This is a genomic window from Mesorhizobium sp. M8A.F.Ca.ET.202.01.1.1 (assembly GCF_004791595.1).
In the GTDB taxonomy this organism is placed as follows: Bacteria; Pseudomonadota; Alphaproteobacteria; order Rhizobiales; family Rhizobiaceae; genus Mesorhizobium.
The window spans coordinates 225936-268128 of the sequence record NZ_SRUN01000012.1 but is presented as its reverse complement, the minus strand read 5'-3'; the positions used below and the strand labels follow the sequence as shown (position 1 = coordinate 268128).

The 42193-nt window shown below is 63.1% G+C and carries 34 protein-coding genes and 1 pseudogene (1 of these 35 running past the window's edge); 13 read left to right on the top strand and 22 right to left on the bottom strand.

Features of this window, described 5'->3' with window-relative positions; genetic code table 11:
- Positions 1 to 119: 119 nt before the first annotated feature.
- Positions 120 to 209 (top strand): annotated as a pseudogene (locus EN845_RS36160) (exonuclease); the annotation flags it as partial.
- 32 nt (positions 210 to 241) lie between these two features.
- Here EN845_RS36160 and EN845_RS25170 read toward each other — a convergent pair.
- The 4 genes from EN845_RS25170 to EN845_RS25155 form a co-directional block, all read right to left on the bottom strand.
- Positions 242 to 820 (bottom strand): ABC-type transport auxiliary lipoprotein family protein, encoded by a 579-nt coding sequence (locus EN845_RS25170; RefSeq protein ID WP_245511798.1) that lies wholly within the window; start codon positions 818 to 820, stop codon positions 242 to 244.
- 109 nt (positions 821 to 929) lie between these two features.
- A complete protein-coding gene (locus EN845_RS25165) occupies positions 930 to 2303 on the bottom strand; it encodes an MlaD family protein (protein WP_127279083.1) in 1374 nt (457 codons plus the stop codon).
- A gap of 14 nt (positions 2304 to 2317) precedes the next feature.
- A complete protein-coding gene (locus EN845_RS25160; RefSeq protein WP_127872567.1) occupies positions 2318 to 3127 on the bottom strand; it encodes an ABC transporter ATP-binding protein in 810 nt (269 codons plus the stop codon).
- A 4-nt stretch (positions 3128 to 3131) separates the two neighbouring features.
- Positions 3132 to 4319 carry an ABC transporter permease gene (locus tag EN845_RS25155; protein ID WP_127872568.1) on the bottom strand — a complete coding sequence of 396 codons (1188 nt, stop codon included), beginning with the start codon at positions 4317 to 4319 and terminating at the stop codon, positions 3132 to 3134.
- A gap of 77 nt (positions 4320 to 4396) precedes the next feature.
- On the opposite strand from EN845_RS25155, the gene dgcA reads away from it, so the two are divergent.
- Entirely contained in the window at positions 4397 to 5380 is a 984-nt protein-coding gene (gene dgcA / locus EN845_RS25150; RefSeq protein WP_127872569.1) for an N-acetyl-D-Glu racemase DgcA, read from the top strand.
- On the opposite strand, the gene EN845_RS25145 is transcribed toward dgcA, so the two are convergent.
- Positions 5351 to 6565, bottom strand: coding sequence for an MFS transporter (locus EN845_RS25145; RefSeq protein ID WP_127872570.1), 1215 nt, complete (start codon positions 6563 to 6565; stop codon positions 5351 to 5353). The two genes, dgcA and EN845_RS25145, sit on opposite strands and share 30 nt — an antisense overlap.
- Positions 6566 to 6695: 130 nt before the next feature.
- Complete coding sequence (locus tag EN845_RS25140; protein WP_127872571.1) at positions 6696 to 7511, bottom strand: UDP-2,3-diacylglucosamine diphosphatase; 816 nt, start codon at positions 7509 to 7511, stop codon at positions 6696 to 6698.
- Between the two features lie 117 nt (positions 7512 to 7628).
- Here EN845_RS25140 and EN845_RS25135 point away from each other — a divergent pair, with 117 nt between their 5' ends.
- From EN845_RS25135 to EN845_RS25120, 4 genes are all read left to right on the top strand, one after another.
- Positions 7629 to 8408, top strand: a complete 780-nt coding sequence (locus EN845_RS25135) for an SDR family oxidoreductase (RefSeq protein WP_127872572.1) — start codon at positions 7629 to 7631, stop codon at positions 8406 to 8408.
- Between the two features lie 175 nt (positions 8409 to 8583).
- Positions 8584 to 10908: an NADP-dependent malic enzyme gene (locus EN845_RS25130; RefSeq protein ID WP_127872573.1), complete on the top strand. Its 2325-nt coding sequence runs from the start codon at positions 8584 to 8586 to the stop codon at positions 10906 to 10908.
- A gap of 161 nt (positions 10909 to 11069) precedes the next feature.
- Complete coding sequence (locus EN845_RS25125) at positions 11070 to 11747, top strand: outer membrane protein (protein WP_127280094.1); 678 nt, start codon at positions 11070 to 11072, stop codon at positions 11745 to 11747.
- Positions 11748 to 11890: 143 nt separating this feature from the next.
- Positions 11891 to 13093 (top strand): DUF2865 domain-containing protein, encoded by a 1203-nt coding sequence (locus EN845_RS25120; RefSeq protein ID WP_127872574.1) that lies wholly within the window; start codon positions 11891 to 11893, stop codon positions 13091 to 13093.
- Here the strand turns inward: EN845_RS25120 and gltX are convergent.
- The 6 genes from gltX to EN845_RS25090 form a co-directional block, all read right to left on the bottom strand.
- The gene (gltX, locus tag EN845_RS25115) at positions 13011 to 14384 is read right to left on the bottom strand and encodes a glutamate--tRNA ligase (protein ID WP_127872575.1); all 1374 of its coding nucleotides are present in this window, start codon (positions 14382 to 14384) and stop codon (positions 13011 to 13013) included. The two genes, EN845_RS25120 and gltX, sit on opposite strands and share 83 nt — an antisense overlap.
- Before the next feature lie 155 nt (positions 14385 to 14539).
- Entirely contained in the window at positions 14540 to 15400 is an 861-nt protein-coding gene (locus EN845_RS25110; RefSeq protein ID WP_245511797.1) for a hypothetical protein, read from the bottom strand.
- Positions 15401 to 15939: 539 nt separating this feature from the next.
- Positions 15940 to 17745 carry an ABC transporter ATP-binding protein gene (locus EN845_RS25105; RefSeq protein ID WP_127872577.1) on the bottom strand — a complete coding sequence of 602 codons (1806 nt, stop codon included), beginning with the start codon at positions 17743 to 17745 and terminating at the stop codon, positions 15940 to 15942.
- 382 nt (positions 17746 to 18127) lie between these two features.
- Positions 18128 to 18544 carry a GNAT family N-acetyltransferase gene (locus tag EN845_RS25100; RefSeq protein ID WP_127872578.1) on the bottom strand — a complete coding sequence of 139 codons (417 nt, stop codon included), beginning with the start codon at positions 18542 to 18544 and terminating at the stop codon, positions 18128 to 18130.
- A 54-nt stretch (positions 18545 to 18598) separates the two neighbouring features.
- A complete protein-coding gene (locus tag EN845_RS25095; RefSeq protein ID WP_127872579.1) occupies positions 18599 to 20275 on the bottom strand; it encodes an NAD+ synthase in 1677 nt (558 codons plus the stop codon).
- 64 nt (positions 20276 to 20339) lie between these two features.
- Entirely contained in the window at positions 20340 to 21056 is a 717-nt protein-coding gene (locus tag EN845_RS25090) for a DNA-3-methyladenine glycosylase I (protein WP_127872580.1), read from the bottom strand.
- An 88-nt stretch (positions 21057 to 21144) separates the two neighbouring features.
- Between EN845_RS25090 and EN845_RS25085 the strand changes: the two genes are divergently transcribed.
- Positions 21145 to 21705 carry a DUF1003 domain-containing protein gene (locus EN845_RS25085; protein WP_127872581.1) on the top strand — a complete coding sequence of 187 codons (561 nt, stop codon included), beginning with the start codon at positions 21145 to 21147 and terminating at the stop codon, positions 21703 to 21705.
- Complete coding sequence (locus EN845_RS25080) at positions 21702 to 22289, top strand: DedA family protein (RefSeq protein ID WP_127278685.1); 588 nt, start codon at positions 21702 to 21704, stop codon at positions 22287 to 22289. The genes EN845_RS25085 and EN845_RS25080 overlap by 4 nt, the downstream gene beginning before the upstream one ends.
- Positions 22290 to 22293: 4 nt before the next feature.
- Here the strand turns inward: EN845_RS25080 and EN845_RS25075 are convergent, their stop codons facing one another.
- The 3 genes from EN845_RS25075 to EN845_RS25065 form a co-directional block, all read right to left on the bottom strand.
- The gene (locus tag EN845_RS25075) at positions 22294 to 22881 is read right to left on the bottom strand and encodes a hemerythrin domain-containing protein (protein WP_127872582.1); all 588 of its coding nucleotides are present in this window, start codon (positions 22879 to 22881) and stop codon (positions 22294 to 22296) included.
- Between the two features lie 40 nt (positions 22882 to 22921).
- The gene (locus EN845_RS25070) at positions 22922 to 23281 is read right to left on the bottom strand and encodes a diacylglycerol kinase (protein ID WP_127278686.1); all 360 of its coding nucleotides are present in this window, start codon (positions 23279 to 23281) and stop codon (positions 22922 to 22924) included.
- Positions 23282 to 23359: 78 nt separating this feature from the next.
- Positions 23360 to 23776 carry a GFA family protein gene (locus tag EN845_RS25065; RefSeq protein WP_127872583.1) on the bottom strand — a complete coding sequence of 139 codons (417 nt, stop codon included), beginning with the start codon at positions 23774 to 23776 and terminating at the stop codon, positions 23360 to 23362.
- 414 nt (positions 23777 to 24190) lie between these two features.
- Between EN845_RS25065 and EN845_RS25060 the strand changes: the two genes are divergently transcribed.
- Entirely contained in the window at positions 24191 to 25261 is a 1071-nt protein-coding gene (locus EN845_RS25060; RefSeq protein ID WP_127872584.1) for a diguanylate cyclase, read from the top strand.
- Between the two features lie 118 nt (positions 25262 to 25379).
- Here EN845_RS25060 and EN845_RS25055 read toward each other — a convergent pair whose 3' ends face one another.
- From EN845_RS25055 to EN845_RS25045, 3 genes are all read right to left on the bottom strand, one after another.
- On the bottom strand, positions 25380 to 26753 hold the full coding sequence (locus EN845_RS25055) for a 3-deoxy-7-phosphoheptulonate synthase class II (RefSeq protein ID WP_127872585.1): 1374 nt from the start codon (positions 26751 to 26753) through the stop codon (positions 25380 to 25382).
- 159 nt (positions 26754 to 26912) lie between these two features.
- Positions 26913 to 30410, bottom strand: coding sequence for a transcription-repair coupling factor (mfd, locus tag EN845_RS25050; RefSeq protein WP_127872586.1), 3498 nt, complete (start codon positions 30408 to 30410; stop codon positions 26913 to 26915).
- A gap of 87 nt (positions 30411 to 30497) precedes the next feature.
- A complete protein-coding gene (locus tag EN845_RS25045) occupies positions 30498 to 30785 on the bottom strand; it encodes a succinate dehydrogenase assembly factor 2 (RefSeq protein WP_127281115.1) in 288 nt (95 codons plus the stop codon).
- Positions 30786 to 30877: 92 nt separating this feature from the next.
- Here EN845_RS25045 and recG point away from each other — a divergent pair, with 92 nt between their 5' ends.
- A complete protein-coding gene (recG, locus tag EN845_RS25040) occupies positions 30878 to 32986 on the top strand; it encodes an ATP-dependent DNA helicase RecG (RefSeq protein ID WP_127872587.1) in 2109 nt (702 codons plus the stop codon).
- On the opposite strand, the gene EN845_RS25035 is transcribed toward recG, so the two are convergent.
- The 4 genes from EN845_RS25035 to EN845_RS25020 all read right to left on the bottom strand — a co-directional run bounded on the left by EN845_RS25035 (position 32938) and on the right by EN845_RS25020 (position 38055).
- On the bottom strand, positions 32938 to 33690 hold the full coding sequence (locus tag EN845_RS25035; protein WP_127279539.1) for a DUF502 domain-containing protein: 753 nt from the start codon (positions 33688 to 33690) through the stop codon (positions 32938 to 32940). The genes recG and EN845_RS25035 overlap by 49 nt on opposite strands.
- 93 nt (positions 33691 to 33783) lie before the next feature.
- Positions 33784 to 35607: a glutamine--fructose-6-phosphate transaminase (isomerizing) gene (gene glmS / locus EN845_RS25030; RefSeq protein ID WP_127279538.1), complete on the bottom strand. Its 1824-nt coding sequence runs from the start codon at positions 35605 to 35607 to the stop codon at positions 33784 to 33786.
- 201 nt (positions 35608 to 35808) lie between these two features.
- Entirely contained in the window at positions 35809 to 37185 is a 1377-nt protein-coding gene (glmU, locus tag EN845_RS25025; protein ID WP_127279537.1) for a bifunctional UDP-N-acetylglucosamine diphosphorylase/glucosamine-1-phosphate N-acetyltransferase GlmU, read from the bottom strand.
- A gap of 123 nt (positions 37186 to 37308) precedes the next feature.
- Entirely contained in the window at positions 37309 to 38055 is a 747-nt protein-coding gene (locus EN845_RS25020; protein WP_127279536.1) for a cytochrome c biogenesis CcdA family protein, read from the bottom strand.
- Positions 38056 to 38338: 283 nt separating this feature from the next.
- Between EN845_RS25020 and EN845_RS25015 the strand changes: the two genes are divergently transcribed.
- The 3 genes from EN845_RS25015 to rnr all read left to right on the top strand — a co-directional run.
- A complete protein-coding gene (locus EN845_RS25015; protein ID WP_127279535.1) occupies positions 38339 to 38716 on the top strand; it encodes a hypothetical protein in 378 nt (125 codons plus the stop codon).
- Positions 38717 to 39082: 366 nt separating this feature from the next.
- Entirely contained in the window at positions 39083 to 41719 is a 2637-nt protein-coding gene (gene topA / locus EN845_RS25010; protein WP_127280412.1) for a type I DNA topoisomerase, read from the top strand.
- Between the two features lie 6 nt (positions 41720 to 41725).
- On the top strand, positions 41726 to 42193 hold the 5' portion of the coding sequence (gene rnr / locus EN845_RS25005) for a ribonuclease R (RefSeq protein WP_127872588.1). Its footprint extends 1839 nt past the window's final position; the window shows 468 of its 2307 coding nt (coding positions 1–468); the start codon lies at positions 41726 to 41728; the stop codon falls past the right edge of the window.

Below are 42193 nucleotides of genomic sequence, written 5' to 3'. Positions count from 1 at the left end.
GCTCACGAAGATCGTTTGAAAGCGCTCGCGTCATCAGATGCTGGCCTCCAATCCAGCCAGCATCTTGAATCACAAACCAGCTGCTTTGGGAATCCTACGATTCTCTCAAAACAGGAACCGCTCTAGACGATGCGCTGTCCGTCACCTACACCCTGCAGCACCTGATGAAGACTGGAAAGCTGCGGCCGGACGTCTTCGACCGTCCGTAGCCCGAAAGATGGAACTCCTGCGCGTCTGGCGCTCAGATCACCGAATCGGTCCAGCGGACGATCTGCTTGGCCGCATCGCCGAAGGCCGCGTCGAGCGCGCCGACATAGGCCGGATTGCCGCTGCCTGATACGGGTGCGGATGCGGTGAAGTTCTTGGAAGCCTTCACTTCGCCGTTGCGGTCGTTGAGCAGGCGCACGAACAGGTCGACCTCGGCATGTTCGCCGCCATTGACGCGGACCTCGAAGGACCGGACCTCGACGATCACCTGATAGTCGATCGCCAGCCCCTCGCCCGGCTTGCCGACGCCGGCAAAGCTGCCCGAGCGCTGGAACGTCTCGGCCAGCCGCGCCTGCACGATCAGCGGCAGGCGGTCGGCCCATTGCGCGCCCTTCAGATACTGGATCGAGCGGTCGGAGGGTTTGATGACGATGTTCTGGCTGTCCAGCGCCTTCAACGCCGAAGGCTGGGCGATCAGGATTTGCTTGCGGCTATGGCCATGCGCGTCGACCGATGGCGCCGACAGTTCGAACGTGTCGAGCGGTGCCGGCTTGCCGCCGAGAGCCGCGCAACCGGCAACCGCCAGGACAGCCAGCAGCGCAGCTGATTTCAACCCGCCTGTTCCAAGCCTACTCAACGCCACGCGTGATCCCCGCTGTCCCCGATCGTAAGATCAAACCCGCATTCACGAGCACTGTTCTTGCGGCGGGGCGGCGCCGAAGTCAACGCCGCGCCCTGCCGTCGAACTGACGAACCTCGCCCTCGCCACCCGAAAGGATGCGCTGCGGATTGCGGCTGAGATCCGTCACCGCCTCCTCGATGCGGTTGATCGAGCGGCGGCTGTCCTGCACCAGCGCCTCGACATTCTGCAGCCCCTGGCCCGAGAAGCGCGCCAGATTGTCGGTGATGACCCCAAGGCGGGCGTTCAGCGTATCGGCGACCTGCTTGAAGGATTTCAGCGTATCCCTTGCGTCGGCCATCACGCCGTCGGCCTGACCCGAGCCGAGCAGCTTGTCGACCTTGGCGAGGATGCCGTCGACCCGCACCGAGGCGTCGTTGAGCCGTTGCGCCAATTGCCTGGCGTCCTTGATTGTCTGGTCGATGTCGTCGGCCCGATTGGCGATCTTGCCGGTCACCTCAGCGATATCGGCAGCCGCCTTGTTGGCGTTGTCGCTGGCCTTCTGGATGTTGGCGAGCGCTTGGCGCACCTGCGCCGGGTCGATGCCGTCGAGTACGCCATCGACCTTGGCCAGCGTGCCTTGCGTCTGCTTGGCGAAGTCGTTGACCGATCCGACAGCCGTATCGACGTTCTTGATCACGCCATCCAGCTGCCGCGAGGTTTCCTTGAGGTTCCCCGTCACCGTGTCGACATTGGCAACGATGCTCTTGATCTTGTCTTTGTCGACGGCATTGAGCAGGCCCTCCGCTGCCTTCAACGTGCCGTCGAGCTTGCCTGAAACGCCTTTCAGCTCATCGGACAGCGCGCTGACGGCGGACAAGAACTTGTCGATGCCGTCGGAATTCCTGGCCAGTGCATCGGAAAACGTCCGTACGTTCTGCACGGTCTGCGTCAGCGGCCCGCGGACATCCTTGGTGAAGCCCTCCAGCTCCGTCAGCACCTTGTCGGCGCGGGTAAAGATGTTCTGCGCCGTCTGCAGCAGATTGGTCACGGCCGAAGGATTGGCGATGATCTCGGCGACCTTGCCCTCCTTTTCAGCCTGGTCGAGCAGCTTCACTTCCTTGGGGTCGGCGCCCTTGAGCTCGATATTGGCCTGCCCGGTAAGGCCGGCAAGGCCGATATCGGCCTGCGTCGACTTGGTGATCGGCGTCATCCGGTCGATCTCGGTGTCGGCGATGGCGACAGTCGGATTGTCGACGTCGATATAGACACGCTTGACGTCGCCAACCTTGACGCCGTTGAACAGCACGAAGCTGCCGCGGCCGAGACCAGAGGCCGAGCCCGGAATGCGCACCCGCAGCAGCGTCGTCTCGCCCCTGTCGCCGATCGCGGCCGTCCAATAGACGAAGCCGAAAGCCGCCAGGATCGCAACCAGCGTGAAAATGCCGACAATGACGTAGTTGGCTCTGGTTTCCATTGCTTCACTTATGGCTATGCACGAGCGGCAAGATCAAGTTGCCGTGCGCGTTTTCCGCGGAAATAGGATTTCACCCACGGTTCCTCGCTCTTCAGCATGTCGTCGATAGTGCCTTCGACCAGGACCTTCTTCTTGCCCAGCACCGCCACATGGTCGCAGGCTGTAAACAGCGTATCGAGGTCGTGGGTCACCATGTAGACGGTCAGATCCATGGTGTCGCGCAGCTTGACGACGAGTTCGTCGAACTCGGCCGCGCTGATCGGGTCGAGGCCCGACGTCGGCTCGTCGAGAAAGACGATGTCGGGGTCGAGCGCCAGCGCCCTGGCAAGCGCGGCGCGCTTGATCATGCCGCCGGAGAGTTCGGAGGGAAACTTCTGCGCCGCATCCGGCGGCAGCCCGACCAGCTCGATCTTGAGCAGTGCCAGCTCGTCCATCAGCTTCCTCGGCAGGTCGAGATATTCGCGCATCGGCACCTGCACGTTCTCCATCACGGTCAGCGCCGAAAACAGCGCACCATGCTGGAACAACACGCCAAGACGCATGTCGATGCGCAGCCGCTCGATGTCGCTTGCCTTGTCGACGTCGACGCCGAACAGTTTGATTGTTCCCGACTGCTTGGGCATCAAGCCCAGAATGGTGCGCAACAGCACGGACTTGCCGGCGCCCGAGGCCCCGACGAACCCCAGTATTTCGCCGCGCGTGATGTCGAGCGACAGCTTGTCGAGGATCAGTTTGTCGTCAATGGCAACGGTGACGTCGTGCACCGAAAGGACGATTTCGCTGTCGACCTCGTCCTTCACCTCGACCCCATTGCCCTTCGCCATCTTGTCAGAACTCGATCGCTGCGTAGAACATGGCGAAAAGCCCGTCGAGGATGATGACGACGAAGATCGACTTCACCACCGAAGCGGTCACGTGCTGGCCGAGCGATTCGGCGCTGCCGCCAACCTTCATGCCCTCGACGGAGGCGATCGTGCCGATGATCATGGCCATGAACGGCGCCTTGATCAGGCCGGCGAAAATCGTGCTGAGATCGATTGCGACACGCAACCGGTCGATGAAGGCAGCGGGCGGGATATCGGAGTAAAGCCAGGCGGCGACAATGCCGCCGCCAAGTGCGGCAAAATTCGCGATGATCGTCAGGCAGGGCAAGGCGATCACCAGGGCAACCAGCCGCGGAAAGACCAGGACGCCGATCGGATTGAGGCCGATGACCTTCAGCGCATCAACCTCCTCGCGCATCTTCATGGAGCCGATTTCGGCAGTGATCGCGCTGCCGGAGCGGCCGGCGATCATGATTGCCGTCATCAGCACGCCGAGTTCACGCAGGATCAGCACGCCGACGAGATCGACGACGAAGATGTCGGCGCCGAAATAACTGAGCTGATAGGCGCCCTGCTGGGCGACGATGGCCCCGACGATCGCCGACATCAGCACCACCACGGGGATAGCGCCGACGCCCATGCGATCGATCTGGTTGAAGATCGCTGCCGGGTTGACCGCATGGCCGCGGCCGAGCTTCATCTGCGCGCCGCGGATGGTGGCGCCCAATATGTTCATCGAGGCGAGGAAATCGTCGCGCATCTCGTAGACGCGCCGGCCAACCGCCTCCAGCGCCCGAATGACAATGTTGGGCGGCCGCGCCGGTCCGGATTCGGGCTCGCGCCGGACGGCTTCGCCGACTGCTTCGAGCAATATGGAAGCGACGTCACTTTGGCCTTGCAGCCGGACCTCGACATTCTTCTTCTCGAAGACGCTGACCAGCCGGTCGATCAGCCAGGCGCCGGCGGTATCGATCTTCTCGATTTTCGAAAGATCGAGCGCCAACGTCTTGAAACCGCTTCGCTTCTCGATCTTGCGCATCTCGGCGTCGATCAGCGCCACGGTCCGTGTCGTCCAGACTCCGGAAAACGCGCAGCCGAGGACGCCACCCTCCTCGCCGACCGCCACGCGCGGGTCGTGATCAGCCCCCGAGGCGGTCGTGCCGCTTGCGTCGCGTTTACCGATGGTCAACATGGTGTCCTGTTTAGCCTGATGGGTCCGACCTTGTCGATTTGCCGACAACCCTTCTCGCATAGCCGGAGCAGAAAAATATGGCGCGTGTCATTTCGGTCGAGGCCGAGCGTTTTCCGATCGCCGGGACCTTCACCATTTCGCGCGGCTCCAAGACCGAGGCCGAGGTCATTACCTGCACGATCAGCCAGGGTGGCCATAGCGGGCGTGGCGAATGCGTTCCCTACAGGCGCTATGGCGAGACCATGGCTGGTGTCCATGACGCGATCCAGGCGATGAGTGACCGGATCGCCGGCGGGATGGACCGCATCGCCCTGCTCGACGCAATGCCTGCCGGGGCGGCGCGCAACGCTGTAGACTGTGCCCTTTGGGATCTTGAAGCCAAGATCAGCGGCAATCCGGTGGCGAACGCAATCTGGCCGGACCCGTTGCATCGGCTCGAAACCGCTTACACGCTGTCGCTCGGAGAACCCGAGGCGATGGCGGCGCAGGCCCGCGCCAACGCCGGCCGGCCGCTGCTCAAGGTCAAGATCGGCGGCGACAACGACATCGCCCGCATCCGGGCGGTGAGACAGGCCGCGCCCGAGAGCCGGTTGATCCTCGATGCCAATGAAGGCTGGACCGACGACAACATCGTCGCGAACCTCGCCTTTGCCGCCGAGCAGGGCATCGCCCTGATCGAGCAGCCGCTGCCGGCGGGCCGTGACGGCATCCTGCGCCACATAGCGCACCCGGTCCCGATCTGCGCAGACGAGAGCGTTCATGAAGCAGGAAACCTCGAATCCCTTGTCGGACTCTACGATGCCGTCAACATCAAGCTCGACAAGTCCGGCGGGCTGACGGCGGCGCTAACCTTGCGCGACCGCGCTCGCGAACTGGGTTTCGGCGTCATGGTCGGCTGCATGGTCGGCACCTCGCTGGCAATGGCGCCGGCCGTTCTGCTCGCGCAAGGAGCCGATTTCGTCGATCTCGACGGCCCGCTGCTGCTTGCCCGGGATCGTGTGCCGGGTCTTGTCTACCAGGGATCGCTCGTCTCACCCCCGGACCGGGCGCTGTGGGGCTGAGCGCGCCGCAAGTCCGATCAGCACGAGGCCAATGATCGCGATCGGGATCATCGCCAGGAAGCCATCGACGCCGAGGCGGTCATAGAGCGGACCGGAGGCAAGCGTGACGGCGGCCATGAAGAAGCCATTGAAGAAATAGGCGATGCCTTGCGCGGCGCCCGTGCGTTCTTCTGAGACGGTTTCGGCGATCATCTTCTGCAGGCCGATCAGCACCATTGCGACAGACACCGAATGCAGCGACTGCACTGCGAAAAAGCCGCCGACGCCAAGGCCGAGCGGCCACACCAGCGGAAAGGCGATCCAACGCACGATCGAGCCGATGCCGGCAATGAGCATAACCCGGACGACGGGTACGGAGGCGAATATTCGATTGAAAAACAGGAACATGCAGACCTCGGACACCACCCCCCATGCCCATAGCAGGCCGACGACGGAATCGCTGATGCCGATCGATTTCCAATAGATCGAGACGAAGCCATAAAGGAAGGCGTGGCTGGCTGTGATGATGCCGACACCAAGCGTGAAATAGAGGAAATAGGCATTGAACAGGCCCGGCGCCGCCTGCTGGATTTCCGTCGCCGACAGCGGCGAGGCCTTGCGCGGCTTCCCCAGGCGCGGCGCCATCAGGCCTGCGGCGAGTGCCGCGCCAAGGGCAAGGAATATGATCACCGGAACGGCCCGGGGACCAGTAGCCGCCAGAATGAAGCCGCCCGCGACATTGGCCAGGAGATAGCAGATCGATCCCCATTTGCGCATGCCCGCATAGTTGGACCCGAAGCGGCGCACGCCCGAAAGCGCCAGTGAATCGGCGATCGGCGAATGCGGCGTCCAGACAATGGTCAGCAGCAACGACACCGCCAGCACCGTCGCGTAGGTCGGCGTCAGGAAATACCCCGCGGACAACAGCAGCGAGGCCGCGACGAGCACGACATAGACATCGGCGCGGTCCCTGGCTCGATCGGCAAGCGTCGTCAGCAGCGGTGTCGTCACCACGCGCAGGAACATGGGCGCCGCAAGGATGACGGCGATCTGTTCGGCGTGAAACCCATTGGCCTGCAGCCAAAGCGGGAAATAGGGCAAATGGGTGCCAAGCGATATGAACAACGTGCCGAAGATCAAGCTCATGCGCAGCTCAAAACGGCTCGGCTTCACGAGTTGTTCGGGCGAAAGCGGCGGCAGCGGCATGAATCGATCCAATGACGCTGCGCTCAACGACCGGCGAGCAGCGCAAACCGATCCTTAACATGAGGAAAAACCGGACGAAACCGGCTGGACCAGTCGATTAACACCAGAAATTACAGGGCCGGCTTCCACCTCAGGCCGCATGCACCACCCTGTCCTCGATCAGCATCGGGATGAAGGGCTCGTCAGGCGCCTTGGGCAGCACATGCGCCCAGGTCAGGATCTCCATGCGGCCGTCGAAATGCTCGACCACGGCGGTGCAGCTCTCCACCCAGTCACCGGTGTTGATATATTGCACGTCGCCATAGCTTTCGATGGCGGCATGGTGGATGTGCCCGCAGATGACACCGTCGACATGCGAGCGTCGCGCTTCCTCGCAGAGCACCGTCTGGAACGAGCCGATGAAGTTCACGGCCTTCTTGACCTTGACCTTGGCCCAGGACGAAAACGACCAATAAGGCAGGCCGAGCAGTTGGCGCAGCCGCGTGATCACCCGGTTGACCTGCATGGCGGCGTCATAGGCATGGTCGCCGAGATAAGCGAGCCAACGCTGGTTGTGGACGACGGTATCGAATTGGTCGCCATGGATGACCAGCAGTCGCCGACCATCGGCGGTTTCGTGGATGGCGCGGTCGGCCACGACGATGCCGCCGAAATGCACGCCCTGGAACTGACGGGCGAATTCGTCGTGATTGCCGGCGATATAGGTGATCGAGGCGCCCTTGCGCGCCTTGCGCAGCAGTTTCTGCACGACGTCATTGTGGCTTTGCGGCCAGTGCCAGCTGCGCCTCAGGCGCCAGCCGTCGACGATATCGCCGACCAGATAGATGATGTCGGCATCGTGGTAGCGCAGGAAATCGATCAGGAAATCGGCCTTCGCCGCTTTCGAGCCCAAATGGACATCGGAAATGAACATGCTGCGGAAAGTGCGGGGCTCTTGGCCTGACATCGGATTCACCCTTGCTTTCGAGCAGCCTATGCCCCGATTCATGCAACAACCGTATGACGGTTGCGATTGGTCCAGCGCTGGCGCTAGCCTGCCGGGCAAATCAAAGGAGAAATCGTCATGGATCTTGGTATCCGCGGAAAGAGGGCCATCGTCTGCGCTTCGAGCAAGGGGCTCGGGCGTGGCTGCGCCATGGCGCTGGCCGAGGCAGGCTGCGACATCGTCGTCAATGGGCGCAATGCGGAGCTGGTCGCCAAAACCGCCGCGGAGCTGCGCCAACGCCATGGCGTGACGGTGACGGAAGTCGTCGGCGACGTTTCGAAGCCGGAGGTACAAAAGGCGTTGCTCGCCGCCTGTCCGGAACCCGACATCCTCGTCAACAACAATGGCGGGCCGCCGCTCCGCGATTTCCGCGAGCTCGATCGTGGAAAAATCCTCGAAGGCGTTACCCAGAACATGGTGACACCGATCGAACTGGTGCAGGCGGTCATCGACGGCATGGCGGCGCGCGGCTTCGGGCGCATCGTCAACATCACCTCGCTGTCGGTCTACGTCCCGATCCCCGGCCTTGACCTCTCATCGGGTGCGCGCGCCGGCCTGACGTCGTTCCTTGCCGGCGTGGCGCGCACGGTGATCGAGCGCAACGTGACCATCAACAGCCTGCTGCCGGGCAAGCTCGACACCGACCGGCTGCGCGGCCCGCATGAGGCCGGCACGTCGGAGGACCCCAAGGCGGCCACGGCGCGCAAGACCCGCATCAGCGCCGACGTACCGGCCAAGCGGCTTGGCACGCCGGAGGAGTTCGGCCAGATCTGCGCCTTCCTGTGCTCTGTCCATGCCGGCTATCTGACCGGGCAGAATATACCCGTCGACGGAGGCCTCTACGTCAGTGCCTTTTGACCGGCGCGCCTGCGAAGCAACGCAATCTGACTTTTCATGAAACAGCCGTAACCATCTGGCAAATATCGCATTTTTATGCTCCGGCATTTAAAGCTGCCGGCGCGTCAATTAGCGTCGCGAAAAACCTTGGCCTCATGCTAAAAGGACTCCGAAGCAGGTTTCGAGGAGCGGCCGCATGGAAGGCGAGAACAAGAAAACGGCACGTTCGGACCTCGACGAAGCCGCCCTCTATTTTCACAAGCACCCGACGCCGGGAAAGCTCGAGATTCAGGCCACCAAGCCGCTCGGCAACCAGCGCGACCTGGCGCTCGCCTATTCGCCCGGCGTCGCTGCTCCTTGCCTGGAGATCCGCGACAACCCGGCGACCGCCGCCGACTACACGGCGCGCGCCAACCTGGTCGGCGTCGTGTCGAACGGCTCGGCCGTGCTCGGTCTCGGCAATATTGGGCCGCTTGCCTCCAAGCCGGTGATGGAGGGCAAGGCGGTCCTGTTCAAGAAGTTCGCCGGCATCGACGTCTTCGACATCGAGATCGACGCGCCTGAAATCGAGCGCATGGTGGAAACGGTCGCCGCGCTGGAGCCGACCTTTGGCGGCATCAACCTCGAGGACATCAAGGCGCCGGAGTGTTTTGAGGTCGAGGAACGCCTGAAGGCCCGCATGAGCATACCGGTGTTCCATGACGACCAGCACGGCACCGCCATCATCGTCGCCGCCGCCGTGCTCAATGGGCTGGAATTCGCCGGCAAGACCATTTCGGAGATCAAGGTCGTCACCTCCGGAGCAGGTGCCGCCGCCCTTGCCTGCCTCAATCTGCTCGTTTCGCTCGGCGTGCGCGTCGAGAACATCTGGGTCACCGACCGTTTCGGCGTCGCCTACAAGGGCCGTGTCGACGAGATGGACCGCTGGAAAGACCCTTATGTGAAGGAAACCGAGGCGCGCACGCTGGCCGACGTCCTCCCGGGCGCCGATGTGTTCTTGGGGCTATCCGCCGCCGGCGTGCTGAAGCCGGAGCTGCTGCAACACATGGCGCCGAAGCCGTTGATCCTGGCGCTGGCCAATCCCAATCCCGAGATCATGCCGGAAGTGGCGCGCGCGGCGCGTCCGGACGCCATGATCTGCACGGGCCGTTCCGATTTTCCCAATCAGGTCAACAACGTGCTTTGCTTCCCCTACATCTTCAGGGGTGCGCTCGACTGCGGCGCCAGCGCCATCAACGAGGAGATGAAGATGGCGGCGGTGCGGGCAATCGCCGCCCTTGCCCGCGAGGAACCTTCCGATGTCGCCGCGCGCGCCTACTCCGGCGAAACGCCGATCTTTGGCCCCGAATTCCTGATTCCCTCGCCCTTCGACCCGCGCCTCATCCTGCGCATCGCGCCGGCCGTCGCCAAGGCAGCCTGCGACACCGGTGTCGCGACGCGGCCGATCACCGACTTCGCCGCCTATATCGACAAGCTCAACCGCTTCGTCTTCCGCTCCGGCCTGGTGATGAAGCCGGTATTCTCCTCCGCCAAGGCTTCCAGCGCCAAACGCGTCATCTACGCCGACGGCGAGGACGAGCGTGTCCTGCGTGCCGCCCAGGTTGTGCTCGAGGAAGGCATCGCCGAACCGATCCTGATCGGCCGCCCGCATGTCATCGAGGTCAGGCTGAAGCGTTACGGCCTGCGCATCAAGCCCGGTGTCGATTTCGGCCTGATCAACCCGGAGGACGATCCGCGCTACCGCCACTATGTCGACCTCCTGATCGAACTCGCCGGCCGCCGTGGCGTGACGACGGAGGCCGCGCGCACCATGGTGCGCACCGACAACACGGTGATCGCGGCGCTGGCGCTCAAGCGCGGCGACGCCGACGCCATGATCTGCGGCCTCGAAGGCCGTTTCGAGCGGCATCTGCGCAATGTGACGCTGATCATTGGGCCGCGCACCGGCATCAAGGACCGGGACCTGTCGACCCTTTCCATGCTGATCTCGCAGCGCGGCATCATCTTCCTCACCGACACTCACGTCTCCGTCGACCCCACGGCCGACGAAATCGCCGAGATGACCGTGCTGGCGGCCGAGGAAATCCAGCGCTTCGGCATCGAGCCGAAGGCGGCGCTGCTGTCGCATTCGGATTTCGGCTCGCGCGATTCGCCGAGCGCCCTGAAGATGCGTCAGGCCGCGGCCATTCTGGCGCGCATCGCACCGGAACTGCAGTGCGATGGCGAAATGCACGCCGATTCCGCTTTGTCGGAGCATCTGCGCCAGCGCGTCTATCCGCATTCACGCCTGAAGGGCGAAGCCAATCTCCTGGTGTTCCCGAACCTCGATTCGGCCAACATCACGCTAACGGCACTGCGCGCCATGATGGATGCCCTGCATGTCGGCCCCATCCTTCTCGGCACCGACAAGCCGGCGCACATATTGACGCCCTCGGTGACCTCGCGCGGCGTCGTCAACATGACCGCACTGGCGGTGGTCGAAGCGGCGCACAAGGCGCAAGCGATCGCCAATCTGGACTGAACTGGCTCTCGCGACCCGATTGATCCAGCCCCGCGTTGGGCGGATCAAGTGTTGCGAGCCCACAACTCTTGATCGAGAAATCCCGCATTGAACGAATGCGGATTTCACGGCACGGATCAATTTGATATGGTCAGGCCGTCTGACTAGGCCGTGAGAATGTCATGAGAGCCCTGTTGCTCGCTTCGGCAATGCTGATTGTGACTGGCGCAGAGGCGTTCGCCGCCGACGCCATCGGGTCCGAGCCGACCGTGCATGACTGGTCCGGCGTCTATGTCGGCGGGCATCTCGGCTATGGTTTTGGCAGCACCGACGCGACCTACAACCTGCCAAACACGCCAACGATCCGGGGCACGCAGGATTATGACACCGACGGCTTTCTGGGCGGTGTCCAGATCGGCTACAATTACCAGGTCAATTCCGCGGTTCTTGGAATCGAGGCCGATATTTCGGGCGCCGATATCAAGGGACATTCCGACGAGATCAATGTCGGCGGAGGTGATGTCTACGACACCAAGGTGGATTGGTTCGGAACGATCCGCGCCAGGGCGGGCTATGCTTTCGACAGCACCCTTGTCTACGGGACTGGCGGCCTTGCTTTCGGAGGCGTCGAAAACCAATATCTCGACGGACCCGCCAACAGCTATTCCGAAAAGAACACCAAGGTTGGCTGGACGATTGGCGCAGGGCTGGAGCAGGCAATCACCGATCATTGGTCGGCAAATGCCGAATATCGATATGTCGACCTGCGGGACCAGACGATCAACTACGCGCCCAACTCCAATACGACCTTCGACAATACGTTCAGTACCGTCAGGATCGGGATGAACTACAAGTTCTGACGGCCGGCCATGCCCATTGCCGCGGCTGACGGGCACCATCGAATGCGCGCCGCTTTTCAGCCGACACAAGATGACTTCCGAAATGGACGATTAACCGCGAACGGCGTAGCCTTGGCCATTACTGGCAAGCGGGATCGAGGCGGATGGCAAGCGGAGGTTTGAAGCAGGCGCATGCTGCCGTGCTGCTCGGCCTCCTGCTGTCCGGCGCGGCGGTCAGCGAGCCGCAGGCCGCTTCGCGGGTCTGCCGTCAACTGGAGGCTGACCTCGCCGCGACCTCACGCGGCGGTGGCGGAGGCCCGGCATTGGTGCGGAAATACGACGCCGCGATCGAAAGGCAGCGCGACCAGATCTCGAAGGCTCGCGGTCAGGCGAGCAGCGCCGGTTGCGGGTTCTCGCTGTTTTCACGCAACATCAACCAGTGTGCCGGGCTGAACGCCACCATCGAGCGCATGAACGCCAATCTCGACAGTCTACAGGCCAAGCGTGCCCAGCTCGCCGGCGGCGGCTCACGCCGCGACCGCGGCCGCATCCTGGCGGCGCTCGATGCCAATGACTGCCGTGACGATGCGGTGGGGCCTCGTCGCGCGCCTGCGCAGGAAGCCAATCGTGAAGATGGGGACAATGCCAACCTCTTCGACCAGCTTTTCGGCGCCGACAACCGGCGGATCGATACCTTGGACCAGCCTGACGATTCGGGCGAAGAAAGCGATGTCAGCCGCGTCCTGAACCAGCCCGGCATTCCGGACGTTGCGGGCAGCGGCGGCGAATTCCACACCAGTTGCGTGCGCACTTGCGACGGCTATTTCTTCCCCATGTCGAACGCCGCCTCGGCCGGCGATTTCGAGCGCGACCAGAAGAATTGCGAATCGGCCTGCCCCGGTACCGAGATGCAGGTCTTCTATTCGCGCGGCATGGACAACGATTCGGCATCGATGACGTCATCGGTCACCGGCAGGCCCTACGGCGAGTTGCCGACCGCCTATCTCTACAAACAGCCCAACATGTCGCGGCCACCCGCTTGCGGCTGCAATGCCGCGCAGAATTTCCAGATCATTGGCGGCAACTCGCCAAGCCAGCAACAATCACAGCCCGAACCGGACGCGGCGCCGTCTGTTCCGGTACCGGCCTCGAAGCCCGATCCGGGTGCCGACCCCGAGACCCTGGCCAACATGCAAGGCGGGCTCGACCGTGAAGCCATCAAACGTCTTTCGGCCAGGCCGGTGACATCGCCCGTTTCGGCCCTGCCCCCGGAACAGCGCAAGGTCAGGGTCGTCGGGCCAACGTTCCTTCCCGACCCATCAGCGGCAATAGATCTGCAAGCTCCGGCCCCGAAGACCGTCCAGTAAGGGCAAGCCTGAGCGGCATGAACAGCGCCTTGCCCTTGCGGCCGGTCGCTTCCCTGATCTTGCCGGTCCAATCCTTCCAGACCGTCCCGTTCCACGGCTCCTCAGGCAGGAGATCGAGTGCCTGGTGGAGAAAATCGCGGTCGTCATCGGAAAATTCGGGCATCTCCTGCGGCCCTTCGCGCAGGACACGCCACCAGGCAATCGCATCAGCCAGCCGGTCGAGATTGCCGCGCACCGCCAGCCAGAACGGCTCGGCGTGTTCGCCGGAAATACCCAGCACCATCAACCGGTCCCGCGCCTCGGCGAACGGCATACGGTGCAACAGCACCCGGTTGAGCACGAACAGCTCGGCCGGGTCGAACTTGGACGACGATTTCGAGGTCGCGGCCGGGTCGAAATGGCCGGCGAGTTCGGCCAGGTCATGCGCGGCCGCGACATTCTCCGATGTGCCGACCAGCACGGCCAGCGAAGCGACGGCCATCGGCTCGATGCCGTCCTCGCGCAGGCTCTCGATGGAAAGCGCGCCGGTGCGCTTCGAGAGTCCCTCGCCCGAGACGGTGGTCAGGAGATTGTGGTGGCCGAAAACGGGCGGCTCGGCGCCCAGCGCCTTGAACAGGGCGATCTGCACGCCGGTGTTCGTGACATGATCGTCGCCGCGGATGACGTGGCTGATGCCCATCTCGATATCGTCGACGACGGAGGGCAGCGTGTAGAGATAGGTGCCGTCCTCGCGCACCAGCACCGGATCGGACAGCGAAGCCAGATCCACCGTCTCGTCGCCACGCACCAGATCGTTCCAGTGGATCTCGGTGCGCTCCGGCTGCAGCGGATCGCTGGAGAAATTGGGCAGCAGGAAACGCCAGTGAGGCCGGCGCCCGTCGGCCTGATATTCGGCCACCTGCTCCGTCGTCAACGCCAACGCCTCGCGGCCATAGACTGGCGGCAAGCCTCGCGTGCGGCGCACCTTGCGCCTGAGGTCGAGTTCTTCCGGCGTTTCGTAGCAGGCGTAAAGGACACCCGCAGCCTTCAGCCGCTCGACCGCCGCGTCATAGATTTCGAAGCGTCGCGACTGATACTCGGTGGCATCCGGGAAAATGCCCAGCCAGTGCAGGTCGTAAAGGATGGCGTCGGCGAATTCCTGCTTCGAGCGGGCGACGTCGGTGTCGTCGAAGCGCTGGATGAAACGGCCCTTGTTGTTGAGGGCAAACAACCAGTTGAACAGAGCGGTGCGCGCATTGCCGATATGGATGCGGCCGGTCGGTGACGGGGCGAAACGAACGGTAACTGTCATGAGCGGGGCGTACCGGATGCCTTTGTGATTGACAAGATGCGCCCCCGCGCCGTGCCGCAGACATAGAACATGGCGGCTGGAATGAAAAGACCGGGCCGGGCGTGCCTCAGGCCGCGCATGGCCGGCAGCGCCCCGAAGAGGTAAGTCGAAGGCGATCAGCGGCCGAAGTCGTCGGAACTGAGGCGGGTCCAGCGGTCGCCCATCAAGCCGCCGATAGCGATGTCGCCGGAGCGGACCGCCTCCGTGACCTCGGCGATTCGCGAGCGGACCATCGTCCCCCCGGCATAGCGGAAGATGAGATTCCTATAACCGAAGAGGTGGGAAATGAACGTGCCCTGGGTCTGCCCGCTGATGCCCACGCAGCCCATATCCCGCGCTGCGGCGACAAGGCCATCCAGCGTCGCGCCCCAGTGAGGTGCGGACGCCTGGATTTGCAACAGGTTCGCCATGTCGCCGGCTTGGCCGTAGAAGGCATAGCAGCCGACCATTCTGCCGGTCTCGTCGTAAGTCCCGCCAAAATGAAGCGGGCCGTCGGCCCGCTTCTCGGCCGCCAATGCGAGCAGCCGCGGCAGCTCGCCATCCCTCCAACTCGGCCGAAGAGCGTAATCCGACAGGAGGGCCGGCAGCCGCTCGGCAAATTGCGCGGCATTGATCGGCTCGGCATGGACCCGATGCGACGATGAAGGCTGGACGGGCGCTTCGAACCTTCGCTTCGTGAGAGCATCGAACGCCCTCGCGCAGGGTTCGAGTGCAAGGCGAGGCAGGCGTGGCCATTTACGGTGCAGTGCGGCGGCCGCCATCGCGGCTGGCCGGAAGATATAGGTCCATCCCAGACAATGGACCGGCAGGAGCTGGTATTTCATCGGACGCGCGAAGGCCAGGGATACCCGGTTGGCCGAATCCGTCAGTTGCAGATCGAATTCGCCCTGATGCAAGGCGCGCAGCAATTGCGGTCCGGCCGAGCCGTGATCGGCGCCAGGGTCGGCCATGAACGGACCGATGATCGCCGCATTCAATGCCGCTCCGTTGAGTTCGTAACGGGTTTTCAGAACGCCAAGGAACCCTCCCAGATCGCCCTGCGGATTGATCTGGACAAGGGCACTGCTCTCACCGGACTGGCCGGCAGGGTCAAGATAGATCTTTCTCATATACTCGGCCGTCTCCACGATCGCGCGATCGAGGAGGTGACGGCGACGCCGGCGAAACTGCGTCAGGAAGAGTGCGGCGACGCGTTCGAGATCTTCGGCGGCGAGCGGCCGAACCGAGCCGTGCTGAGATCCCAGCACCGATGGCGCAGCCACCTTTTCCACGCCAGTAGTTCCGGAAGCAAGATGCATTGCGAAGACCGTTTAGGTTGCTTGTGCACCATACAACAACCAAAAGTAGAGGCAACGAATCTCGGTCGGTAACGTAAACAGACACCGCGATCTCGATATATGAAAAAGGACTTCGCAGGCGGATTTGCTTAGCCAGCATATGCCGGGTGACAGGGGCTCGGACGTCTCGCACCGCGTGATGGAGATGGCCTCCAGCCTAAGCCGGAGGCCATCTCGGGTCAGACCATGAGGCCCTTGGTCAGTTCCAGCGCCTGGCGCTCGAACAGGCGGCGGTAGATGCCGCCCTTCAGGCGGATCAACTCGTCATGCGAGCCTTCCTCGACGATCTTGCCGCGATCGAACACCAGCAGCCTGTCGAGCGCCCTCACCGTCGAAAGCCGGTGCGCGATGACCAGCGTCGTGCGGCCGACCATCAGCCGTTCCATCGCCTGCTGGATCAGCACCTCCGATTCCGAATCGAGGCTCGATGTCGCCTCGTCCAGGATCAGGATGCGCGCATCGGCCAGGAAAGCGCGGGCGATCGCCACGCGCTGACGCTCGCCGCCCGACAGTTTCACGCCACGCTCGCCGACCAGCGTGCCATAGCCTTTCGGCAGGTTGGCGATGAAATCGTGCGCGCTCGCCAGTCTCGCGGCATGCTCGATCTCCTCTTGGCTGGCGCCTGGCCTGCTATAGGCGATGTTTTCGGCCAGCGAACGGTGGAACAGGATCGGTTCCTGCTGGACGATGGCGATCTGGCCGCGCAGCGACGCCTGGGCGACCTGCGAGATATCCTGGCCGTCGATCGCGATCGTTCCGGCGTTCACGTCATAAAGCCGCTGGATGAGCTTGACGAAGGTGGTCTTGCCCGAGCCCGAGTGACCGACGAGCCCGACACGTTCACCCGGTGCGATATCCACCGAAAAGTCGCGATAGAGCGGAGACCGGTGATTGCCGTAGTGAAAGGTGACGTTGTCGAAGGCGATGTGGCCTTGCGTGATGGCAATCGGTCCGGCGCCAGGCCGATCTTCAATGCCCAGCGGTTCGGACTGGAAATCGACCAGTTCCTCCATGTCGTTGATCGAACGCTGCAAATTGCGGATATGCGTGCCGATATCGCGCAAATAGCCTTGCAGCACGAAGAACGAGGTCAGCACAAAGGCGACATCGCCGGCGCTCGCCTGTCCCCACGACCACAGCATCAGCGCCAGGCCGATCACCGCGGCCCGCATGACCAGCAGCAGCGCCCCTTGCGTGGTGCCGTTAATGGTGCCGCGCACCCAAGTGCGCCGCGTGCGCGCACGCCATTTGGCAACCACCCTGGCGAGGCGGCGCTCCTCGCGCTCCTCGGCGCCAAAGCCCTTGACCACGGCGTTGCAGCTCACCGCGTCGGCCAGCGAGCCACCCAGCCGCGTATCCCAGGTGTTGGCAAGTCTTGCCGCCGGCGCCACATAGCCAAGCGAAAGCATCGCCGTCACCATGATGAACAGCACGGAGCCAGCCGCGACCACCGCGCCCATCAGCGGCCAGAACCAGCCGAGCAGCAGCGTCGAGCCTAGGAGCATGACGACGGACGGCAGCAGCGCGATCAGGATAGTGTCGTTGAGCAGGTCGAGCGCCCACATGCCCCGCGTCACCTTGCGCACGGTCGAGCCGGCAAACGAGTTGGCATGCCAGTCGGTGGAAAAGCGCTGGACGCGATGGAAAGCGTCCGCCGCGATGTCGGCCATCATCTTCAGAGTCAATTCGACGATCGCCATGAAGGCAAGGTTGCGCAGCACGACGCCGGTGAGCGCCAGCGCCATCAGAATCAGGAATGCCGTCATCGCGGCATTCCAGGCAATCGCGTCCGCGCCGGCGCTGCTGGCGACGGCATCGACCAGCCGGCCGGAATAGAGCGGTGTCAGCACGTCGGCCAGCGTCGACAGCAGGAAACCGCCCATGATCAGCGAAAGCCGCCAGGGCTGGCGCCGCCAATGGATGAGCGTGAACCCAAGAACACTGCGAAAGGCGCTGGCGCGCAAATCGATCTTAAAACGAGCCATGATGTCATTCGGGCGCAAACGAGCCCGATCCCAGTAAGGTCGAAAATTGATAAGCCGCGCCGGGCAATTGCCCATGAATGCGGAGGTTCGGCTATGGTTGGTCGCCCGCCCAATGGGCGGCGACCGGCAGCGGTAAATGCCTTTTCTGCGTCGGGAATGGTTCCGATATTTCGGAACACCGGCGCAGACCTAGGCTTCGCGGCCTCGCATAACGATGTCAAATCCTGGCATTCGGTCCTCCCTGAAGGGAATCGCGGAGAGGTCGTTATAGGGATGCTTCGATCGTTCGCCAAGGCAAGCCATGGCCAAAAGCAGTGCTGGACCAGCCGATGAGGCGATTTTGCAACAGTCGCGACTGGTGCCTGTCGTCGTCGCGCGTTGCTTACCCGGCAGACACCGCACGATCGAGGCGCATGTATCGTCCATCCGTCGATGCCTTGAAGCCCAGTCTTTCATAGACCCCATGCGCGTCGCTGGTCGACAGGCTCCAGTGCGAGACGGTGCTGAGTTCAGGATGATCGATGAGTGCCCGCACCAGCCGCAAGCCAATGCCTTGCCCGCGATGTTCGGGCCAGATGATGATGTCGGCGAGATAGGCGAATACCGTGCGGTCGGTGATCGCCCGGCCGAAACCGACCTGCTTGCCAGCGATGTAAGCGGCGGCGCAGAACGAGTTGGCAAAGGCTCGGCGATGAAACGCATCGCTGCGTCCAGCTCCCCAGTAGCTCGCCATCAACAGGTCGGAGGTCGCGCGGAAATCGATGCGTGACAGGTCGAAGCTGATCTCACAGTCCGGCATGATGGCACTCTCGCCGCGGTCTCGCGCACTCTCGCTCAGCAGGCGAAAGGACGCCTATCCACGATCCCTGAAACGGTTGGTGATGGGATAGCGGCGGTCGCGGCCAAAATTCTTCCTGGTGATTTTTACACCCGGCGCCGCCTGCCGGCGCTTGTATTCGGCGATGTAGAGCAGATGTTCGATGCGTGTCACCGTCGCCCGGTCATGGCCGCGCGCGACGATGTCGTCGACGCCCATCTCGTTCTCGACCAGGCATTCCAGAATATCGTCCAGCACCGGATAGGGCGGCAGCGAATCCTGGTCGGTCTGGTTCTCACGCAATTCGGCCGACGGCGCCTTGTCGATGATGTTCTTCGGGATCACCTCGCCCGAAGGCCCGAGCGCGCCCGGCGGCACATGGCTGTTGCGCCAGCGCGACAGCGCATAGACCTGCATCTTGTAGAGGTCCTTGATCGGATTGAAGCCACCGTTCATGTCGCCATAGAGCGTGGCGTAGCCGACCGACATCTCACTCTTGTTGCCTGTGGTGACGACCATCGAGCCGAACTTGTTGGAGATCGCCATCAGGATGGTGCCGCGCGCGCGGCTCTGCAAATTCTCCTCGGTGATGCCTTCCTTGGTGCCTTCGAACAACTGCGTCAGCGTGTGCAAAAATCCTTCGACCGGCTCGAAGATCGGCACGATGTCATACCGGCAGCCAAGTGCACGGGCGCAGTCCTCGGCATCCTTGAGCGAGTCCTTCGAGGTGTAGCGGTAAGGCATCATGACGGCGCGCAGCCGCTCCTCGCCGAGCGCGTCGACCGCAAGGGCCGCACAGATCGCCGAATCGATGCCGCCGGACAGGCCGAGCACCACATTCTTGAAGCCGTTCTTGTTGACGTAGTCGCGCAAGCCAAGCATGCAGGCGCGGTAGTCGGCCTCCTCCTTGTCCGGGATTTTCGACATCGGTCCTTCCGAGCAGACCCAGCCATTGTCCGCACGTTTCCAGGTGGTGACGTCGACCGCGTCCTCGAACTGGCTCATCTGGAAGGCGAGCGTCTTGTCCGCACCGATGGCGAAGGAGGCGCCGTCGAAGATCAGCTCGTCCTGGCCGCCGAGCTGGTTGGCATAGATCATCGGCAAGCCGCATTCGATGACTTGCTTGATGACGACCTGGCGGCGAACGTCGATCTTGGCGCGATAATAGGGCGAGCCGTTCGGCACCAGCAGGATTTCCGCGCCGCTTTCGGCCAGCGTCTCGCAGATGCCGACCTCGCCCCAGATGTCTTCGCAGATCGGGACGCCGATGCGCACGCCACGGAAGTTGACCGGCCCCTGGATCTCGGGCCCGGCCTGGAAAACGCGCTTCTCGTCGAACTCGCCGTAATTGGGCAGGTCGAGCTTGTAGCGTTCGGCGATGATCTTGCCGCCATCGGCGAAGACGATGGAATTATGCGTGCCGCTCTTGCGCTTCAGCGGCGTGCCGATGATGACGCCCGGACCACCGTCCGCAGTATCCCTGGCAAAGTCCTCGGCCGCCCGCTCGCATGCCCTGAGGAAGGCCGGCTTCAGCACCAGGTCCTCCGGCGGATAGCCGGCGAGGAAAAGCTCGGTGTAGAGCACGAGATCGGCGCCCTGGCGGGCAGCATCCGCCCTCGCCTCGCGCGCCTTGGCAAGATTGCCGGCGACATCGCCGACCGTCGGGTTGAGCTGGGCAATGGCGATACGCAGTATGTCGAGTTTTTTGGTCATGCCTGCTGACTTAGCGCGGCGGAATTCGCCCCGCAATGGCGTTCGTTTGGACCAATTCAGACCGTCAATCGTCGCCCATATACTCGCGCAGCGATTGCGGCGAATGGTTCTCTCCGATCGACATCGCCAGGATGCGCGAAATGTGCCGGCGCGGCAGGCCCGTCTCCCTCACCCATTGATTGATCTGGGCCTGGATCTTGTCGAGATCCTTCTTCGATGTCGGGTTCTCGGCGATGTCGAGGCCCGCGTCGCGAAGGGCGGCGGCCATATCGGCCGAAATGACGAAAGCGTCCCAGCCCAGCCAGCGCAGGAAATACTGGCCGGTGTTGCCGCCGAGCCGGCTGCCATGCTTGCCGAGATAGGCCATCAGCCCGACCTGGTCGTCGGCGGGCCAGTCGGCGAGAAACCGGCCGAAACCGCGATGCTCCCTGGACACGCGCTCGACGAAGGCGGCGTTGTCGCGAACGGATTTGATCTTCTGCGGATTGCGCACGATGCGTTGATCCGAAGCCAGGTCGTGCCAGAAATCGTCAGGCTGGAACAGCAACCGCTTGGGTTCGAAGCGCAGGAACGCCTCTTCGAATCCAGGCCATTTCTGCTCGATGACCCGCCAGACGAAACCGGCTGCGAAGACGCGCTCGGCCATCGTCGAGAGGATACGGTCATCGGTGATGTCGGCCACCGCCGCATTGTCGGGCATCGGCCCCAACAGGGAGGTCAGTTCCGCCTCGCCGCCCTTGCGATTTGCCGCGCGAGCGCGAATTTTCTTGAAGTCGGCCATCGGTCCCTCTCGGTTCGCCTCAATCTAGCACTTCCCGCCTGGGCCGGCAGCCTCTACCTCTAGCGCAGCAAAGCGCTTGGAGACGGCCATGAACAAGACGATCGACGATCTGGCGAACCGCTGGCTGAAGCGTAAGCCGGATGGACTGAGCCAGCTGGAAAGCCGGGTGCTGCAAAGCACCATCGAGCGTACCACCATCACCAGGGACACCAACAAGGCCGTCGCCTTCCATCAGACCTTTGGCGACCGCCTTGCCGATACGATTGCCCGCATCGGCGGCTCCTGGTCCTTCATCCTGACCTTCATCGCCTTCCTGGTCGTCTGGACATCAGGCAATGTCTGGCTGTTGTCACGCGATGCGTTCGACCCCTACCCCTTCATCTTCCTCAACCTCGTGCTGTCGATGATCGCCGCCCTGCAGGCGCCGGTGATCATGATGGCGCAGAACCGCCAGACCGAACGCGACCGCATCGATGCCGCCCACGACTACGAGGTCAATCTGAAGGCCGAGATCGAGATCATGGCGCTGCATGAGAAACTGGACGAATTGCGCCACAGCCAGATCATCGGCATGCGCGACGAGATCGTGCGGCTGGCGGAAGTGGTCAAGCGGATCGATGAAAGACTGTCACAGCAGTCGGCGTCATGACCGAGGCGATCCACCATTTCATCGAACAATACGGGTTGCTGGCGGTTTTTCTCGGCTGCGTGGCCGAAGGCGAAAGTGCCGCGATCCTGGGTGGCTTCTTCGCTCACCAACATGTTTTCGTGCTGTGGCATGCCTTTGCCGCGGCAGCGCTGGGCGCCTTCGCCGGCGATACCTTCTTCTTCATCCTCGGCAGGAGTTTCGCCGATAATCGCCATGTCGTCAGGCTGCGTCGGCGGCCCGGCTTTCGCCGCGCTTACCGTCTGCTCAACACCCATCCCAACATATTCGTGCTGTCGAACCGCTACATTTACGGCATGCGCCTGGTCGGCGGCGTCGCGGCCGGCCTTTCGACCATAGCGGCGCCCCGCTTCGTCATCCTCAACGCCATCTCATCGGTGATCTGGGCAGTGCTGTTCAGCACGATCGGCTATGTCTTCGGATTGGGAGCCGAACAGTTGATCGGCCAGGCGCTGATGCGCCACGAGCGGCTGTTCGTCGGGCTTGGCATCGGCCTTGCCGTGGCCGTGCTTGCCTGGCTTGCCGCCCGCCACATCGCCAAGCGGGAGCGCGCCAAGGAGGTTTGACCGGTTAGTCGATGCCGAGCGCCCGATCACCCCGATCGAGAATGAGCGGGATGATCAGGTCCTCCTCATCGGCGAGATGCCGGGTCAGCATCGCGATCAGCCGGCTGTTTTCGTCGGCGTAGGCATCGGCGGCGAAGCGCTGCTTGTCCTCACTCTCCTGAAGTGTGCGGATGAAGGCATTCGCCGCCTCGGCGTTGCGCTCCAGTCCTTCGTGGATCGTGTGGTGATCGGCATCGAGAATGTCGAAGCCGCGTTTCAGACGGGGCTCCGCCTTGGCGAAGGCCGGGAAATACTGGTAGTCCTCGACATTGTGGTGCCCATCGAGATCCCCGAGAAAATGGTTGAGGCGTGGTGCGAACCAGCGCGCGAAATCGGTAGCCGCCAGTCTGCCTTCGCGATAGTTGCCAATGCCGCCGGTGAGCATGCCGCCGAGTTCGCGGAACATGTCGTGCCGCTGCAGCCACATATTGGCCATGCCGTGAATATTGGCGTGACCCTGCCAGTTCTCGCGCGGATACTTTTCGGCCAGCCAGCGCAGGTCTTCCGGCAAGCCCAGGCGTTCGAGAAGCGAGGAATTCGTGACCTCTGCCATGACGGTCTCCTTTGGTGACTGTCATATAGGGATCAAGGTCTCAGATCGGCACCCCGGTAATGCGTTCGATCAGGGCAATGCCCCAGACGCCGCCAGCGATCACGACCGAAATCAGCACCGCCAGCGAGCCACAGTCCTTGGCCAGCTGGATGTCGACATTGAACTCGCGGCTGAACGCGTCGCATGCCGCCTCGATGCCGGTGTTCAGAACCTCGACCATGATCAGCAGCAGCACCGCGCCGATCAGCAAGGCATAACCACGCCAGGAGACCGAAATGAACCATCCGGCCGGCAAGGCGAGCGCCAGCAGCATCAGCTCCTGCTGGAATGCCTTCTCATGAGCGGCCAGCTTGCGAAACGCCCGCACCGAATTGATAAAAGCATCGATCAGCCGTTGCATGCCAAGGCCCCTCTCGGAATCACCGGCCCGGGATAAAGCAATGCTCCGATCAATGGAATAAGGCGGATCGTCCAAATTTCATTCGGCGACCGGTATGGATGGCGTCGACTTTTCAAACTGCGGCAGCCCGTCGTCTATCGAATAATAGTCGCCCTTGTCGCCGACGAAGATATGACATTCGCCCTTGAGCGCGGTCGGCTTGTCGAACGATCCCGCCATGACCGAAATATAGTCCTGATCCATTGCCTTCCAGAACAGCACCGATCCGCATGCCTTGCAGAAGCCGCGCCTGGCGAAAGCGGACGCTTCATACCAGGTGATGCTTTCCGTCCCTTCAATCGAGATGTCGGTATCGGCGACATTGGTCGCGGCATAGAAATGCCCGCTCTGTTTACGGCATTGCGAACAATGGCAGTAGACGACGCCACGCAGCGCCCCGCTTGTCCGGAAGCGGACCGCTCCGCACAGGCATGATCCCTGGTGGTTGTCGCTCATTTCGGCAGTCCTCGAAGAAACCTCGTCTCCAGCATCCTTGTCAGGATTCCAGCTTCGCCGTGGTTACGCGCAAACAAATACGACATCGATTGGCGCGGCGAATTCGAAATTCAGTTTCATTTGCGGCAACACACCGCAAAAGTTTCGCCTTCAAGACCACCGAACAGCGGGTTGTCCCGGGATGGCGGTGCAAAAATTTATGCGTTTACAGCCACAGGTAGAGGAAACCTGTGGAAGTCGGGCGGATTAAGGAAACTTTAGCGCCGACGCAAGTATGATCTTCACAAGCGAAGGGCGCAGGTGGGGACGCGCCTCTTCGCAAGATGTTCTGGCGCACCGGGTAGCGCTCCCCAGGTCGGTGATCAATGGACCCGCGAATTCTGGCCGGGATCCGAGGGGAAGAGTGAATCAGACATGCAGCCGGCAGCAGCCTCGACCGAACGAAGCACCGATATCGCAACCACCGTTGTCGCCACCATGCGCCAGCTTGGCGTCCTCGGTCTGCCACGCAACTATGAGATTTTCTATGAGGCCTTGAGCGGCACCAACCGCGAACTCAGCCTCGCCGTCGTATCGCTGAGCAACCGGCCGACGCAGGACGAGCTCGATCAGATCGGACGCACCTTCTTCGCCCATAACCATGGCCCCGGCATCGTCGAGCATGCCAGGGACGTCATCGCCCGCGAGCTCGAAGAGGTCGCGTCGCTCCTGCGCAGCGAACGCAGCCACATCGAAAAATACGGCAGAATCCTCGATGAGACATCGAGCGGCCTGACCAACCGCAGCCTGCTCTCCCAGGATCTTCTGCAAAAAATCGCCAATGCAATGACCATCGCGACCAATTCGACGATCGATCACGGCCGGCAGATCGCCTCGACGCTGAGCGACAAGACGGCCGAACTCGAGAGCGTCAAGTCGAAGCTCGAGGAATACAAGCGGCTGGCCGACACGGATCCGTTGACCCAGATCTGGAATCGCCGCGCCTTCGACAAGGAAATCACCAGGATCTACAACAGCAACAAAGGTATCCTGTTCAATGCCCTGGTGCTTGTCGACATCGATCGGTTCAAGGACATCAATGACCGCTACGGCCATCCCGTGGGCGACAAGATCATCCAGATCATCGCCGAGATTTTCCGGACCAGCATTCGCGGCGACATGTTCGTCGCCCGCACCGGCGGCGAGGAGTTCGCGCTGATCATCGAGGGCGCCAGCGAGGACGCGACCTACGAGATCGCGGAACGCATCCGCACGCTGATCGAGCAGACCCCCTTCACCAGCAGCCAGACCGGCATGAATTACGGCACCGTGACGGTATCGATGGGTATCTGCATGGCATCCGAGGCCGAAGGCCCCGAAGACCTCTACACCAAGGCGGATCGGGCGCTCTATCGCTCGAAAGTCAGTGGCCGCAACCGCGTCACCAGGCATTCGGCCATGGCCGGCCGCGCCGGCAAGAGCTGGCTGCTTTACAAGCAAGACTGAAGCCTGCGCTTTTCGCCGGCCGCGCCAGCACGGTCGGAGGCACAAACAAAAAAGCCGAAAATGGAAAAGGCGCCGGGTTTCCCAGGCGCCTTTTGCTTCATCGGTCCAATTGCCAGGCTCAGCCGTTCGCGACTTGCTTGTGCTGCACCGGATGGCTCTTCTTCAACAGATCCGAGACCAGGAAGGCCAGTTCGATCGCCTGGTCGGCATTGAGGCGCGGATCGCAATGGGTGTGGTAGCGGTCCTGCAACTCCTCGGCCGTGATGGCGCGCGCGCCACCGGTGCATTCGGTGACGTTCTTGCCGGTCATCTCGACATGGATGCCGCCCGGATGGGTACCTTCGGCGCGGTGCACCTCGAAGAAGGTCTGCACCTCCTTCAGGATGCGATCGAAGGGCCGCGTCTTGTAGCCGGCGGCTTCGATGGTGTTGCCGTGCATCGGATCCGACGACCAGACCACGCTGCGGCCTTCCTTCTGCACCGCGCGCACCAGCTTCGGCAGATGGTCGGCAACCTTGTCGGAACCGAAGCGGGCGATCAGCGTCAGCCGCCCCGGCTCGTTCTCGGGGTTCAGCAGGTCGATCAGTTCCAGCAGGCCGTCCGGCGTCAGCGACGGACCGCATTTCAGCCCGAGCGGATTCTTGATGCCGCGGCAATATTCGACATGCGCATGGTCGGGCTGGCGCGTGCGGTCGCCGATCCAGATCATGTGGCCCGACGTGGCGTACCAGTCGCCGGAGGTCGAATCGACACGGGTCAGCGCTTCCTCGTAGCCGAGCAGCAGCGCCTCGTGGCTGGTGTAGAAGTCGGTTTCGCGCAGCGCGAAATTGGTTTCGGACGTAATGCCGACCGCGCGCATGAAATCCATCGTCTCGGTGATGCGGTTGGCAAGCGACTCGTATTTCTCGCCTTGGGGGCTGTCGGAGACGAAGCCGAGCATCCAGCGATGCACGTTCTCCAGGCTGGCATAGCCTCCCTGCGCGAACGCACGCAGAAGATTAAGGGTCGCCGCCGACTGGCGGTACGCCATTTCCTGGCGGGCAGGATCAGGGATGCGGGACTTGGCGTCGAATTCGATGCCGTTGATGATGTCGCCGCGATAGCTCGGCAGCGTCACCTCGCCCTTGGTCTCGTTGTCGGACGAGCGCGGCTTGGCGAACTGGCCGGCGACGCGGCCGACCTTCACCACCGGCTGCGCGCCGGCGAAGGTCAGCACGACCGACATTTGCAGGAAGACGCGGAAGAAGTCGCGGATGTTGTCCGCGCCATGTTCGGCAAAACTCTCGGCGCAGTCGCCGCCCTGGAGCAGGAAGGCCTCACCGGCGGCGACGGTAGCCAATTGCTTCTTCAGCTTGCGCGCCTCGCCGGCAAAGACCAGCGGCGGAAAGGTGGCGAGTTGGGCTTCCGTGTTCTTCAGCGCTGCAAGGTCCGGATAGGCGGGAACCTGCTTGATCGGCTTTGCTCTCCACGAATTCGGCGACCATTTCGTCATCGCTGCACCCAACGCTCTTTCCGGCGAACACCCTTGCCCGCCATTTCCAGCCCCTAGATGGGGTGGCGGCTCCATACACGAAGCCGATTTCCTATTCTAGACCGGAATTTCGATGCTGGCGAATGGCTTGACGCCCCCTGGACGACCCGAAAGCCGGGATCAGGCCGCCTTCTCCGCCAACTTCGCCAATTGCGTCATGACCACAGCCGAGCCCGCCAGGCGCTTTTCGGCATTCGGCCAATCACGCGCGAAGACCACGCTATGGTCCGGCCTGATCTTGGCCAGCGAACCCTGCTCGCCGATATACTTGACCAGTCCGACGGGATTGGGGAATTCACGCTTGCGGAAATGGATGACGACGCCCTTCGGCCCGGCGTCGAGCTTCTCGACATTGGCCTTGCGGCAGAGCGCCTTGATGAAGACGATCTTCAAGAGATGCTTCACCTCGTCCGGCAGCGGGCCGAAACGGTCGATCAACTCGGCGCCGAAGGCGTCGATTTCCTCGGTGGTTTCGAGATCGCCGAGACGGCGATAAAGCGCCAGCCTGAGCTGCAGGTCCGGCACGTAGCCTTCCGGGATCATCACCGCCGTACCGACGGCGATCTGCGGCGACCAGCCGCCATCCTGGACCTCGCCGGAATCCTTCACCTCGGCGACCGCCTCCTCCAGCATCTGCTGGTAGAGCTCGAAGCCGACCTCCTTGATGTGCCCGGACTGTTCTTCGCCCAGAAGATTGCCAGCGCCCCTGATGTCGAGATCATGGCTGGCGAGTTGGAAACCGGCGCCCAGCGTGTCGAGCGATTGCAGCACCTTCAGTCGGCGCTCGGCCGTGTCGGTCAGCTTGCGGTTGGCCGGCAGGGTGAACAGCGCATAGGCGCGCACCTTCGAGCGCCCGACGCGGCCGCGCAACTGGTAGAGCTGCGACAGGCCGAACATGTCGGCGCGATGGATGATCAGCGTGTTGGCGGTCGGGATGTCTAGGCCCGATTCGACGATGGTGGTCGACAGAAGCACGTCGTACTGCCCGTCATAGAAGGCGTTCATGATGTCATCGAGTTCGCCAGGCGGCATCTGCCCATGGGCCACCGCCACCTTCAGCTCGGAAACGGATTCCTTCAGGAAATCATGGATTTCAGCGAGATCGCTGATCCGCGGAACCACATAGAAGGAATGGCCACCGCGGTAGCGCTCGCGCAGCAGCGTCTCGCGGATGACCAGCGGATCGAAGGGCGAGATGAAGGTGCGCACCGCCATGCGGTCGACCGGCGGCGTGGCGATCAGCGACAGTTCGCGTACGCCGGTCAAGGCCAGTTGCAGAGTGCGCGGAATCGGCGTCGCCGACAGCGTCAGGACGTGCACGTCGCTCTTCAGGTCCTTCAGCCGTTCCTTGTGCTTGACGCCAAAATGCTGCTCCTCGTCGATGATCAGCAGGCCGAGATTCTTGAACGAGATCGACGACCCGAGCAGCGCGTGGGTGCCGACGACGATGTCGACCTGCCCCTCGGCCAGGGCCTTCTTCGTCTCGGCGAGTTCCTTGGCGCCGACCAGCCGCGAGGCCTGGGCGACACGGATGGGAAGCCCTGAGAAACGCTGCGAGAATGTCTTGAAGTGCTGGCGCGACAACAGCGTCGTGGGCACCACCACGGCGACCTGAAATCCTTCCAACGCAGCGATGAAGGCGGCGCGCAGCGCCACTTCGGTCTTGCCGAAGCCGACATCGCCGCAGATCAGCCGGTCCATCGGCTTGCCGGCGCCAAGGTCGTCGCGCACCGAGTCGATGGCCGTCTGCTGGTCGTCGGTTTCCTCGTAGGGGAAGCGGGCGGCAAACTCGTCATAGAGGCCTTCGGCCGGCACTAGCGCCGGCGCGGCGCGCATCTGCCGTTCGGCGGCGATGCGGATCAGCTGCCCGGCCATATCGAGCAGGCGCCGCTTCAGCTTGGCCTTGCGCGACTGCCAGGCGCCGCCGCCGAGCTTGTCGAGCGTTGCCTCGGCTGTGTCGGAGCCATAGCGCGACAAAAGCTCGATGTTTTCCACCGGCAGGAACAGCCGGTCGTCGCCCGCATAGTGGATTTCCAGGCAGTCATGCGGCGCGCCGACCGCTTCGATGGTGCGCAGGCCGATGAAGCGGCCAATGCCGTGGTCGGCATGGACGACAATGTCACCGGCCGACAGGGCCGAGGCTTCGGCGATGAAATCGGACGCACGCTTCTTGCGCTTCGAGCGACGGATCAGCCGATCGCCCAGAATGTCCTGTTCGGCGACAACGACTAGCTTTTCAGTCTCAAAGCCGGATTCCAGCGGCAAAACCGCCAATGCGGCCTGGCCCGGCTCGAGCTGTTCGGCCTCGGCCAGCGTCTCGACCTGTTTGAGGTTGCCGAGATGGTGCTCGGCCAGAATCTGGCCAAGCCTGTCGAGCGAGCCTTCGGTCCAGCCGGCGATGACGACCCGGCGCCGCGCCGCGCGCTCGTCGGCTATGTGCCGGACGACGACATCGAAGACATTGACGTTCGGATCGGCTCGCTCCTCGACGAAGCTGCGGCCATGCCGCGAGCCGGCGTGGAAGACTTTCTTACCCCCTACGTCGGGCGCATCGAACACGGTAAAGTCGATGTCCTCGCGCTCGCCAAGCGAAGACTTGAGATTCTCCGGCGAGAGGTAGAGCAGGTCCGGCGCAACCGGCTTGTAGGGCACCGCATCCTTGAGCGCACCGTCAGCCTGCTTTTTGCGCGCCTCGTAGTGGTCGAGGATCAGCGTATGACGTTCGGCAAGCGCCTCATGCGCCAGATGGTCGAAAACCACGGGTGCGTCAGGCAGGTAATCGAACACCGTCTCCAGCCGCTCATAGAAGAACGGCAGCCAATGCTCCATGCCCGCGAAGCGCCGCCCCTCGCTGACCGCGGCGTAGAGCCCGTCGTCACGCGATGGCGCGCCGAAGGCCTCGATATAGGCGCGGCGGAAGCGGCTGATGGTTTGAGGCGTCAGCGCCACTTCGCTCATCGCCTGCAGCGCCATCGATTTGCGCTGGCCAGTGGTGCGCTGCGTGGCGGCGTCGAAGACGCGGATCGATTCCAGCGTGTCGCCGAAGAAATCAAGTCGCAGCGCCTCGGTCCAGCCGGGCGCGAAGAGGTCGAGAATGCCGCCGCGCACCGCGAATTCGCCGATGCCTCGCACGGTCGGCACGCGTTCGAATCCCGACGTCTCCAGCCGCGCGATCAGCGCATTCATGTCGATCTGGTTGCCGGGTCTGGCGTGGAAGGTCTGCGCCTCGACAAGCTCCGCGGGCGGAATACGCTGCAGCAACGCATTGGCGGTGGTGAGAATGACGGCACGATGCGGTTTCTTCGCCAGCGCGATCATGGCGGTCAGCGCATCGAGGCGCTTGGCGGCGGCATCGGAACCCGGCGACACACGGTCGTATGGCAGGCAGTCCCAGGCAGGCAGCTCCAGCACGGGCAGGCCGGGTGCGACGAAGGACAGCGCCTCGATGATGGAAGGCAGGCGCTGGCCGTCGCGGGCCACGAACAGCACCGGCTTGTCGGGTGCGATCTCGAGCGCCGTCTGGACCAGCGCGAAGGCCTCGTATCCATCGGCGACACCGTCGACGATGAACTGGCCGGTGCGGCCCTTCGGCAAGCCAATGGTGGGAATGAGAGCCATCAAATCACGGTCTTGGTTGTCGCAATTCCCGTGGGAAAACCGCTTCGCACTTTTCCTGGAATTGCTTGTGTTCAGAAAGTCATGTGTTCAGAAAGTCATGGTCCGGCGGGACGCCAGGATTTTTTGCAGGACGGCACAGTCGATCTCCGTCGGCACCGGGCGTTCGCCAGTGACCAGCGGCAGGAATTCCGTGTCGGAAATGTCGAGGAGCCTCTCATATTGGTCGATTTCCTCAGCGGTCAAGGTGCCGATCTCGGCATCGGCGAAGGTGCCGAGGATGAGGTCCATCTCGCGCATGCCGCGATGCCAGGAGCGGAACAACAGCTTGCGGCGATGGGCGTCCAGACCCTCGCTTGATCGTTTCGTTCCGGTCATTGTGCCGCATCCTCGCTTCAAGCGGCGCATATAGCGTGGATAGTGGGCGGTGTCAGCCTTGCGCTGCGGCCGTCGCGACATAAGCTGACATCATGCGTCCTTCCATCCTCGATCCCCTGTTTGTCCCGATCACTTCGCTTGCCGGCATCGGACCGAAGGTCGGTGCGTTGATCGAGAAGGTCGTGGCGGCCGACCTCGGCGATCGCGCAGCGCGTGCCGGCGATCTGTTGTTCGTGCTGCCGCACACCGTCATCGACCGCCGCAACCGGCCAGGCATCGCACTCGCGGCCGAAGGCGCCATCGTGACGCTTGAGCTGCGCATAGACCGCCACCAGGCGCCGCCGCGCGGCAACAAATCAGTGCCCTATCGGGTCTACGCCCATGACGATACCGGCGAAATCGGCCTGACCTTCTTCCATGCCCATGCCGCCTATCTCGAAAAGGCGATGCCGGTGGGCGAGCATGTCGTGGTGTCAGGCCGCATGGAATGGTTCAATGGGCGCCCGACCATGGTCCATCCCGACCATATCGCACTCGCCAATGAAGCCGAGAACCTGCCGCTGGTCGAACCGGTATATCCGCTGACCGCGGGGCTGTCCGGCAAGGTTTTGCGCCGTGCCATCGGCCAGGCGCTCGGCCGCCTGCCGGACCTGCCGGAATGGCAGGACGATGCCTTCATGCGCCGCCAGGGCTTTGCGTCCTTCGGCGACGCGCTGACCCGCATCCATTATCCCGCCGACCCGATCGATGTCGCGGTCGAAGGGGCTGCATGGCGCCGCCTCGCCTATGACGAATTGCTCGCCGGGCAGGTTTCGCTGGCCCTGGTGCGGGCAAAGGTGCGACGCCTGTCAGGCCGACCGCTCGTCGGCGATGGCCGCATCGTCGAGAAGCTGCGTGCGGCCCTGCCCTATTCGCTTACCCCCTCGCAGGAATTCGCGCTCGCCGAAATCAACGCCGATCTCGCCGACCCCGAGCGCATGCTGCGGCTGCTGCAAGGCGATGTCGGCTCGGGCAAGACGGTCGTGGCTCTCCTGGCCATGGCACGCGCCGTCGAGGCCGGCGGCCAGGCGGCGCTGATGGCGCCGACCGAAATCCTGGCGCGCCAGCATCTGGCGACGATCACCCCGCTTGCCGCCAAGGTCGGATTGCGCATCGCCATCCTGACCGGCCGCGAAAAGGGCCGCGAGCGAGCCGAAACGCTGGCGGGTCTCGCCAGCGGCGAAATCGACATCGTCGTCGGCACCCATGCGCTGTTTCAGGAAACGGTCAGCTTCCACGATCTGGTCCTGGCCGCCATCGACGAGCAGCATCGCTTCGGCGTCCATCAGCGGCTTGCCATCACCGCCAAGGGCGACGCGCCAGACATGCTGGTGATGACCGCGACCCCCATCCCGCGCACGCTGGTGCTGACCGCTTTCGGCGACATGGATGTGTCGAAGCTGACGGAAAAACCAGCCGGCCGCCAGCCGATCCGCACCGTCACGCTGCCGCTCGAACGGCTCGACGAACTGGTCGGCCGCATGCTCGATGCCGTCGCGGATGGCCAGAAAATCTATTGGATCTGTCCGTTGGTGGAGGAGTCAGAAGAGATAAAACTGATGTCGGCCGAGGATCGTTTCGCCTCGCTGAAGCCGCTGTTCGGCGATCGCATCGGCCTTGTCCATGGCCGCATGAAGGGTGCCGAGAAGGACGAGGCAATGCGCGCCTTCAAGCAGGGCGAGACGCGCATCCTGATCGCCACCACTGTCATCGAGGTCGGCGTCGACGTGCCTGACGCCACGATCATGGTCATTGAGCATGCCGAGCGATTCGGTCTCGCCCAATTGCACCAGCTGCGCGGCCGGGTCGGGCGCGGCGATATCAAGTCATCCTGCGTGCTGCTCTACAAGGACCCGCTCGGCGAAACCGCCAAACGCCGGCTGTCGGTGATGCGTGAGACGGAGGACGGCTTCCTGATCGCCGAGGAGGACCTGAAATTGCGCGGCGAAGGCGAATTGCTCGGCACGCGCCAGTCCGGCACGCCGGGTTTCCAGGTGGCGCGGATCGAGGCGCATGCCGACCTTCTCGAAGCCGCGCGAGACGATGCCAGGCTGATCCTGTCGCGCGACCCCGAACTGCAATCGGATCGCGGCGAGGCGCTGCGGCTCCTGCTCTACTTGTTTGGCCGCGACGAGGCCGTGCGGCTCCTGCGCGCCGGATGAGGGCTTAGCGGCGGATTGGCCAGGGTTCCGTTGATCGGCTCACCGTTCAGCGTCACCAATTTCGTCTTTACCTCAGGGGCCACCAACCCGGCCGACACGATCAGCTTGGCGCCGTCCTCGATCGTCATGTCGAGCGGCACGATGTCGGATTTGGGCACATACATCAGGAAACCGGTCGTCGGGTTCGGCGTGCACGGCATGAACACGGCGATCAGCGGATCACCTTCCTGGTCGAGCTTCTGATTGATCTCGGTTTCCTTCTCGCTGGCGACAAACACCAGCGACCACACACCCTTGCGTGGATATTCGACCAGCCCAACCTGACGGAACATGTCGCCCTTGTTCGACAGCACGGTCTCGAAAATCTGCTTCAGCGAGCCATAGATGCCGCGCACCAGCGGCATGCGGCCAAGCAGGCGCTCGCCAAATCCGACTATGGCGCGGCCGACAATGTTGGCGGCGAGAAAACCGATCAGCGTTATCAGGATCAGCGCGACGATCAGCCCGAACCCCGGAACCGGGAACGGCAGGTAGGTATCGGGGCTGTAACGCGCCGGGATATAGGGTTTGACCCAGGAATCGACCCAGCCGATGAACGACCATGCGATATAGGCGGTGATCGCCAGTGGGGCGCAGACGACGAAGCCCGTGAGGAAATAGTTCCTCAGCCGGGTCATGCCGGGGGTCTTCGGAGCATCGGACATGGTTCACCGGGCGCGCGGATTGCGCCGCAACATTAGTGAACCGGAAGACGGTTTGGAACTGCGAAGTTTTTAAAGGCGCCTGTTTAAGAGTGCCTATTCCACCGTCACCGATTTCGCCAGATTGCGCGGCTGATCGACGTCGGTGCCCATGAACACGGCGGCGAAATAGGCGAGCATCTGGATCGGCAGCGCATAGATGATCGGCGAGATGATTTCCGGCACATCCGGCAGCACGATCGTCTCCATCGTCTTCACGCTCACCTGTGCCGCACCTTTGCTGTCCGTGATCAGGATGATCTTGCCACCGCGCGCCGCCACTTCCTGCATGTTGGACACGGTCTTTTCGAAGATGCGGTCGTGCGGCGCAATCACGATCACCGGCATGTTCTCGTCGATCAGCGCGATCGGCCCGTGCTTCAGCTCGCCCGCCGCATAGCCTTCGGCATGGATGTAGGAGATTTCCTTGAGCTTCAGCGCGCCTTCCATGGCCAGCGGGAAATTGGTGTCGCGCCCGAGATAGAGCACGTCCTTGTAGCGCGACAGCTCGCGCGCGATCCGTTCGATCTGCTCTTCGAGCTTCAGCACCTGGTTGGCATAGCGCGGTGCTTCCGAAAGCGCTCGCACCAGCGTCTTCTCTTGCTCCGTCGAGATCGCCCCGCGCGCCACGCCGGCGCGCACGGCAAGCGACGCGAGCACGGACAATTGACAGGTGAAAGCCTTGGTCGAAGCGACGCCGATCTCCGGCCCCGCGAGCGTCGGCAGCACCACGTCGGATTCGCGCGCCATGGTCGATTCCCGCACGTTGACGACGGCGCCGATCTTCATGCCGGCCTTGCGGCAATAGCGCAGCGAGGCCAGCGTATCGGCGGTCTCACCGGACTGCGAGATGAAGAAGGCCGCATCGTTCGCCGACAGCGGCATCTCGCGGTAACGGAATTCCGATGCGACATCGATATCGACCGGGAGTCTCGCATAGCGCTCGAACCAGTATTTACCGACAAGGCCGGCGAGATAGGCAGTGCCACAGGCGGAGATGGCCAAGCGGCCGATCTTGGCGAAATCGAATGGCAGGTCGAGCGGCTTGGACACGCCGGAGACAAAATCGACATAATGCGCCAGCGTGTGCGAGATCACCTCGGGCTGCTCGTGGATTTCCTTCTCCATGAAATGGCGGCGGTTGCCCTTGTCGACCATGAAGCTGGTCGACAGCGACTGCTGGCGCCTGCGGTCGACTTGTCTGCCGTCGATGTCGAAGATGGCGACGCTGTCGCGGCGCACCACCGCCCAGTCGCCGTCTTCGAGATAGGTGATCGAGTTGGTGAACGGAGCGAGCGCGATGGCGTCGGACCCCAAGAACATCTCGCCATCGCCATGGCCGACCGCCAGTGGGGGGCCGTTGCGGGCGCCGACGATCAGGTCCTCGTCGCCCTTGAACATGATGGCCAGCGCAAAAGCGCCTTCCAGCCGCTTCAGCGCCTTGTGCGCGGCCTCGACCGGCTTCAGCCCCTTGGCGAGCTCCCTCGCCACCAGATGCGCAACGACCTCCGTGTCGGTCTGCGACGAGAAGGAATAGCCGTCGCGGATCAACTCGTCGCGCAATTCGGCAAAATTCTCGATGATGCCGTTGTGGACAATAGCGACGCCGTCGGAAAAATGCGGATGCGCATTGGTCTCGTTGGGCACGCCGTGGGTCGCCCAGCGGGTGTGGCCGATACCGATCGTGCCATCGAGCGGCTCGTCCTTGAGCCGGCGTTCGAGGTTGACCAGCTTGCCTTCGGCGCGGCGGCGGCCGAGCACGCCCTTTTCGATGGTGGCGACGCCTGCCGAGTCATAGCCGCGATATTCGAGCCGCTTCAGCGCATCGACGATAAGCGGCGCAACCTGGGAGTGGCCGACGATTCCAACGATACCGCACATGCAGACAGTCCCCGATTGCCCATGGAAAACCAGCGCTATTTAGGGGTGGCCGGCCTGCCGCGAAAGTCACATTGCATTTCGTCCCGTGTAACGGACGCTTCTGCAGGCATGCACCATGACAGCCCGCCCTTGCAATCCGGTTACTGCAATCGCTCGGTTTTTCGATTGCTTCGGCGAGAAAGCAGCCCCGTCGACCAATCGCTAATGGTCGGCGCCAGCCGCCTTTTTCTTCGCCGCCGCTGCGGAGGCAAACCGTTCGCGCAATTCCTTGGCTTTGCCGGGAATCGTCTTCTGGCGGGCACGGCCGAAGGCCAGCGCATCGTCGGGCACGCTTTCTGTGATGACGCTGCCCGAGGCGATATAGCCGCCCTTGCCGATGGTGACCGGCGCCACCAGTGAGGAATTCGAGCCGATGAAGGCGCCCTCGCCGATATCGGTGAAGAATTTCGAATAGCCGTCATAGTTGCAGGTGATGGTGCCGGCGCCGATATTGGCCCCGGCGCCGACGCGGGCATCCCCGATATAGGTCAAATGGTTGACCTTGGCGCCCTCCTCGATAACGGCCTGCTTGACCTCGCAAAAATTGCCGACCTTGGACTTCTGCTTGAGATCGGCGCCCGCCCGCAGCCGTGCGAACGGCCCGACATCGCAATTGGAAGCAATGGTGGCGCCCTCGATATGGCTGAAGGCGTGGATCTTGGCGCCCGAGGCAACCCTCACACCCGGTCCAAACCAGACATTGGGTTCGACGATCGTGTCGGCGCCAATTTCGGTATCGTGCGAGAAATAGACGGTTTCCGGAGCAATCAGCGTCACGCCCGACAGCATCGCCTCATGGCGCCGACGCGCCTGCCAGATGGCTTCGGCTTGCGCCAGTTCGGCGCGGTTGTTGATGCCCAGCGCACTTTCGAAGCTGGCTTCGGTGGCAACGACATCAAGGCCCTGTGCACTGGCGATCTCGACGATATCGGTGAGATAATACTCGCCCTTGGCATTCTTGTTGCCGACGGCGTCGAGCAGTTTGAGCGCGTGCGCGCCGGCCACCGCCATCATGCCGGCATTGCAGAAGCCGATCTTCTTCTCTTCTTCGGAGCAATCCTTTTCCTCGCGGATCGCTATCAGCTTGCCTCCCTTTTCGATCAGCCGGCCATAGCCGGTCGGGCTGGGCGGTCGGAAACCGATGACCACGACAGCGGCACCTTCAGCCAGTTTCAGTCGCGCCACCGTCAGGGCATCCGCATCGATCAGCGGCGTATCACCGAACATGACGAGGACATCGTCATAACCCTTTGATATCGCTTCGCGAGCGGCGAGGACGGCATGCGCCGTGCCAAGGCGTTTGTCCTGAACGAAGGTCTCCGCCTTCGGTGCAAATTTCGCCGCCGCCTTACGCATCTCATCCGCGCCATGCCCGATGACCAGCGCCTGGCCGCTGGCGCCAGCGGCCTCGGCCGCCTTCACCACATGAGCTACCATCGGCAACCCCGCGATCTGGTGCAGCACCTTCGGCAGCGCGCTCTTCATGCGCGTGCCTTCGCCGGCGGCGAGGATGACGGACAGGCAGGTTCTCTGGCTCATGAAGGCAACCATATGAAAAGGGTTGGGAATCAAATCATGCTAGCAGTGGCGCGATGCTGCACCAATGCGGTTAAATTCCGGTGAGATGCAGACGGAAGAGCAACTGACTTCTAATCAGTAGGCTTACCCCAGCCGCCCCAGCAGCGGAAAATTCTCCAGCAGCCAATAAGACACCGCCTGCACGCCGCCGGTGAGGAAAAACACGCCGGCGACGACCAGCAGCGCGCCGATCGCCTTTTCGACGCGGCCGAGATGGACGCGGAATTTGCCGAGGAAGCGCATGAAAGCGCCGGAGAACAGCGCGGCGATCAGGAACGGGATGCCGAGGCCGAGCGAATAGGCGGCGAGCAGCAGCGCGCCCTCGCCCACGGTTTCACGGCCGCCGGCCAGCGTCAGGATCGGTCCCAGCACCGGTCCGATGCAGGGCGTCCAGCCGAAGGCGAAGGCAAGGCCCATGACATAGGCGGCGACGGCGCTGGCCGGCTTGCCCTGCGACTGGAAGCGCGCCTCGCGCGACAACAAGGGGATGCGCAGGATGCCCAGAAAATTCAGGCCCATCAGGATGATCAGCACCCCGGCGCCCATCGCCAGCGGCTCCTGCCAGACGCGCAGCAGCCGGCCGATGGTCGAGGCGCCGGCGCCGAGCGCGACGAACACGGTCGAAAAGCCGAGCACGAAGGCGATCGAGGAGTAGAGCAGCGCGCCGCGTGCGCCCTGACTTGCGGTCGCGCCCGCATTGCCGCGGAAATCGTCGACCGATATGCCGGCCATGTAGCAGAGATAGGGCGGCACCAGCGGCAGCACGCATGGCGACAGGAACGAGATGGCCCCCGCCCCGACCGCGCTGACATAGCCGATGTCCAATGCCATTCCAAAGCTCCTACTGTTCCGGCGCCGATATAGCGACGCGCCGACCTGTGCGCCAATCACCAATGTGTGGCAACCGGTCGCCGTTCGGGCAATCGCACTCGCCCCGAATTCAGCTGCGCCACCCATCTTAGTACGACCGAACCGAGAGAATTGTTACGGGCAACGAGGCCCGCCAGCTGCCAATGTCCTCAAGCCTCTCGGGAAGAAAACCCGACCGGCAGGCGTTGACACGACGAGGCCGCGATTTCCCGCGCACCTCCACATATTAGCCAGGGAGATTTCCATGAAGACCATAACTGTAGGGCTAGCCGCGCTTTTGCTCAGCACCGTCGCATCCCTCGCCGCCGATGCGTGGAAGGAAGCCAATGTCGGAGGCACCAAGATCTACACCAACGCCAAGGGCATGACGCTTTATACCTACGACAAGGATGAGAAGGGCAAGTCGAACTGCGACGACAAATGCGCCGCCAACTGGCCACCGTTGAAGGCCGAAGCCGGCGCGAAGGCCTCCGAAGGATGGACGATCGTCAAGCGCACCGACGGCACCAAGATGTGGGCCTATGACGGCAAGCCGGTCTACACCTTCATCAAGGACAAGAAAGCCGGAGATGTGGGCGGCGATGGCGTCGCCGGCGTCTGGCACATCGCCAAAGCCGACTGAACCCCTCAACGCCATATCCTGCCCGCTGGGGGACATGGGTTGGTCGCCGGCATCCTTGCCCGATCCGGCGATTGGCTTTTTTGTGAACCATGGCGCGCCCCGGTCCGGCATTCCGGCGGATCTTTCCTCGACTCACCGAAAAATGAACCGGGTCATCTTTCGAGACTGGTGACGATCATCCAGCCTGACCGAAATTCTGTGATTTCTCCATACACTCTTAGAGTGTATTGCTGGCGGCACCCGCGCAATTTGGCCCCTTCCCCTTGACCGGATGCAAAAGCGCGGCCATGTGAGCGACGAACAGAACCGAGATTTCGTCGCGCGCAGCGGAATTCTTCTGCCGCATCACAGCTGATATGAGACCTCATGGACGTCGTCGTCGTCGAATCGCCGGCCAAGGCGAAGACAATCAACAAATACCTCGGCAGGAACTACAAGGTTCTTGCCTCGTTCGGCCACGTCCGCGATTTGCCGGCCAAGGATGGCTCGGTGCGCCCGGATGAGGATTTCGCGATGTCCTGGGCGGTCGACACCGCCTCGGGCAAGCGCCTTACCGACATCGCCAATGCGGTCAAGGATGCCGACGGCCTGATCCTCGCCACCGACCCGGATCGCGAAGGCGAGGCTATCTCCTGGCATGTGCTGGAGGTGCTCAAGCAGAAGCGCGCGCTGAAGGACAAGCCCGTCAGCCGCGTCGTCTTCAACGCCATCACCAAGGCGTCGGTGCTGGAGGCGATGGCCAATCCGCGCCAGATCGATGCGCCTCTCGTCGATGCCTATCTCGCCCGCCGGGCGCTGGACTATCTCGTCGGCTTCACGCTGTCGCCGGTGCTGTGGCGCAAATTGCCGGGCGCCCGCTCCGCCGGCCGCGTCCAGTCGGTGGCGCTGCGCCTGGTCTGCGACCGCGAATCCGAAATCGAACGCTTCATCCGCGAGGAATATTGGCAGATCGCTGCCATCCTCGGCACACCGCGCAACGAGACCTTCGAAGCCCGCCTGACCGCATTCGAGCGCAAGAAGCTGCAAAAGCTCGACATTGCCAACAAGGCGCAGGCCGACGACATCAAGGCGATGCTCGAGGGTGCGACCTTCAAGGCGCTGTCCGTCGAAGCCAAGCCGACGAAGCGCAACCCCGGCCCGCCCTTCACCACCTCGACGTTGCAACAGGCCGCCTCGTCGGGCCTCGGCTTCTCGGCCACGCGCACCATGCAGGTGGCGCAGCGGCTCTACGAAGGCATGGACATTGGCGGCGAGACTGCTGGCCTCATCACCTATATGCGAACCGACGGCGTGCAGATGGCCCCCGAGGCGATCGACGCCGCTCGTGACGCCATCGCCAAGGAATTCGGCCCGAAATACCTGCCGGAAAAGCCGCGCCAATACACCGCCAAGGCCAAGAACGCCCAGGAAGCGCACGAAGCGATCCGGCCGACGGATTTCATGCGCACCCCGGCGTCGGTCCGGCAATATCTCGATGCCGACCAGATGCGGCTCTATGAGCTGATCTGGAAGCGCGCCATCGCCAGCCAGATGCAGCCGGCCGAGATCGAGCGCACCACCGTCGAAATCGAGGCGCTGAACGGCGCCCGCACCGCCGAGCTTCGCGCCGTCGGTTCGGTCGTCCGCTTCGATGGCTTCATCGCCGCTTACACGGACCAGAAGGACGACGACGCGGAGGACGAGGAAAACCGCCGTCTGCCCGAAATCCGGGCCGGCGAGCAGCTTGCCCGCCGCGCAATCAATGCCACCCAGCACACCACCGAGCCGCCGCCGCGCTACTCCGAGGCGTCGCTGATCAAGAAGCTGGAAGAACTCGGCATCGGCCGTCCCTCTACCTACACGGCGATCCTGAAGACGCTCGAGGACCGTGACTATGTCACGATCGACAAGCGCCGGCTGGTGCCGCAGGCCAAGGGCCGCCTGCTGTCGGCCTTCCTCGAAAGCTTCTTCGAGCGCTATGTCGAATACGACTTCACCGCCTCGCTGGAGGAAAAGCTCGACGAGATTTCCGACGGCAAGCTCGCCTGGAAGGACGTGCTGCGGGACTTCTGGAAGGATTTTTCCGGTGCCGTCGCCGACATCAAGGAGCTGCGCGTCACCGACGTGCTCGATGCGCTGAACGAAGAACTGGCGCCGCTGGTTTTCCCTGCCCGCGAGGACGGCTCCAATCCGCGTATCTGCCCGAAATGCGGCACCGGCAATCTGTCGCTGAAGCTCGGCAAGTTCGGCGCCTTCGTCGGCTGCTCGAACTATCCCGAATGCTCCTTCACCCGCCAGCTCGGCGACGCCGCCAATCCCAATGGCGAGAACGGCGGTGGCGAGGACGGCACCAAGCTGCTTGGCAAGGATCCTTACACGGCCGAGGAAATCACGCTGCGCTCGGGCCGCTTCGGCCCCTACATCCAGCGCGGTGACGGCAAGGAAGCCAAGCGATCGAGCCTGCCCAAGGGCTGGACGCCTGAATCCATAGATCACGAGAAGGCGCTCGCCTTGCTGGCGCTGCCGCGCGACGTGGGGCAGCATCCGGAAAGCGGCAAGATGATCTCGGCCGGTCTTGGCCGCTACGGCCCATTCGTGCTGCACGATGGCACCTACGCCAATCTCGACAGCATAGAGGACGTGTTCTCGATCGGCCTCAACCGCGCGGTCACCGTGATTGCCGAGAAGCAGTCGAAGGGCAAGGGCGGCCGCAACGGCGGCACGCCGGCAGCCCTGAAGGAGCTTGGCGACCATCCGGACGGCGGCGGCAAGATCGTCGTGCGCGACGGCAAATACGGCCCTTATGTCAATTTCGGCAAGGTCAACGCCACGCTGCCCAAGGGCAAGGATCCGCAATCGGTGACCGTCGAGGATGCGCTGGCGCTGATTGCCGAGAAGGAAGCCAAGGGCGGCGGTGGCAAGAAGCCGTTCCGCAAGGCGGCCGCGGCCAAGGCCCCCACAGCCAAGAAAACCACGACCAAGAAGGCAGCCGCCAAGAAGCCGGCCGCGAAGAAAAAAGGATAGGACGGCGTGGCGCGCAGGATCACCGGAAGAAGCCACGGCGATCCGCGCACCGCCGACACCAGGGCCAAGGTCAAGGACGATTACCGGCCCTCGCGCGATGAAATCCTGCGCTACATCGCCGAAAACCCCGATCGTGCCGGAAAGCGCGATATCGCGAAGGCGTTCGCGCTGCGCGGCGACGACCGAATCTGGCTAAAGGATCTTCTGCGCGACCTGCAGGACGAAGGCGTTCTGACCAAGGAACGCAAGCGGCTGGCCCGCGTCGGCGCCCTGCCCCATGTCGCAGTGCTCGACATCTTTGGCCGCGATGGCGACGGGGTCTTGCTGGCGCATCCGGCCGAGGCGGTCGGCCCGGGCGAACCTCCCGTGGTCTCGATCCGTGTTTCGCGCGGGGGGAACGGACCGGCGCCGGGCATCGGCGACCGTGTGCTGGCCAAGACCTTCCCGACCGACGATCCGTCAAGGCCTGCCTAT

Bases quoted from the DNA above. Each gene is read 5' to 3' on its own strand.
- EN845_RS25065 (WP_127872583.1), bottom strand. From the start codon at position 23,776: ATGAGCGACAACCACCAGGGATCATGCCTGTGCGGAGCGGTCCGCTTC.
- EN845_RS25140 (WP_127872571.1), bottom strand. From the start codon at position 7,511: ATGTCAGGCCAAGAGCCCCGCACTTTCCGCAGCATGTTCATTTCCGAT.
- EN845_RS25165 (WP_127279083.1), bottom strand. From the start codon at position 2,303: ATGGAAACCAGAGCCAACTACGTCATTGTCGGCATTTTCACGCTGGTT.
- EN845_RS25145 (WP_127872570.1), bottom strand. From the start codon at position 6,565: ATGCCGCTGCCGCCGCTTTCGCCCGAACAACTCGTGAAGCCGAGCCGT.
- EN845_RS25060 (WP_127872584.1), top strand. From the start codon at position 24,191: ATGCAGCCGGCAGCAGCCTCGACCGAACGAAGCACCGATATCGCAACC.
- EN845_RS25055 (WP_127872585.1), bottom strand. From the start codon at position 26,753: ATGACGAAATGGTCGCCGAATTCGTGGAGAGCAAAGCCGATCAAGCAG.
- EN845_RS25130 (WP_127872573.1), top strand. From the start codon at position 8,584: ATGGAAGGCGAGAACAAGAAAACGGCACGTTCGGACCTCGACGAAGCC.
- EN845_RS25155 (WP_127872568.1), bottom strand. From the start codon at position 4,319: ATGTTGACCATCGGTAAACGCGACGCAAGCGGCACGACCGCCTCGGGG.
- EN845_RS25105 (WP_127872577.1), bottom strand. From the start codon at position 17,745: ATGGCTCGTTTTAAGATCGATTTGCGCGCCAGCGCCTTTCGCAGTGTT.
- EN845_RS25135 (WP_127872572.1), top strand. From the start codon at position 7,629: ATGGATCTTGGTATCCGCGGAAAGAGGGCCATCGTCTGCGCTTCGAGC.
- EN845_RS25100 (WP_127872578.1), bottom strand. From the start codon at position 18,544: ATGCCGGACTGTGAGATCAGCTTCGACCTGTCACGCATCGATTTCCGC.
- EN845_RS25020 (WP_127279536.1), bottom strand. From the start codon at position 38,055: ATGGCATTGGACATCGGCTATGTCAGCGCGGTCGGGGCGGGGGCCATC.
- EN845_RS25035 (WP_127279539.1), bottom strand. From the start codon at position 33,690: ATGTCCGATGCTCCGAAGACCCCCGGCATGACCCGGCTGAGGAACTAT.
- EN845_RS25070 (WP_127278686.1), bottom strand. From the start codon at position 23,281: ATGCAACGGCTGATCGATGCTTTTATCAATTCGGTGCGGGCGTTTCGC.
- EN845_RS25160 (WP_127872567.1), bottom strand. From the start codon at position 3,127: ATGGCGAAGGGCAATGGGGTCGAGGTGAAGGACGAGGTCGACAGCGAA.
- mfd (WP_127872586.1), bottom strand. From the start codon at position 30,410: ATGGCTCTCATTCCCACCATTGGCTTGCCGAAGGGCCGCACCGGCCAG.
- EN845_RS25045 (WP_127281115.1), bottom strand. From the start codon at position 30,785: ATGACCGGAACGAAACGATCAAGCGAGGGTCTGGACGCCCATCGCCGC.
- EN845_RS25120 (WP_127872574.1), top strand. From the start codon at position 11,891: ATGGCAAGCGGAGGTTTGAAGCAGGCGCATGCTGCCGTGCTGCTCGGC.
- EN845_RS25090 (WP_127872580.1), bottom strand. From the start codon at position 21,056: ATGGCCGACTTCAAGAAAATTCGCGCTCGCGCGGCAAATCGCAAGGGC.
- dgcA (WP_127872569.1), top strand. From the start codon at position 4,397: ATGGCGCGTGTCATTTCGGTCGAGGCCGAGCGTTTTCCGATCGCCGGG.
- gltX (WP_127872575.1), bottom strand. From the start codon at position 14,384: ATGACAGTTACCGTTCGTTTCGCCCCGTCACCGACCGGCCGCATCCAT.
- EN845_RS25085 (WP_127872581.1), top strand. From the start codon at position 21,145: ATGAACAAGACGATCGACGATCTGGCGAACCGCTGGCTGAAGCGTAAG.
- glmU (WP_127279537.1), bottom strand. From the start codon at position 37,185: ATGAGCCAGAGAACCTGCCTGTCCGTCATCCTCGCCGCCGGCGAAGGC.
- EN845_RS25015 (WP_127279535.1), top strand. From the start codon at position 38,339: ATGAAGACCATAACTGTAGGGCTAGCCGCGCTTTTGCTCAGCACCGTC.
- recG (WP_127872587.1), top strand. From the start codon at position 30,878: ATGCGTCCTTCCATCCTCGATCCCCTGTTTGTCCCGATCACTTCGCTT.
- topA (WP_127280412.1), top strand. From the start codon at position 39,083: ATGGACGTCGTCGTCGTCGAATCGCCGGCCAAGGCGAAGACAATCAAC.
- EN845_RS25125 (WP_127280094.1), top strand. From the start codon at position 11,070: ATGAGAGCCCTGTTGCTCGCTTCGGCAATGCTGATTGTGACTGGCGCA.
- glmS (WP_127279538.1), bottom strand. From the start codon at position 35,607: ATGTGCGGTATCGTTGGAATCGTCGGCCACTCCCAGGTTGCGCCGCTT.
- EN845_RS25075 (WP_127872582.1), bottom strand. From the start codon at position 22,881: ATGGCAGAGGTCACGAATTCCTCGCTTCTCGAACGCCTGGGCTTGCCG.
- EN845_RS25095 (WP_127872579.1), bottom strand. From the start codon at position 20,275: ATGACCAAAAAACTCGACATACTGCGTATCGCCATTGCCCAGCTCAAC.
- EN845_RS25080 (WP_127278685.1), top strand. From the start codon at position 21,702: ATGACCGAGGCGATCCACCATTTCATCGAACAATACGGGTTGCTGGCG.